General features: G+C 41.6%; 52 protein-coding genes (1 of these 52 running past the window's edge). 17 read left to right on the forward strand and 35 right to left on the reverse strand.

From position 1 onward, the window contains the following. Positions 1–121: 121 nt before the first annotated feature. Entirely contained in the window at positions 122–439 is a 318-nt protein-coding gene (locus FTT99_RS14525) for a hypothetical protein (protein ID WP_180130301.1), read from the reverse strand. Positions 440–580: 141 nt separating this feature from the next. Here FTT99_RS14525 and FTT99_RS14530 point away from each other — a divergent pair, with 141 nt between their 5' ends. Both FTT99_RS14530 and FTT99_RS14535 read left to right on the forward strand, forming a co-directional pair. Beyond that, positions 581–1,465, forward strand: coding sequence for a hypothetical protein (locus FTT99_RS14530; protein ID WP_180130299.1), 885 nt, complete (start codon positions 581–583; stop codon positions 1,463–1,465). A gap of 30 nt (positions 1,466–1,495) precedes the next feature. Then, positions 1,496–1,861: a helix-turn-helix domain-containing protein gene (locus FTT99_RS14535; RefSeq protein WP_180130297.1), complete on the forward strand. Its 366-nt coding sequence runs from the start codon at positions 1,496–1,498 to the stop codon at positions 1,859–1,861. Between the two features lie 46 nt (positions 1,862–1,907). Here FTT99_RS14535 and acnD read toward each other — a convergent pair whose 3' ends face one another. Beyond that, positions 1,908–4,523 (reverse strand): Fe/S-dependent 2-methylisocitrate dehydratase AcnD, encoded by a 2,616-nt coding sequence (gene acnD, locus FTT99_RS14540; RefSeq protein ID WP_180130294.1) that lies wholly within the window; start codon positions 4,521–4,523, stop codon positions 1,908–1,910. Between the two features lie 591 nt (positions 4,524–5,114). Between acnD and FTT99_RS14545 the strand changes: the two genes are divergently transcribed. The 3 genes from FTT99_RS14545 (at position 5,115) to FTT99_RS14555 (ending at position 8,722) form a co-directional block, all read left to right on the forward strand. Beyond that, a complete protein-coding gene (locus tag FTT99_RS14545) occupies positions 5,115–7,214 on the forward strand; it encodes a multicopper oxidase family protein (RefSeq protein ID WP_180130292.1) in 2,100 nt (699 codons plus the stop codon). A gap of 117 nt (positions 7,215–7,331) precedes the next feature. Beyond that, on the forward strand, positions 7,332–8,063 hold the full coding sequence (locus FTT99_RS14550) for a folate-binding protein YgfZ (protein ID WP_180130290.1): 732 nt from the start codon (positions 7,332–7,334) through the stop codon (positions 8,061–8,063). Positions 8,064–8,200: 137 nt separating this feature from the next. Beyond that, the gene (locus tag FTT99_RS14555; RefSeq protein WP_078191139.1) at positions 8,201–8,722 is read left to right on the forward strand and encodes a hypothetical protein; all 522 of its coding nucleotides are present in this window, start codon (positions 8,201–8,203) and stop codon (positions 8,720–8,722) included. Between the two features lie 106 nt (positions 8,723–8,828). Here FTT99_RS14555 and FTT99_RS14560 read toward each other — a convergent pair whose 3' ends face one another. Continuing rightward, a complete protein-coding gene (locus FTT99_RS14560; protein WP_180161629.1) occupies positions 8,829–10,013 on the reverse strand; it encodes a sorbosone dehydrogenase family protein in 1,185 nt (394 codons plus the stop codon). A gap of 207 nt (positions 10,014–10,220) precedes the next feature. Next, positions 10,221–10,466 (reverse strand): hypothetical protein, encoded by a 246-nt coding sequence (locus FTT99_RS14565; protein WP_078191141.1) that lies wholly within the window; start codon positions 10,464–10,466, stop codon positions 10,221–10,223. A 249-nt stretch (positions 10,467–10,715) separates the two neighbouring features. On the opposite strand from FTT99_RS14565, the gene FTT99_RS14570 reads away from it, so the two are divergent. After that, a complete protein-coding gene (locus tag FTT99_RS14570) occupies positions 10,716–11,522 on the forward strand; it encodes a tetratricopeptide repeat protein (protein ID WP_180130288.1) in 807 nt (268 codons plus the stop codon). A 71-nt stretch (positions 11,523–11,593) separates the two neighbouring features. On the opposite strand, the gene FTT99_RS14575 is transcribed toward FTT99_RS14570, so the two are convergent. The 4 genes from FTT99_RS14575 to FTT99_RS14590 all read right to left on the reverse strand — a co-directional run bounded on the left by FTT99_RS14575 (position 11,594) and on the right by FTT99_RS14590 (position 17,179). Then, positions 11,594–12,523 (reverse strand): AEC family transporter, encoded by a 930-nt coding sequence (locus FTT99_RS14575; protein ID WP_180130286.1) that lies wholly within the window; start codon positions 12,521–12,523, stop codon positions 11,594–11,596. A gap of 81 nt (positions 12,524–12,604) precedes the next feature. Beyond that, positions 12,605–13,720 (reverse strand): NADH:flavin oxidoreductase/NADH oxidase, encoded by a 1,116-nt coding sequence (locus tag FTT99_RS14580; RefSeq protein ID WP_180130284.1) that lies wholly within the window; start codon positions 13,718–13,720, stop codon positions 12,605–12,607. A 12-nt stretch (positions 13,721–13,732) separates the two neighbouring features. Then, positions 13,733–15,877, reverse strand: a complete 2,145-nt coding sequence (locus tag FTT99_RS14585; protein ID WP_180161621.1) for a TonB-dependent receptor — start codon at positions 15,875–15,877, stop codon at positions 13,733–13,735. A gap of 18 nt (positions 15,878–15,895) precedes the next feature. Beyond that, positions 15,896–17,179: a carbohydrate porin gene (locus tag FTT99_RS14590; RefSeq protein ID WP_180130280.1), complete on the reverse strand. Its 1,284-nt coding sequence runs from the start codon at positions 17,177–17,179 to the stop codon at positions 15,896–15,898. Positions 17,180–17,568: 389 nt separating this feature from the next. Here FTT99_RS14590 and mutM point away from each other — a divergent pair, with 389 nt between their 5' ends. From mutM to FTT99_RS14605, 3 genes are all read left to right on the forward strand, one after another. After that, positions 17,569–18,423: a bifunctional DNA-formamidopyrimidine glycosylase/DNA-(apurinic or apyrimidinic site) lyase gene (gene mutM, locus FTT99_RS14595; RefSeq protein ID WP_180130278.1), complete on the forward strand. Its 855-nt coding sequence runs from the start codon at positions 17,569–17,571 to the stop codon at positions 18,421–18,423. Beyond that, entirely contained in the window at positions 18,420–18,698 is a 279-nt protein-coding gene (locus FTT99_RS14600; protein ID WP_078192338.1) for a peptidylprolyl isomerase, read from the forward strand. Before mutM ends, FTT99_RS14600 begins: the two co-directional genes overlap by 4 nt. Before the next feature lie 197 nt (positions 18,699–18,895). Beyond that, on the forward strand, positions 18,896–19,270 hold the full coding sequence (locus FTT99_RS14605) for a hypothetical protein (RefSeq protein WP_005007840.1): 375 nt from the start codon (positions 18,896–18,898) through the stop codon (positions 19,268–19,270). A gap of 38 nt (positions 19,271–19,308) precedes the next feature. Here FTT99_RS14605 and mscL read toward each other — a convergent pair whose 3' ends face one another. Further along, positions 19,309–19,740: a large conductance mechanosensitive channel protein MscL gene (mscL, locus tag FTT99_RS14610; RefSeq protein ID WP_078192339.1), complete on the reverse strand. Its 432-nt coding sequence runs from the start codon at positions 19,738–19,740 to the stop codon at positions 19,309–19,311. A 290-nt stretch (positions 19,741–20,030) separates the two neighbouring features. Then, positions 20,031–21,866, reverse strand: a complete 1,836-nt coding sequence (gene typA, locus FTT99_RS14615) for a translational GTPase TypA (RefSeq protein ID WP_078192340.1) — start codon at positions 21,864–21,866, stop codon at positions 20,031–20,033. A gap of 173 nt (positions 21,867–22,039) precedes the next feature. Here typA and FTT99_RS14620 point away from each other — a divergent pair, with 173 nt between their 5' ends. The 3 genes from FTT99_RS14620 (at position 22,040) to FTT99_RS14630 (ending at position 25,974) form a co-directional block, all read left to right on the forward strand. Beyond that, complete coding sequence (locus tag FTT99_RS14620; protein ID WP_180161623.1) at positions 22,040–23,410, forward strand: uracil-xanthine permease family protein; 1,371 nt, start codon at positions 22,040–22,042, stop codon at positions 23,408–23,410. 66 nt (positions 23,411–23,476) lie between these two features. Continuing rightward, positions 23,477–24,511 carry a methyltransferase gene (locus tag FTT99_RS14625; RefSeq protein ID WP_180130276.1) on the forward strand — a complete coding sequence of 345 codons (1,035 nt, stop codon included), beginning with the start codon at positions 23,477–23,479 and terminating at the stop codon, positions 24,509–24,511. After that, positions 24,511–25,974 (forward strand): amino acid permease, encoded by a 1,464-nt coding sequence (locus FTT99_RS14630; RefSeq protein ID WP_180021403.1) that lies wholly within the window; start codon positions 24,511–24,513, stop codon positions 25,972–25,974. The genes FTT99_RS14625 and FTT99_RS14630 overlap by 1 nt, the downstream gene beginning before the upstream one ends. Positions 25,975–26,217: 243 nt before the next feature. On the opposite strand, the gene ligA is transcribed toward FTT99_RS14630, so the two are convergent. From ligA to FTT99_RS14655, 5 genes are all read right to left on the reverse strand, one after another. Then, positions 26,218–28,251, reverse strand: coding sequence for an NAD-dependent DNA ligase LigA (ligA, locus tag FTT99_RS14635; protein ID WP_180130274.1), 2,034 nt, complete (start codon positions 28,249–28,251; stop codon positions 26,218–26,220). A gap of 98 nt (positions 28,252–28,349) precedes the next feature. Further along, a complete protein-coding gene (locus tag FTT99_RS14640) occupies positions 28,350–29,393 on the reverse strand; it encodes a cell division protein ZipA C-terminal FtsZ-binding domain-containing protein (RefSeq protein ID WP_180130272.1) in 1,044 nt (347 codons plus the stop codon). 1 nt (position 29,394) lies between these two features. Beyond that, positions 29,395–32,844, reverse strand: coding sequence for a chromosome segregation protein SMC (smc, locus tag FTT99_RS14645; protein ID WP_180130270.1), 3,450 nt, complete (start codon positions 32,842–32,844; stop codon positions 29,395–29,397). A 10-nt stretch (positions 32,845–32,854) separates the two neighbouring features. Next, positions 32,855–33,550 carry a GntR family transcriptional regulator gene (locus FTT99_RS14650; RefSeq protein ID WP_180094405.1) on the reverse strand — a complete coding sequence of 232 codons (696 nt, stop codon included), beginning with the start codon at positions 33,548–33,550 and terminating at the stop codon, positions 32,855–32,857. Between the two features lie 147 nt (positions 33,551–33,697). Further along, positions 33,698–34,510 (reverse strand): sulfite exporter TauE/SafE family protein, encoded by an 813-nt coding sequence (locus tag FTT99_RS14655; protein WP_180078265.1) that lies wholly within the window; start codon positions 34,508–34,510, stop codon positions 33,698–33,700. Positions 34,511–34,539: 29 nt separating this feature from the next. On the opposite strand from FTT99_RS14655, the gene FTT99_RS14660 reads away from it, so the two are divergent. After that, positions 34,540–35,295, forward strand: a complete 756-nt coding sequence (locus tag FTT99_RS14660) for a biotin--[acetyl-CoA-carboxylase] ligase (RefSeq protein ID WP_180078267.1) — start codon at positions 34,540–34,542, stop codon at positions 35,293–35,295. Positions 35,296–35,317: 22 nt separating this feature from the next. Continuing rightward, positions 35,318–36,049: a type III pantothenate kinase gene (locus FTT99_RS14665; RefSeq protein ID WP_180078268.1), complete on the forward strand. Its 732-nt coding sequence runs from the start codon at positions 35,318–35,320 to the stop codon at positions 36,047–36,049. A 1-nt stretch (position 36,050) separates the two neighbouring features. On the opposite strand, the gene FTT99_RS14670 is transcribed toward FTT99_RS14665, so the two are convergent. Beyond that, entirely contained in the window at positions 36,051–36,617 is a 567-nt protein-coding gene (locus FTT99_RS14670) for an alpha/beta hydrolase (RefSeq protein WP_180078270.1), read from the reverse strand. Positions 36,618–37,537: 920 nt separating this feature from the next. Then, complete coding sequence (ffh, locus tag FTT99_RS14675; protein WP_078191163.1) at positions 37,538–38,941, reverse strand: signal recognition particle protein; 1,404 nt, start codon at positions 38,939–38,941, stop codon at positions 37,538–37,540. A gap of 138 nt (positions 38,942–39,079) precedes the next feature. Here ffh and FTT99_RS14680 point away from each other — a divergent pair, with 138 nt between their 5' ends. Further along, the gene (locus FTT99_RS14680) at positions 39,080–39,889 is read left to right on the forward strand and encodes an inner membrane protein YpjD (protein ID WP_078191164.1); all 810 of its coding nucleotides are present in this window, start codon (positions 39,080–39,082) and stop codon (positions 39,887–39,889) included. Positions 39,890–40,022: 133 nt separating this feature from the next. Here FTT99_RS14680 and FTT99_RS14685 read toward each other — a convergent pair whose 3' ends face one another. Then, a complete protein-coding gene (locus FTT99_RS14685) occupies positions 40,023–40,232 on the reverse strand; it encodes a cold-shock protein (RefSeq protein WP_067761877.1) in 210 nt (69 codons plus the stop codon). 449 nt (positions 40,233–40,681) lie between these two features. On the opposite strand from FTT99_RS14685, the gene FTT99_RS14690 reads away from it, so the two are divergent. After that, positions 40,682–41,614 carry a tRNA-dihydrouridine synthase gene (locus FTT99_RS14690; protein WP_180103085.1) on the forward strand — a complete coding sequence of 311 codons (933 nt, stop codon included), beginning with the start codon at positions 40,682–40,684 and terminating at the stop codon, positions 41,612–41,614. 92 nt (positions 41,615–41,706) lie between these two features. Here FTT99_RS14690 and FTT99_RS14695 read toward each other — a convergent pair whose 3' ends face one another. The 9 genes from FTT99_RS14695 to rpe all read right to left on the reverse strand — a co-directional run bounded on the left by FTT99_RS14695 (position 41,707) and on the right by rpe (position 49,129). Beyond that, positions 41,707–42,075: an SseB family protein gene (locus FTT99_RS14695; RefSeq protein ID WP_180034571.1), complete on the reverse strand. Its 369-nt coding sequence runs from the start codon at positions 42,073–42,075 to the stop codon at positions 41,707–41,709. Positions 42,076–42,137: 62 nt separating this feature from the next. Next, entirely contained in the window at positions 42,138–42,791 is a 654-nt protein-coding gene (locus tag FTT99_RS14700) for a nuclease-related domain-containing protein (RefSeq protein WP_180048993.1), read from the reverse strand. A gap of 38 nt (positions 42,792–42,829) precedes the next feature. Next, the gene (locus tag FTT99_RS14705; RefSeq protein ID WP_180130268.1) at positions 42,830–43,312 is read right to left on the reverse strand and encodes a methylated-DNA--[protein]-cysteine S-methyltransferase; all 483 of its coding nucleotides are present in this window, start codon (positions 43,310–43,312) and stop codon (positions 42,830–42,832) included. A 37-nt stretch (positions 43,313–43,349) separates the two neighbouring features. Beyond that, on the reverse strand, positions 43,350–43,667 hold the full coding sequence (sugE, locus tag FTT99_RS14710; protein WP_111884830.1) for a quaternary ammonium compound efflux SMR transporter SugE: 318 nt from the start codon (positions 43,665–43,667) through the stop codon (positions 43,350–43,352). A 55-nt stretch (positions 43,668–43,722) separates the two neighbouring features. After that, positions 43,723–44,040 carry a multidrug efflux SMR transporter gene (locus tag FTT99_RS14715; RefSeq protein ID WP_078191168.1) on the reverse strand — a complete coding sequence of 106 codons (318 nt, stop codon included), beginning with the start codon at positions 44,038–44,040 and terminating at the stop codon, positions 43,723–43,725. A gap of 300 nt (positions 44,041–44,340) precedes the next feature. Beyond that, complete coding sequence (locus FTT99_RS14720) at positions 44,341–45,324, reverse strand: copper resistance protein B (protein WP_180161625.1); 984 nt, start codon at positions 45,322–45,324, stop codon at positions 44,341–44,343. After that, a complete protein-coding gene (locus tag FTT99_RS14725; protein ID WP_180130264.1) occupies positions 45,311–47,266 on the reverse strand; it encodes a multicopper oxidase domain-containing protein in 1,956 nt (651 codons plus the stop codon). Before FTT99_RS14725 ends, FTT99_RS14720 begins: the two co-directional genes overlap by 14 nt. 46 nt (positions 47,267–47,312) lie before the next feature. Then, a complete protein-coding gene (locus tag FTT99_RS14730; RefSeq protein ID WP_180130262.1) occupies positions 47,313–47,828 on the reverse strand; it encodes a hypothetical protein in 516 nt (171 codons plus the stop codon). A gap of 614 nt (positions 47,829–48,442) precedes the next feature. Next, on the reverse strand, positions 48,443–49,129 hold the full coding sequence (rpe, locus tag FTT99_RS14735; RefSeq protein ID WP_180130260.1) for a ribulose-phosphate 3-epimerase: 687 nt from the start codon (positions 49,127–49,129) through the stop codon (positions 48,443–48,445). A 605-nt stretch (positions 49,130–49,734) separates the two neighbouring features. Here rpe and FTT99_RS14740 point away from each other — a divergent pair. After that, on the forward strand, positions 49,735–50,031 hold the full coding sequence (locus FTT99_RS14740) for a DUF2218 domain-containing protein (RefSeq protein WP_180130258.1): 297 nt from the start codon (positions 49,735–49,737) through the stop codon (positions 50,029–50,031). Between the two features lie 31 nt (positions 50,032–50,062). Here the strand turns inward: FTT99_RS14740 and FTT99_RS14745 are convergent, their stop codons facing one another. From FTT99_RS14745 to FTT99_RS14780, 8 genes are all read right to left on the reverse strand, one after another. Then, complete coding sequence (locus tag FTT99_RS14745) at positions 50,063–51,124, reverse strand: M48 family metallopeptidase (RefSeq protein ID WP_180130256.1); 1,062 nt, start codon at positions 51,122–51,124, stop codon at positions 50,063–50,065. 14 nt (positions 51,125–51,138) lie between these two features. Beyond that, the gene (locus FTT99_RS14750; RefSeq protein ID WP_180130254.1) at positions 51,139–52,245 is read right to left on the reverse strand and encodes a YjgN family protein; all 1,107 of its coding nucleotides are present in this window, start codon (positions 52,243–52,245) and stop codon (positions 51,139–51,141) included. A gap of 130 nt (positions 52,246–52,375) precedes the next feature. Further along, positions 52,376–53,221 carry an S-formylglutathione hydrolase gene (gene fghA, locus FTT99_RS14755; RefSeq protein ID WP_180130252.1) on the reverse strand — a complete coding sequence of 282 codons (846 nt, stop codon included), beginning with the start codon at positions 53,219–53,221 and terminating at the stop codon, positions 52,376–52,378. A gap of 28 nt (positions 53,222–53,249) precedes the next feature. Next, complete coding sequence (locus FTT99_RS14760) at positions 53,250–54,641, reverse strand: C13 family peptidase (RefSeq protein ID WP_168378508.1); 1,392 nt, start codon at positions 54,639–54,641, stop codon at positions 53,250–53,252. A 125-nt stretch (positions 54,642–54,766) separates the two neighbouring features. Beyond that, positions 54,767–55,585 (reverse strand): class I SAM-dependent methyltransferase, encoded by an 819-nt coding sequence (locus tag FTT99_RS14765; RefSeq protein WP_218954533.1) that lies wholly within the window; start codon positions 55,583–55,585, stop codon positions 54,767–54,769. Next, positions 55,579–56,403, reverse strand: a complete 825-nt coding sequence (locus FTT99_RS14770; RefSeq protein ID WP_180008558.1) for an undecaprenyl-diphosphate phosphatase — start codon at positions 56,401–56,403, stop codon at positions 55,579–55,581. Before FTT99_RS14770 ends, FTT99_RS14765 begins: the two co-directional genes overlap by 7 nt. A gap of 12 nt (positions 56,404–56,415) precedes the next feature. Further along, positions 56,416–57,081 (reverse strand): tRNA (adenosine(37)-N6)-threonylcarbamoyltransferase complex dimerization subunit type 1 TsaB, encoded by a 666-nt coding sequence (tsaB, locus tag FTT99_RS14775; protein WP_180023100.1) that lies wholly within the window; start codon positions 57,079–57,081, stop codon positions 56,416–56,418. Between the two features lie 163 nt (positions 57,082–57,244). After that, on the reverse strand, positions 57,245–57,671 hold the 3' portion of the coding sequence (locus FTT99_RS14780; RefSeq protein WP_180130250.1) for a gamma carbonic anhydrase family protein. 104 nt of this gene lie beyond the right edge of the window; the window shows 427 of its 531 coding nt (coding positions 105–531); the start codon falls outside the window, past its right edge — the gene reads right to left on this strand; its stop codon occupies positions 57,245–57,247.

Here is a 57,671-nt window from a genome sequence, read left to right on the forward strand (position 1 = left end):
CGCAAGAGATGCGATGGATGTCTGATGATTTGTAGTCATAAATTTAAGTCCCCACTTGTTTCTAAGTGGGGACTAAATTAAGGCTTATAGGATGAATTCAGAAGGTGTGTTCAGCGGACGCTTACGAAACTTTCACGACTTCAAAGTGATAAACATCCAACTTTCTAAATTCTAAAACATCACCATCTTTCACATCCAAATCTGCTAATAACATTCCTGTTCCTGATTGCTTTCCACGCTTGCGTAGAATGTTTTTATCCCCAGCAATATCACTCATAAATGACTTAGTTCCACTACCACATTTATAGCTAATTTTTAATTCTGTTCCCTTATTTTTGGAATTAGCTCCTCCGATACAATCTGTTGGAAACACTGAAATCATCGAATTTAAATAAATATGATCATTCTTTAGATTTGCTTTGTTAATAACCGCTTTCATTAAAAACACCTTAAAATGATTTTTTCAATGAAATAATCATAATCAAAAAGGCTTTCATTTGCAAGGAATTTGTGTGTTTTTCTTTGAAAAACACACAAACATGATAGACTGTCCTTAAATCTTCAACTGATTAAGCAGAAAATGGCTAAAGAAAAAGTTATTTCAAAAGAGGAATTTTTCCAAAATATTTATACATGTGCACTCGGTAACTTTTCAACAATGGAAGGGCATATGGGCATTCATGGCATCATGGGACAGGTCTTTGGAGTTAACAATATAGAAAATTTAGGTACCGCCTATGATCTACCAACCTTTTCAACAGAAATTGAAGACAAATTAGCAAAAAATCATTTTATGAATGGGTTAATTTGGAGTCCTTTTGAATGTATCTATGAATATGCGGTCAATGGTGATGCAAGTAGATGCAGTATGGATGAAATAACTGATTGTGTTGATTTTATTCATATTTTGCATTCTGATCACTTTCATGTATCTAATGGTTCAAATGACATTATTACAATGGCTTTAGCTCGACATGCTCTTGAACATGATAGTGAAGTAATGTTCTACAATATAAAAACGTGCAACTACCCCTTAGCCATTGCACATCTAGCAGATATTGATCTTCGCACTTTAAAAAATGCTATCAGTGCAGGAGAAATAGAAGCTTTTTCAAAACATGAACTTTCCTCTGCCTCACTCAAGCATTGGCTATCTAAAAGAAAAGGATTTAAACCAACTTTCTATGTAAAACAAACGCAAAATTTTTCTTTCAACTCCCCTACATCTTTTGCAACCATGCTTAAAGAGGCTAGATTACATCTCGAAGAAAATTTTAATCCCGAGGAATTATTAAATGCTTGTAGCTGTTCTAATGTTATTGAACAATTAGAGTTAGGAATTTTTGAATTACCTTTAAATTTTCTACCTCTAATAGCTAAAACTTATGAAATTCCATATCCAATTTTGTTTAAACAAGTTATGCAAACCTTTTATCCTAATGAATATGCTCTTTTAACAAATTAAGTGAGTATAAATATTTTTAAGGAAAACACGATGAATCTCTTTTTTGATGAACGCGAAGTAGCAAAAATTTTAGCTGATGCAATTAATTTAAATCAAAGTCTGACACAAAAAGATTTAGCAGAATATGCTGGCTTTTCTACACCTAATGTTATCTCAATGCTAAAACAGGGGAAAACTAAAATCCCTTTGGATAAAGCAGGTTTAATTGCTGAAAAACTAGGCTTAGACAAACAGGACTTTTGGTTCAAGTGTTTAAAAGAATATCAGCCAAATGTTTTTGCTGAATATGAGCGTATATCTTTACAACCCACGCTTGGTAAAGATGAAATTACTTTAATTAAATATCTACGTGAGAAAAATATAGATATTCAAAATGTAATCTCCTCTTTAGACTAATAAAAAAAGCCTCCTATTCAGGAGGCTTTTTTTATTAAAGACTTAATTACACATTCCCTTCTAAAAAGTCCTGTGCAAAGCGTTGTAACACACCACCCGCTTCATACACATGCACTTCTTCTTCAGTGTCTAAACGACAAGTCACAGGCACTTTAATGATTTCATTTTTTCCGTCTGCAGTTGAACGCTCAACCACCAAAGTCAGGTCAGAACGAGGCGCAATATTGCCAATCACGCTATACAGCTCAGTACCATCCAGCTTCAAAGTTTTACGGTCAGTCCCTGCTTTAAACTCAAGCGGTAACACGCCCATACCTACAAGGTTTGTACGGTGAATACGCTCAAAACCTTCCGCCACAATCACTTCTACACCTGCAAGGCGCACACCTTTAGCTGCCCAGTCACGGCTTGAACCTTGACCATAGTCTTTACCTGCAATGATGATGAGCGGCTGCTTACGGTTCATGTAAGTTTCAATCGCTTCCCACATACGCATCACTTCGCCTTCAGGCTCTACACGCGCTTTTGAACCTTGCTTGATCGTACCGTCAGAACGAACCACCATTTCATTGAACAATTTCGGGTTAGCAAATGTCGCACGCTGTGCAGTCAAATGGTCACCACGGTGGGTTGCGTATGAGTTGAAGTCTTCCTCAGGCACGCCCATTTTATGCAGATACTCACCTGCAGCCGAATCCATCATGATCGCATTCGATGGCGATAAATGGTCTGTGGTGATGTTGTCAGGCAAGATCGCAAGCGGACGCATATTTGCAAGTGTACGTGGTGCAGCCAAAGCCCCTTCCCAATACGGCGGACGGCGAATATAAGTACTTTGCGGACGCCAGTCGTATAGTGGGCTTGCCGCTTTTTCACGCTCACCCAAATCAAACATTGGGATATACACTTTCTTAAACTGTTCAGGCTTCACCGCTTTTTTCACCAATGCATCAATTTCAGCATCAGACGGCCAAATGTCTTTTAAGTAAATTGGATTACCGTCTTTGTCATTACCCAGTGAATCGGTTTCGATATCAAAACGAATCGTCCCTGCAATGGCATACGCCACAACGAGTGGAGGCGAAGCCAAGAACGCTTGTTTTGCATAAGGATGGATACGACCATCGAAGTTACGGTTACCTGAAAGTACCGCAGTTGCGTACAAATCACGATCAATAATTTCTTGCTGAATCACTGGATCGAGCGCACCTGACATACCATTACACGTGGTACATGCATATGCCACGATACCAAAGCCCAGTTTTTCTAAATCACCGAGTACACCTGCTTCTTCTAGGTATAAAGCGGCTGCTTTAGAACCCGGTGCAAATGATGATTTCACCCAAGGTTTACGCACTAAACCTAATTCATTTGCTTTACGTGCAAGTAAGCCTGCTGCCACGGTATTACGTGGGTTAGAAGTGTTTGTACATGAGGTGATTGCTGCAATGATGATTGCGCCATCAGGCATTAAACCTTCAGCTTCCTGAGCTTTAACCGCTTCTAAGTTACCTGCAATGCCTTTCGCTTTTAAATCAGCGGTTGATACACGTGCATGTGGATTCGATGGACCTGCAATATTACGAGTGACTTGTGATAAATCAAAACGTAGTACACGCGGGTATTCTGCCGCTGTCATATCCGACGCCCAAAGACCAATTTCTTTGGCATAGGTTTCAACCAATTTCACTTGATCCGCTTCACGGCCTGTCAATGTCAGGTAATCAATGGTGTTTTGGTCAATGTAGAACATCGCAGCCGTTGCACCATATTCAGGGGTCATGTTTGAGATCGTCGCACGGTCACCCACTGACATGCTGTCAGCACCTTCACCAAAGAATTCTAAATACGCACCAACTACACGTTCTTTACGCAAGAATTCTGTAAGCGCTAACACGATATCAGTTGCGGTAATGCCTGCTTGACGCTGACCGACAAGCTCTACACCAATGATGTCTGGCAGACGCATCCAAGACGCACGTCCCAGCATCACGTTTTCAGCTTCTAGACCGCCGACACCAACAGAAATTACGCCCAATGCATCAGTATGCGGCGTATGTGAGTCTGTACCCACGCAGGTATCAGGGAATGCGACACCATCACGGTTTTGAATCACTGGAGACATTTTCTCCAAGTTAATTTGATGCATGATACCGTTGCCCGCAGGGATCACATCGACATTTTCAAAGGCTGTTTTAGTCCATTCAATGAAATGGAAGCGGTCTTCGTTACGGCGGTCTTCAATCGCACGGTTTTTCTCAAAAGCGTCTGGGTCAAAACCGCCAAACTCTACAGCTAGAGAATGGTCAACAATCAACTGTGTTGGAACAACAGGATTAACTTTTGACGGGTCGCCACCTTGATCTGCAATCGCATCACGCAAGCCTGCAAGGTCAACCAATGCGGTTTGACCGAGGATGTCATGGCACACCACACGTGCAGGGTACCAAGGGAAATCGTGGTCTTGTTTGCGGTTAATCAGCTCTTTTAAAGATTGTTCTAAGATTGCAGGGTCGCATTTACGAACCAACTGCTCTGCAAGGACTTTAGATGTATATGGGAGTTTTGCGTATGCGCCTGGCTGAATATCTTCTACGGCTTGGCGTACATCGAAGTATTCTAGCTGGGTGCCTTGCAGCGGTTTACGGTAGTTGTTGTTCATAGCGTTCCTGCCCTCGGTCTTTCATTTTTTTGCGTTGTCTTTTTCATAGACAATTCATCTTTGTTCGATAGGCATACTACACTGCCGAAAACCCATTTCCCAAATCTCATATATTTCATAGGGTTAAATATAAAAACAGGGGTTTTTGAAATATTTAGTTACACTAACTTTGGAATATTGGCTCTAAATATGAATTTTTTTGAAAAATAGCTGCAAATCCGCCTCATTCTTTAGTCTAAGGTAAATTGCACTGCATAATATTTAATCTAAATATCAACCAAATTGATTAAAAATCAGTCTTATCAATTTTAGTATTTAATAATCAAGGCATTAAATTACTTCATTAGCTCATTGCGCCTTAAAGCCATAATGTGAATCAAAACACAGTTTTATTATTTATTTTATCTTAATTCTCAATTTATCCCTATTTGCAGGGATAGCGTCGAATCACCCCACTCTCAGATAATAAAAGCACGACATACAAGCACAGTAATTCACTGTATTCGCCAAAATAATCACAATATTTACAAAACCTTAGCTAAATAAATCTGCGATTACTGTTCTACCGTCATTATGCTTTGGGGAAAGATCATGACAAAATTTAAAACTATCATTGGGGCTGGCTGCCTCTTAAGCTGTCTCAGCTTCATTGCCTGTGGCGACAACGACCAATCGACAACAGATTCGACGACTCAAGAAGAGGAAGTAGACTCACCGACTGTCATCTCGAATCCACCACGTTTGAAAGCCAATGCACAAGGTGAGCATGAACTGCTGATTGCCTATAAACACCAAGCCTTATACGACCCTGAAACGGGTGAAAATGACCTATTACAGGTCAGAGGCTATCTGACTAAACCTGAACTCTGGAACTCGAAAAATAGCGATGGCAGTGTTTCGGATGTGTTGGTTGGCCCACAAATTCGTGCGAAACAAGGTGACAATTTAAAAATTCATCTGGTCAATCACCTCCCTGTTGAATCGACGGAGACCTGTCCAAGTCCAGTGACCAATATTAACCAAGGGAACTGTTTTAACACCACAAATTTACATACACATGGTCTTTGGGTTAGCCCGCAAGGAAATAGTGACAACGTATTTTTGAGCTTAAAACCTCAGCAAGATTTTCATTACGAATTTAAGATCGAACCGAATCATCCTGCGGGAACATTTTGGTATCACTCACATGTGCATGGTTCAACCGCGATTCAGGTCTCAAGTGGCATGGCTGGCCCTTTGATTATTGAGGGCGAGCGGAAACCTGTCATTCGTCAGGGGCAAATTCAACAGACTGGTGATTTGGACATCTTATGGAAAAATCAAAAAACCCAGCAGTATGACCATGAAAAAATCATGCTATTCCAGCAAATTCAATACAACGAAGATTGCGACAGCACGTTGAGCCAAGTAAATGGCACACCCTGCATCTATAGCTTAGAAGATTATTCAAAACTGGATATACCGACCTCTTGGGCGGATGAAAATCGTTTTACCAGTATCAATGGCAAAATGTTTGGTGAAATTAAGGTGGATCAGAACCAATACCACCGCTGGCGCATGATTCACGGCGGTATCCGTGACACCATTGGTTTGACCATCAAAGAACTGCCTGATTCTGCGCTCTTTACCGCAGAGCAAACCCTGAGCGAATGTCAAAAGTATCAAAGCAAGTCGATGTCTTCACAGTTTAAAACGCTGAAAACATTACCGTTATATACCCTTGCACAAGACGGCTTGACCATGAGGAAAATCCAAAAGCACGGGATTGAAATTTTTCAGCCGGGTTATCGCTTTGATGCCATGCTCTCCTTCCCGACCACCAATAAATACTGTGTATACGATGCCAAGCTGAATCTGGAAGATGAAATTAATGCGCCTGAATCAAGTCCGTTACTTCGTCGCGCACCAGAAGAAAAACTCAATACACAGCTCCTCGGTTGGGTCAATGTGCAAGCAACTCAACTACCGCAGCAAACGCCGTTTAACTTCTTAAAAAGTCAGGCCACCCAACTAAAACTGGCACCAGAAGTGATTGCACAGCTCGAACAGGGTGATTTATCAGCCTTTATCTCTCATGCGAGTTTAATGACTGCTGAAGTCGATAAAATGCTCAAAACGATGGCGAAGCAAATCACCAACTTTGACATTCTGTTCAATACAGATGGCAGATTTAAATTTGGTATTCGTCATGCCGAAGAAGGTACCTTGATCAGCTTTGGCGATGCCTACCACGATGAAGACCATACCCACCATAGCTATGTCCGCAAGCTTCCAATCGGGCAAACCCAAGAGTGGGAGTTGAGCAGTAATGTTGCAAGTCATCCCTTCCATATTCATGTCAATCCATTCCAAGTCGTGAAAATATTGAATGAAAATGGTGTCGATGTCAGTGCGATCGGCAGCTCAGATAAAGATGGTGCAGGAAATATTGACTCGCAATATCATGGAATGAAAGGCGTTTGGAAAGATACGCTCTTCGTCAAACAGGGCTATAAAATCTTTGTACGCAGTAAGTACGAAAAATTTGAAGGCGACTTCGTTCTGCACTGCCATATTTTAGACCATGAAGATCAAGGCATGATGGAAACCGTGCGTATTTGTGGCGATCAATATGATTGTAATAGTGAACCGCCTTCGCATCATTCCACTATGGATATGACTGCAAGCGATATGCCTACACACAATCACTAAGACCGATCTCTGCTGTACAAAAGCCCATATCAATATGGGCTTTTTGTTTGCCTAACACTGCGGCTTGCTGCAAAATAACATGATTAATGATATCTAAAATTTATACTGAGGCTGGTCATGACAACGTCTATGGCATTCACATCTTTTTCTCTCAACGGTGTCGATGCACAAAAATTTCTACAAGGGCAAGTGACTTTGCATGTTGAACGCCTTGAAAAAAATGCAACACGTTATACCGCAATCTGCGACCTCAAAGGCCGTATTCATTTTGGTTTATGGCTCACCAAACACAGTGCTGAAAGTTTTTCTATTGTCACTACAGCAGATCAAGCCGAAGAATTTGCCAAACATATTAAAAAATATGGTGCATTTTCTAAGATGAAACTTGAAGAAACTGGTGCAGTTTTTCCTAGTTTAGTCGGTGATGAAACGACATTTGCTTCGGAACCGACGGATGTTGCAGCATGGGAAGTTCAAGCGATTCAAGCGGGTCAGGCCTATATTGACCAAGCCATTGAACATGTGTTCCAACCGCAAGAGTTACGTCTACATCAGCGTGAAGGCGTCCACTATGACAAAGGTTGTTATTTGGGTCAGGAAGTGATTGCACGTTTATGGTTTAAAGCCAAACCAAAAGCTTGGTTGCATGCAATTCAAGGCACAGGAACTGCGCCTGCACAAGGCGAACAGCTGAATAAAGGCGTACAAGTGGTCAATAGTGCGGCTGTAGAAAATGGTTATGTAGCTTTAGTTGTGGCACGCCCAGAAGCTTTAGAAGAGTTAGATGTGACAGTTTTAGCCTTGCCTGATGCATTGAATGGTGATGTGGCACGTCCGCAGTCAGCTTAAATAAATTCAGAAGATAGCTACATTTAGCTATCTTCTTTTATAACAAATCTAAGTTTTAAATTTTAAAATTCATCATGTTAATTTGACTATTTTTAAACTAAAATGCACTCCGAATTTTAACAATAAACTATATAACGATGCATCAGACACAATTTCAAGACCCAAAGCACAAGATCATTGCCCTTTATTACGGAATTTTTGCCCTTCTAGGCATGGTCATACTCGGCAATCAATTGCTTTCAATTCAGCTATCTCTACTTGTTTTGATTATTATTCTTGTACTGTATGCCCAACTCTTTTTCATGCTAATGGGCGCTATCAAATATTGGAAAAGAGATGTTCTAGGCTTGAAAATACTGTTTTGGATCAGCTTAAGCCTTGTCCCGATTATTATCACACCCTTAGTCATTTACTATCCAAAAGTAACAACTGGCTTTTTTCTCTTTATGCAAAGCTCATTTGGCTTCAGTAGCACAGGCTTCGAGTTTCATGTTGCCTACGACACCCAACTCACCCTCTTAAATACATCTTTTTGGGGAATTGGAATCAATCTTATTGAATTTTTTCTATGGTTACGCTTTAAGAATATTGCAGCAAATAATCATATTTCGATTGCCCATTTCAAGAATGAAGACTTAGAACTGAAACGCTATGATTAGCCATTTTTGACCGTATATAAACTAGAATTCTGACATCAGGTGTGACCATCTAAATCTTCTGACCATCCCTAAGCACTCAAAGCCAAAGCCTAAAAACTTTGGCTTTTTAATCACTCATTTTTTCCCTCACATAATAAATCACCCCTGCCCGATCATCTGAAAAATAAAAAGATTTTTCATCGACCTTATAAATATCAGCAGGTCGCCCATGCACCGTTTTACCGACTAAAAAGCCATCCATAAAGGTTTCAAGTTTTTGTCCTTTACGCATCATTGCAATTTGATAGCCATGGCCAATCGCCTCGTCGGTAGAGCCATGCAAAGCCACTAAAAAAGCATTTTTAATGGTGGAATCGGTATGAGGGTTATCAAAATAATCAAAACCCAATGCAGAGGAATGTGAAGGGAAATAAGTATAGGGCGATGGAACATTTTTACAGCCAGATGCACGTTTAAATTTAGTATCCGCTAATACTTTGCCCTGCCATGAATAACATGCGGGCCAGCCATAATCGACATCCCGTTTTAACGCATAAAAAGTTTCATCTGGCTTTTTACTTCCCAAATGATCAGAACCTTGATTAGTTGCAAATAGAAATCTGCCGATCCATTTTAGCCCAACAGCATTACGCAAACCTGTCGCATAAATCCGTTGCTCTGAACCATCAGGATTCATCTCGATGACGGATGCTCGCACTTTTCCTTTTTCTACACAGGCGTTACAACTCGAACCAACCGACACATAAACTTTTTCATTCCCACCAATAGCAATCGTCCGCGTCAGAAGCCAACCGCCGTATTTATAACTCAAACCATAATCGGGAAATGTCGCTAAAACTTCAGCCTTACTCGAAGGCTGAGTTTCTCCTCTACTAAATTTTTGCCGTGTCAGTTGGTGCGTTTCCGCCAAATAGAGCCAATCCTGTCCTTGAGCATCAGTATAAAACTGAACTGAATTTGGATTTCTCAAACCGGTCAGATAAGGAATGATTTTGCCAAATTTACCGGTATCAGCATTCCAATCATCCAATATATACACAGTACCTTTTTTATTATCTGTTAGATCATACATATCCGTGACAAACATTCTGCGATCAGGCGCTTGCGCAAAAAAGCGTACCCGTTTGAGACCTTCAGCAGCAGGAATGATCTCGAAATTTGCAGGCAAATTTAAAGAAAACTGCTTGCCATTTTTTAAATGGATTGGATGCGGAACAAGCTTGGGTTGTTGAGCCCAACTGGTTATTGAACAGACGAAACTAAGGATCAAGATGGCACTTATTTTTATCATATTTAAATACATCTCAATGAATCATGTATATCTGTATTCATCATAGATGCCTTGTATCTATTTTATTCAATTTATATTTTTAGAAAATATTATACTTTTGAAAATTAAGGTTTTTTAAATCATATACGCTGGTGCAGTACACAACAAACAAAAATAAGGAGGAACTTTATTCCCCCTCACTTCTTCGTTTTTAAATCATGATTTTAATCAAAATCCATGAAACAGCTTATTCATGTCTTTGCATACATATTCTTTAAAATGATAGGCGCGCGCATGTTTGGCATCAAATTTAGCTTCCAAATCGCCTTTTTTGAAAATATAAACCCGATCCTCTTTACTGACTAAAAACTCTGCGCCCAGTTTCATCAAAAGCGCATCAATTTTATCTTCATCTGCAATCGATTCATCTGCATTAATTTTATCGTAATTGCGTTTAATGCCTTTAATAAACATCGCGCTGCCTCTGAGAAAATAACAATGCGCGATTAAATCAGAGTCCTGCTTTTTTGCAAAGGCTTTTAATGCAATTAAGTCATGGCATTTAACGCGCTAACGGCAATCAACTTTATTTTATAAAAACGCTTTAAATCACAATTCCTCACTTTACATTTACGTAAATCTACCTATGATGTAAAAACCGACAAAAATAACCACCAAAACACATAAATGGAATTATGTGTATGATTTACAAAAGGTTTCAAGATGAAAAAAATCCTACTTGCAAGCATTTTGGCAATGAGCACTCAATTCGCTTTTGCTGAAACTAAAACAGATGCCGTCGATCCTGAATTTGCTAAAGTGGAAGCTATGGTCAAGGCCAAAGATATGAATGGCGCCTACCAAACACTGAGCAAGCTTGCAGCAAAAGGTAATGCTCAGGCCATTTATAATTTGGGCTATCTTACTCAAACAGGTCAAGGCGTAGCGAAGGATGAGAAAAAAGCCATCCAACTCTATGAACAGGCTGCAGCCAAAGGCTACCCAGTTGCTAACTATGTTTTAGGTAAAAATTATGCAACGGGCACACTGGGCTTAAAACAAGACACCAACAAGGCCAAACAATATTTAGAACGCGCATCTTCGGCAGGGTTTGACGATGCCTCCATCGACTATGCCATTTTACTTTTTGCAGAAAATAAACCTGAGTCAGATAAATTGGCACTCAGCAAACTTGATCCACTGATTAAAAAAGGCAACTACCCTGCGATTCATGCCAAAGCACTTTATGACATCAGTGCAGGCTTTAAAGCTAAAAATGAAAAGCCTATTCAGCAAGGTCTGAATAGCATTCAAGAGTTAGCGAAAAAAGGCTATGTCCCTGCATTGATGGCAGTGGGCAATATGTTTGTAAATGGCAATATCATCCCGCAAAATTTGCCTGAAGCTAAAAAAATATTTAGTGCATTAGCCAACGAAAATATTCCGCAAGCGAAAGAATCTTTGGCAACCGTGGATAAAATGATTGCTGAACAAGCCAAAGCACCTAAAGCCAATGCGAAAAAGAGTTAATTGAGCATTAAAAAAAGCCCTGCACATGCAGGGCTTTTTCATGGGTTTAGCAAATCTTGAGCTGATCAAAATCACGCCCACCACAAACTGATTAATATGCCTGTTACGACAAAGCCCAAGATGGTACTCATCAATAAAGGCGTTAAGGTCTTTTCATTTAAGCCATAAACTTGTCCAAGCATGGCAAAAATCGTCGGCATCGGTAATGCGGCAATAATCGTCCCTGCATATAACATCTCTTGGCTGACATCGGTCAAATAGCGTAAGCCTAAATAAGTCAGTAAAGGCATCACCAAGTTGCTTGAAATCACCAAATAGAAGCTCTGAGCATTCACATACTTTAAGCTCATACCGACAATCCCACCACCAATTGCAAACAGCGCCAGTGGTGAAGCCGTTTGACCTAACATCGCCAGTACATCATTGATTTGATGAGGCAAACGGATTTGGAAAATTGCAAACCCAATCCCTAGCATTACCCCTGCAAAGAGTGGATTTTTTAACAGGGTCAATAAGGTATTCTTGATGATGTCGCCAATATTGGCTTTTTGCTGTGAACTTCCTAATTGTGCAAGGACCAGAACCGTTGGAATCAGTAGCACACTTTCAATAATGACGATTAGTGAGGTATAGGTCATCGCATTTTGACCGACCAATAAGCTTAGCACTGCAGTGCCAATTAAGCCTGTATTTGACATGCCAGCGCCTAGTGACAGTACCGCTGTTTGCGACATATTATTTTTAAAATGTGTCGACAATAGCCAATAGGCCATGCCATACAGTAAAAACGTGACTCCGGTATAAACAAAGAAATAGCCGGGATACCAAATTTGATGCAAATCTTTAGAAGCTAATGACTGAAAAAACAAAGCCGGCAGTGCAATTTTAATCACAAATGCACCAATGGTTCCGACCTGTTCTTTACTCAATAAACTGCATTTTACAGACAGATATCCCAAGGCCAAAAGAAAAAAGATTGGACCAATCACCTCAAAGACCATACGAAATATCCTGTGTAATAGACTCTTCCATCCACACCCTCAACCTGAGAGTGTAGATCGGCCCGTTATAAATTTTGATAATTAGAAAGCCGTAAATTGACTTCTTTGTGCATGCGGCTGACAGCGTAAGTACTGCGGAGAAATTTTTAGGTTTTCACCGAGTTCAGCAGCGGCATGCCATGGCCAACGCGGGTCATATTGAATTGCACGAGCAAGACCAATCGCATCTGCCATGCCATATTGTAAGATGCCTTCGGCTTGCATTGCTTCGGTAATTAAACCCACAGCAATTACGGGAACCTGAACGGCTTGCTTAATGGCTTCAGCAAAAGGCACTTGATAACTGGCTTGTAATTGAATTTTTTGCGCAACATCTAAGCCGCCACTAGAAACATGAATATAGGCTGTGCCTAGTTGTGCAAGCGCTTTTGACAAACCAACAGCCGAGTCTAGATCCCAACTCGGTGCTTCAGTATATTCCATCCAATCAGTTGCGGAAATACGTACCCCTATTGGATAATCTTCAGGCACGGCATTTTTCATGGCTTGGAACACTTCAAGGGTTAGACGAATGCGATTTTCCAAACTGCCACCATATTCATCGCTACGCCGATTCGACAATGGTGACATAAATTGATGCAGTAAATAACCATGTGCAGCATGTAGCTCAATTAAGTCAAAGCCTGCATCTACCGCGCGTTTTGCTGAATCGGCAAAGTCTTGAATGATCTGCTGGATTTCATCTCGACTTAAAGCATGGGGTGCATGATCTGTGACATTAAAGGGCAACTCACTGGCTGACACAGTTTGCCATCCTTGAGGATGATCTGGGGGTAATTGTCCACGTCCTGCCCACGGTTTATCTGTCGATGCCTTACGACCCGCATGTGCCAGTTGGATAGCAAATGGCATAGGGGAAAGTGATTTCACCTTGGCCAATAGTGCCTTCATCTGCGCGCGTTGCATATCATTCCAAAGGCCGAGGTCTGCATAGCTAATGCGCCCCTCTGCCTGTACAGCGGTTGCCTCGACGATACAAAGTCCGGCACCTGACAATGCATAATTCGCCCATTGTTGTTCATGCCAATAGCTTAACTCCCCTTGCTCATTGGCAGAATATTGACACATGGGTGCAATCACGATTCGATTACTCAGCCCTAATGTTCCAAACTGAATTGGTTGAAATAACAACGCCACATCACTCTCCTTTTAGAAGGCTTTGGTCACACTCAATCCTGCACTCCAATTCACCCCATCCGCGGGTTCAAAGAAGCGTCTGTTTCCATCATTGACGATCACTGAACCGACATAGTTCTCATCAAACAAATTATCTGCACGTACATAGGTTTTGACTTTCCAATCTGCTTGTTTCCACACATAACCTGCGTTGGCAGAAACCACGGTATAGCTCGACGCGGCATCACTGTTGGCATCATCGACATAGACTTTATCCATATAGCGAACATCTAGGCCGGCATTAAAGCCAATATCTGGCTGCCAATTCAGTGCGGCAAACGCTTGGTTTTTAGCAATACCCGGTATATAAGTGCCTTTGACGACATCACTGTCAGGAATTGCAGCATCAAATGTGGCATCGATATAACTGTAGCTTGCTTGCGCGCTTAAATCTCGCCATAGCTGTTTATTCCATGAAAGCTCAACACCTTCACGTAAAGTTTTATCGGCATTTTTATAGGTTGCACGACCATTGATACTTCCTGCAGAGACGATGTCATCTTGAGTTTTGCTTTGGAATACCGCTGCAGTGAAATTCCCCCATGCATTTTGTGATTTAAGCCCAAGCTCGTAGTTATCGCTACTGGCTGGTTTTAAATCAAAATTCATGCCGTCATCTTTGGAATAGGCCATTTCTGTAAAGGTCGGTGTTTCAAAACCTTTTGCATAACTGGCATAGGCATTCAGTTGAGGCGCAATATTCCAGCTTACTGCTGCTGAAGGTAAAACTTTGTCATAATCTGTTTTACCGCTGTCATCCTTATTTAAACCCACGACATATTTATCGTCAGATTCATAATGAACATTGCTATATCGTAGCCCTGTATCTAAAGTCCAATTGGGTAAAAAATTCCACGAAGCTTGGACATAGGGATCTAAATTCCACAAGGTGTTGTTTTCATTTCGACGAATATTGCCTTTCTTGCCAAAATTTCCATTGGCATCAAAATTTTCATAGCCCTTACGGTCTTCATCCATATAATCAAAGGCAAGGCCTGCAGTAAAACGCGTATTCGGCAAGAGGTCTTTGCCTGTCCAGCGAATATCTGTTCCATAATAATCACGGCTAAAATCAATCACACCACCTGCATGTCTTTGATTTAATTGAATGGTATTCGGGATACAATCTTTTGTACCTATTTTTAAAGCACATTTTGGAATTGATTGATATTGGGTGACATCACGTTGCCCCATATACACCATTGCATTGAGTTCATGCTGCTCATTCAATGGTTTTTTCCACGTCAACCCAGTTTGAGTTTGGCTAATTTCCTTACGTACATCATAGGTATTATTGGCATCATTAACTTGTTTCGGATTTTGACGCAATTGCTCCCGATTCAGACCTTGTGGGTCATCGGCATTGATATCCACATGATTCACAATCCAATTGACCTTGGAACCATCATCCAGATCCCAAGTCAATTTTGCATTGCTAAGCACCTTATTTGCAGCACTATGATCACGGTAGCCATCGGTTTTAAAATAAGAAGAACTCACGACATAGCTAGGCTCATTGGCCTGTTCTGAGCCACCTTGCAGCACAATATCAGCACGACTTTTATGATGACTGCCGCCCGAATAGCCGAGTTCGATAGAGTCTTTTCCAGTACCTTGCTTGGTTGTTGTTAAGATCGCCCCACCCGAAGAGTTACCGTATAAAGAGGAAAATGGCCCGCCCAATACCTCGATATGATTTAAGCTACTCATATCGATGTTTGACGTCTGTCCCTGACCATCCGGCATGGTCGCAGGGATTCCATCAACATATAAACGGATACCACGCACACCAAATGTTGAACGAGCGCCAAAGCCTCGCATAGACAGTTGCAAGTCTTGTGCATAGTTTTCACGGTTATTCAGTTGTAGTCCGGGCACACCTTTTAAGGTTTCAGACAGATTCACACCCGTATTGTTATTATTTTCAGCTTGCTTTACACGGTATACCGATGCAGGTGTTTTTAACCACGTGGTATTGGTTCGTGGTGCTTCAATGGTAATCTCAGGAAGTAAAACAGGTTCCGTAGAACCTGTTTCTGCATACAACTGTTGGCTAATACATGCCGTCAGGCAAAGTAAATGTGTCTTAAATGATGTGACGTTAAATTTACTTTGCATAGAGCACCTATTTTAACATTAGAAGATTACCTTAGAGCTTAAACCAATTAGGAAAGCATCATCAACCCGATTTGTTGAGCCTGGGTTAATCACATATTGTAAACTTGGACGAATCATCAACCATTTCGTAGGGTTATGGCTATAGTTCAACTCGACATTATATTCTGCACTTGCATCAAATTTCTCAGCAGAAAGTCGATCATTGACATGCACACGGTTCACGCCCAAGCCAACCATATCGTTTGGTAAACGATCGGCCAATCCAATGTATTTCAAACCCAGCTGCTGTGAGTTATCAACTTTTGTGGTGACACGATCATGCCAAGTAAAATTGGCAAAGCTATGCAAACCACGTTTGCCTTCACCTGTAGACGTTAACTGTTGCTCAATCGCAATCCAACCACCAAAGGTACGATCTTCAGGGCTTACCCCTTTTCCATCGACCTTTCCTTTAGCAATATCAAATTGGTTTTCAGCATTATCTGCCGTGTTATACATACCACCGATACGGTAGCTACCAGGCAAACCATTTACAGCTTGTTTAGGTGTCCAAATCAATTCGACAGGAATACTTACACCATCAGCATTGTCGGTGTCCAAACTCCAACCTTGTCCTTCAGCTTTACCATTACCATTATCAGGATTGAATTCGTATACACCGACTTGTGCAGCAAGTTCTGGCGTTGCTTGATATTTAACACGACCACCCCATTGTGCTACAGGTGTGTTCATCCAAATTGTGCCTTGCCATTTACCCATTTGCGCTGCACAAAATGCGGTGCTGGCAAAGTCACATGCCATCACGTTAAAGTCCATACCTAGACCTAAACGACCTGCTTTTACACTAATGCCTTGTTCTTTGAAATTCTTTTCAATCGAAAGCTCGGTTAAGCGGCTGTCTTGGTTACCACGGCCAAAATTGGCTTGTGCATTTGCCAATTGAGGAACATTCCCTTGCAAATCACGAACTGAGGTACTTTGACCTTGACGAGCAGTCATTACAGCACGCACAGTCACGCCATCCCAACCTGCAAGTTTTTCCATATCAAGCTGTGTACCTAACCACAATTGGCTGGCTACCGTTGCTGAATGTCCCGGATTACGACCGCCATCGGCAAGATAGGCAGCATCAGCAGCAATATTGGCCTCAAACTTCACACCTTGTTGTGCAAGTTCGGTACGTTTACCATCCCAATCCCCGAGCATGTACTGACCTTTAGTGTCGAATGCTTCTGCGGCGTGAACATGTGTCATGGCTGCTGCAACAAATGCAGGTAGAAGAGCTAGACTGTATTTTTTCATGGTAAAACCTAAATCTGGAGAGAGTCTCTAGACAAGCCACAAGGCTTGAAATCTAATGTCACAAAAATTACATAATTTTTCACGTTCTATCTCAGCATTATTTTTATCATTCACAAAACTTTAATTTATCAATAAGTGATTTTAAATAAATCTATTGTTATACAATATTTTTAGTGATTATTTTTCAATATCTTATATATCTATTAATTCAATTGTTTAACTTCTGATCGCTTATTCAAACTCATTATTGTGACTTGTTGGTTTATTATTCTCACAATTAATAATCAATAACCTATTCATACACTCCCTTAGGCCGCGATGAAACTTGCATTCTGTAGGGCTAGACCCAATAGTATGCATAACTTGAATGATCCATTGCTTCGACCTTTATGCCTGAATTACCAGAAGTAGAAACCACTAAAACCAGTTTATTGCCATTATTGAATGAAAAGGTTCTCAAAGTTGAGGTTTTTCAGTCGAGCCTGCGTTGGCCTATTCCTGACGACATTCAAAAACTCGTCGGTCAAAAGCTGCTTCAACTCAGCCGTCGATCAAAATATATTTTGGCTGAATTTGAACAGGACAGCATGTTGTGGCATTTGGGCATGTCTGGCAGTTTTCGGATTTGTGAAGGTGATGAAGCATTACGAAAGCATGATCATCTGGTGATTCATTTTGAAGATATGCAATTGCGCTATCACGATCCACGCCGTTTTGGCTGTATTTTATGGTTAGATGTATCGTCTCAAAGCAAACTGATTGACACGCTTGGCCCTGAACCGCTGAGTGATGACTTTAATGCTGAATACTTATTCCAAAAATTTAAAAATAAGCAGACCAGTATCAAAGTATCGATCATGGACAATCATATTGTGGTTGGTGTCGGCAATATCTATGCAACGGAAAGCTTATTTAACTTAGGCATACATCCTGCGCAGCCTGCATCAAGTTTGAGTTTTGAACAAGTTGAAAAAATGGTCATCGAAATCAAACGTATTTTAAAACAGGCAATTGATTTAGGCGGTTCGACGTTACGTGATTACACCAATGCGATGGGCGAAAATGGTTATTTCCAACAAACTCTGCTCGCCTACGGACGTGCCGGTGAAATGTGCATCAACTGTGAAACCATCTTGCAAAATATCAAACTAGGGCAACGTGCATCGGTGTTTTGCCCAGAGTGTCAGCCTTTAAAAAAGGTTAAAATGCTGACTAAGAAAACCGTGAAAGGAAATAAAGCATGAAGTCTGCGATTGTTCGCCACATATTAGTCAAAGATAAAGAACTATGTGAGCAACTGAAAAAGAAAATCAAAGGCGGTGCGGACTTTGCCAAAATTGCAAAGCAGCATTCGACATGCCCTTCGGGTAAAAAAGGCGGTGAGCTTGGCGACATTAAAAAAGGCCAACTGGTTGGTCCAATTGATAAGGCGGTATTTACCCTACCCGAACGTGAACTGCATGGTCCGATCAAAAGCCAATTTGGCTGGCATTTATTAGAAATTAAGTTTCGGATGTAACATAGCACCCACATTGAACATGCTATAACGAGTATATCGCGAATATGTGCTTTTCATCTTAAAGCACATAATCCCAGTATTTTTTTCAATCGTTCAGAACATTGGCTGGCGGTTTTCAATCATATAATATAAATCATAGCAACCAGATAACATTGCACTAAATCAATTCTACTTAATAATAAATAAAGGACATTCCATTGGGCTATTACAACTATTTTCGTCTTGGCACTGTCGATACAACAGATTTTACAATCATTCGAGGTGAACGAAAGCATGCACTTATCCAAGCATTATATGATGATCAAGATATGAACCCTCATGGTGAAGTCCAGTTGGCACTAGATTTAGATGGGAATCGTAACGATGAATCAAAATGGTATGATGCGATACAGCAAATTAGCAAATTATCCAAAAATCACCCTTTAGTCTTATTTATATTAGGTCAACAAGCCTGCGCACCCGAATCACCTGAAGAAGCAAATGAAGTATTTACAGGCATTCGAAATGGCATTGTTTTTTCGACATCAGAACCTAAGTTTATGAAAATGACGCCTCAACAAAATTCACAATAAAAAACGGCGCTTTAAGCGCCGTTTTCACTGCTAAAGGATTAACCTTTACGTTTTAATTCATCACGAATTTCACGAAGTAATTCGATATCTTCTGGAGTCGCCTCTGGAGCTGGCTCTTCAACTTTTTGACGGCGCAATTTGTTCATCAATTTCACTAACCAGAATACGACCCATGCCAAAAGCAAGAAGTTGATTAAGATGGTTAGGAAGTTACCGTAAGCCAAAACATTAAGGCCTGCATCCTGTGCTGCTTTTAGCGTGGTTAAATTGTTTGGGTTATCGCCCAATACTAAGAACCAATTTGAATAATCAACGTCACCACCAAGGATCCAAGAAATAAAAGGCATGATAATGTCTTTTACCATTGAATCGATGATTTTACCGAAAGCACCACCAATGATGACACCTACAGCCAAGTCCATCACGTTGCCTTTTACGGCAAATTCTCTAAATTCTTGAATAATACTCATGTGATCTCCAGAAATTTTTTCAGCTTTAATTTTGTGACGAAGTATACATTATATCTGTATAACTATTTCCACCTAATTTACTTGGTTTATATTAGATTCTAAATACCATGTATAAAAATTCACACAAAACATTTTTGATTTTGGTAATACATTCTATTAAAAAGGATTTATCAAAATTATGCATGTCGAATTAAATGAATAAAGTCATTCAATTTTTGCATTTTTATTCAAAACACCCATGCATAAAAAAACCGCTAACCTAAGTCAGCGGTTTTTTTGAAACTGTAAAATTAAACGTTACGGTTACGTTTACGTTCGTTTTCAGTCAACCAGCGTTTACGGATACGGATTGACTTAGGCGTTACTTCAACTAATTCGTCGTCTTCAATAAATTCAAGCGCTTGTTCAAGCGTAAATTCAATGTGCGGAACGAGAGTCAACGCATCATCAGTACCAGAAGCACGTACGTTAGTTAGCTGTTTCGCTTTAGTTGGGTTAACAGTCATGTCGTCTGAACGCGAGTTAATACCAACGATCATACCTTCATAAACTTCTAACTGAGGTTTAGCGAATAGACGGCCACGGTCTTGTAAGCTGAATAGTGCATAGCCCAAGCAAGTACCTTGAACCATAGAAATCAACACACCGTTTTGACGTTTCGCAACAGTACCTTGTTTCATTGGACCGTAGTGCGAGAAGCTTGAAGTCATAATACCTGTACCTGAAGTCATAGTTAAGAATTCAGAACGGAAACCAATCAAACCACGTGAAGGAACTGTTGCTTCAATACGGATACGGCCTTTACCGTCAACTTCCATATTGGTCATTTCACCTTTACGGTGACCCATTTGTTCCATTACAGCGCCTTGGTGCTGCTCTTCAACGTCAAACGTTACGTTTTCGTATGGCTCTTGTTTTTCACCATCAATTTCTTTGATGATTACTTGTGGACGTGATACGCCCATTTCGAAGCCTTCACGACGCATGTTTTCAATAAGAACTGAAAGGTGAAGCTCACCACGACCAGATACTTTGAAACGGTCAGGACTGTCAGTATCTTCAACACGTAATGCTACGTTGTGAATCAATTCGCGATCTAGACGTTCACGGATATTACGTGAAGTTACGAATTTACCTTCTTTACCAGCAAACGGTGAGTTGTTTACTTGGAAAGTCATCGATACTGTAGGTTCGTCTACAGAAAGTGCAGGTAAAGCTTCAACTGCTTTTGGATCACAGATTGTGTCAGAGATATGAAGTTCATCAATACCCGTTACACAAACAATGTCACCAGCAGAAGCTGATTCAACATCGATACGCTCTAAACCATGGTAACCCATGATTTTTAAGATACGACCGTTACGTGTTTTACCGTCTTTGTCGATTACAGTTACAGGAGTGTTTAATTTCACTGAACCACGTTGAATACGACCAACACCGATAACACCTACGAAGCTGTTATAGTCAAGTGAAGACACTTGCATTTGGAATGGACCGTCAACGTCAACCGCTGGTGGTTCAACGATGTCTACAATTGTTTCGAACAATGGAGTCATGTCTTCTGCAAGTTCTTCTGGAGATGGACCAGCCACACCACGAAGACCTGAAGCATATACAACTGGGAAGTCTAACTGTTCGTCAGAACCACCAAGGTTGTCGAACAAATCGAATACTTGGTCAATTACCCAGTCTGGACGAGCGTTTGGCTTGTCGACTTTGTTAATAATTACGATTGGTTTCAAACCACGTGCGAACGCTTTTTGCGTTACAAAACGAGTTTGTGGCATTGGGCCTTCTTGAGAGTCAACAAGAAGAAGTACGCAGTCAACCATTGACATTACACGTTCTACTTCACCACCGAAGTCGGCGTGTCCCGGGGTATCCACGATATTGATACGGTATTCAGTGTTAGTACGCTTGTCTAACCATTTGATTGCAGTGTTTTTTGCAAGAATGGTAATACCACGTTCACTTTCAATAGCGCCAGAATCCATTACACGTTCGATCTCGCCTGCGCGATCGCCAAGAGCACCTGATTGCTGTAAAAGTTTGTCTACAAGAGTAGTTTTACCATGGTCGACGTGCGCGATGATGGCAATGTTACGGAGAGTTTTAATATCTGACATGTGAATTCGATACGCCTAAAGTTTGAGGGCAAATTATACAGAAAAAATATAGATTTTAGTAGTGACAGTTTATTGACAATCGCATTTTTTTTGACGACTGGTACGCTTTTGGTTTTGTAAAGCTGTGTAAACAGATTAGAATAGCGCCACCTAGCCTTAATTTTCAGTGCCGCATGTCTGATTTAAACCAATCTCCCGAAGCAAAAGATCAACTCGATTTAGTCTATGGATTGAATGATCGACCAAAACCTTTTATTGCTTTTCTCGCTGCGTTCCAACATTTATTGGCCATTATTGTCCCAATTGTGACGCCGGGTCTGCTGATCTGTTTGGCACTTGGTGTGTCAAAAGAAGACACCAATATGATTCTGTCGATGTCATTGGTGATCTCTGGTATCGCAACCTTTTTACAATGTAAAAAAGTCGGTCCATTTGGTGCAGGTCTCCTGATTGTACAAGGAACCAGCTTTAACTTTATTGGTCCTATTATCGGTATTGGTTCTGCAATGGTTGCGGCAGGTACACCAGTAGAAGCAGTGATGGCATCTATCTTTGGTGTGGTGATCGCAGGTTCATTCATTGAAATGGGTGTGTCACGGATCTTACCTTGGGTGAAAAAACTGATTACCCCATTGGTAACAGGTATTGTGGTGCTATTGATTGGTCTGACTTTAATTAAAGAAGGCCTGATCAGTATGGGTGGTGGTTATCAAGCCATGGGCGATAAAACATTTGCCAATGCAGACAACCTCATCATGTCATGTACCGTTTTGGTACTGATCATTTTATTGAACCGTGTGCGTATTACATGGGTAAAAAGTTCTGCCATCCTAATTGCCTTAGTCGTGGGTTACATCCTTGCAGGCTTTATGGGTCATTTAAACTTTGATGGTTTAAAAGATGCGCCACTGGTTCAAATTCCAACACCGATGCACTTTGGCTTAAGCTTCTCGTGGAGCTTGTTTATTCCAATGGCATTTATCTACCTTGTGACATCTTTAGAAGCGATTGGCGATATTACCGCGACTTCTAAGCTTTCAAATCAAGCTGTAGATGGCCCTGAATGGATGAAGCGTATTAAAGGTGGTGTATTGGTGAATGGTGCAAACTCATTCCTTGCCGGTATCTTTAATACGTTCCCAAGTTCTGTATTTGCGCAAAACAACGGTGTTATTCAGTTAACAGGTGTTGCAAGCCGCTATGTAGGCATTTGGATTGCTGCCCTATTGGTTATTTTAGGCCTACTTCCTGCTGTAGCAGGTGTCATTCAGGCAGTTCCACAAGCCGTGCTTGGTGGTGCTGTGATGGTGATGTTCGGTGCTGTGGCTGCCTCTGGTATTAATATTTTGTCAGGCATTCATTTAGACCGCCGCGCACTATTAATCATTGCGATTTCATTGGCATTGGGTCTAGGTGTTGCACAAGTACCACAAATCCTTGAACATCTTCCTGAATTGTTCCGTAATATCTTCAGTTCAGGCGTTGCCACTGGTGGTATCGCTGCCCTTATTTTGAATATTGTTCTTCCTGAAGTGAAGAAGTAAGTTCATTTGTCAAAGAACACTGCCTAGGTTCCGCCCTAGGCAGTGTTTTTTATGATGGAGAAATCTATGGATCTCACAAGTGAAGTCGTTATACGACAGATCGATTTATTACAAGATCGCGTGCTTTTCGTAAATGCACCGACAGATGACTTACTCAGTCAATTGAATGACAATATTAAGCCATCGATTTGGTGCTGGAATTTTAATGATTTTCAGTACTTTCAAAATCAACAGTCAAACGTCCATTTTGGTGTCGATTTTCCTGAAGGTCAGTTTGATCAAGCGGTTATTTTTGTTCCAAAATCAAAAGAACTGCTAAATTATTTATTACACAATGTCGCAAGTCATCTTGCTCAAGGTGCGTCTATTTTCCTCGTGGGTGAGAAAAAAGGCGGTGTTGAACGTGCTGCAAAACAATTACAGCCCTTTGGTAAAACCCTAAAAATTGATAGTGCGCGTCACTGTCAAATGTGGCAAACCCTATTGGAAAAAACTGTCGCACTGAAGCCATTGCAAGATTGGGTGCAAAAATATCCAGTTGAAACCCCAAATGGTGAGCTTACGATTTGCGCACTGCCAGGTGTATTTAGCCAGAACCGTTTAGATGTGGGTACGGCTACATTATTGCCTTATTTATCACAGGTGACTTCTGGCAAAATTGCAGATTTTGGCTGTGGTGCGGGTGTTATCAGTGCTTATTTAGCCAAACTGAATCCTAAAAATCGTATCTTTGCCATGGATGTAGATGCCTTTGCACTAGCGTCTACACAAATGACATTTGAACAAAATTTGCTTGAACCTGAACAACTTGAGATTAAAGCGGTCACAGGAATCGAGGATGCTCCATTATTTTTACATGCCATAGTCAGCAATCCACCCTTCCATCAAGGGATTCAAACCGACTACAATGCCAGTGAAAATCTATGCAAAACTTCGCGCAGACATTTGAAGTCTGGGGGCGAACTTTGGATTGTAGCCAACCGATTCCTCAATTATCCGACTTTAATTGAGCAGCATTATGGTCAATGTACAATCAAAGCCGACCAACAAGGATTTAAAGTCTTGTTTGCGAGCACGCAAAAAAATCTTAAGGAACAATGATGAGCGAAACTCAAAAACCAGCTCAGCTTCAACGTAAGTTGGGTGCTCGCCATCTCAACATGATTGCAATTGGTGGTTCAATTGGTACAGGTTTATTTCTTGCCTCTGGAGCAACCATTGCCAATGCAGGCCCGGGTGGCGCCCTGCTTGCATACTGCTTAATTGGTATCATGATTTACTTCTTGATGACCAGTCTAGGTGAGCTTGCAACACATAACCCAACTTCGGGTGCATTCTTTACCTACGGCACAAAGTATGTCGAGGGTGGTTTCGGCTTCGCTTTGGGTTGGAACTATTGGTATAACTGGGCAATTACCGTTGCATTTGAATTGGTTGCTGTCCAATTCATTATGAAATTCTGGTTTCCAGATATTCCGGGCTTCTACTGGAGTGCGATTTTCCTCGCAATCGTCTTTGCCATTAATGCACTGACCGTAAAAGGCTTCGGTGAATCCGAATTCTTCTTCTCGCTTGTTAAAGTGCTCGCAATTGTTGCCTTTATCATTATCGGCCTGTTTATGATTGGCAAAATCATGCTGACACCGGGCGTAGAGACATTTGCCAACTGGACCAAGGGTGAAGCCCCATTTGTCGGCGGTTTATCTGCCTTGATAGGTGTGGCCATGATTGCCGGTTTCTCTTTCCAAGGGACTGAAATGGTTGGTGTGGCTGCAGGTGAATCGAAAGATCCTGAAAAGACCATTCCTATTGCTATCAAGCAAATTTTCTGGCGTATCTTGTTGTTTTATATTGTGTGTATTTTCATTATCGGCACTCTCATTGCCTATGATGACCCACGTTTATTACAAGCAGCATCTACTGAAAATATTGCACTATCACCATTTACCTTACTGTATGAAAAAGCAGGTTTTGCTTTTGCTGCATCGGTGATGAATGCTGTGATCTTGACTGCGATTTTATCAGCGGGTAACTCTGGTATGTACTCCTCTACTCGTATGCTGTTTGATATGGCACGTAAAGGCAGTGCGCCGAAAGTCTTTGGTCGCTTAGATGCACGTGGTGTACCGATGAATGCGCTTTATGCAACAACGGCGATTGCGGCACTGTGCTTCTTAACCACATTTATCGGTGAACAAGCGGTCTTTAATTGGTTACTGAACATGTCAGGTATGTGTGGCTTTATTGTGTGGCTCGGTATTGCAGTTTCACATTATCGCTTCCGTAAAGGCTACTTGGCTCAAGGCAATAAATTGGAAGATCTTGCTTACCGTGCAAAATTCTTCCCATTTGCACCTTGGTTTGCCTTTATTTTGTGTGCCATCGTGGTCCTTGGTCAGAACTATCAAGCCGTTTTAGATGGTGAGTGGTTAGCCGTTGTTTCTACCTATATTGGTATTTTCTTATTCCTTGCCATTTGGTTTGGTTATAAGTGGAAACACAAAACCAAGTTAGTTTCATATCAAGAAATGGATGTAAAACCGATGAAAGTTGATCAAGAATAATGTGATCACTGAATAAAAAGAGCAGCATAAGAGCTGCTTTTTTTATGGCTAAAATTGTATCTCAATACATTCACGCTTTAGCAAAATATTTCGTGAGTAATGTTGAGGAATACTGTCTGATCTATCACCAACAACTGATACGCTCACTCAATCATGTTAAGCACCGAAAATAAAAACGCCCAATGCAATGCATCAGGCGTTTGTTCAAAAGTAACTACGTTTTCAGGTTAAATTTTTCAATACTTAAGAAGCATTTTGCTGTTGTACAAAGGAAATAAACTCCTCTTCACTCATCACAGGTACACCCAACTTTTCAGCCTTTTCTAATTTAGAACCAGCCTTTTCACCTGCAACTACACATTTGGTTTTACCCGAAACACTACCACTGACACGTGCGCCTAAGGCTTGAAGGATTTGCGTCGCTTCATCACGCCCCATGGTACTCAATGTTCCAGTAATCACCCAACTCTCGCCATTCAGCGGCTGACGACTTGGTGCAACAGGTGCATCCCAATGAATCCCAGCTGCCAACAAACGATCAACCACTTCGAGGTTATGCGGCGCTTGGAAAAAGTCGACAATCCATTCAGCGGTAATATCACCAACGTCTGGCGTTTTTTTCAAGGATTCGAGATCTGCATGACGAATCGCATCAAAAGTTTGGAAGGTATTGGCGAGCATGCGTGCCGTGGTTTCACCCACGCCTCGAATGCCAAGTGCATAAATAAATGCGCCTAGTGTCGTTTTCTTACTATTTTCAATAGAATCGATGAGGTTTTGAACCGACTTCTCGCCCATTTTTTCAATAGTCAGTAATTTTTCACGATGCGCATGCAAGCTATAAATATCAGCAACATCTTTGAGCAGATCCAAATGTAAAAGTGATTCCGCCCAACGGTCGCCTAAGCCCTCAATGTCCATAGCTTTACGCGATACAAAGTGACGAATCGCCTCAATACGCTGTGCAGCACAGTACAAACCACCTGAACAACGTGCCAAGGCTTCACCTTCGGGCATCACCACTGGAGATGAGCAGACTGGGCAATATGCAGGTAACTGAACTTCTACCGTATCTACAGGACGGAATTCAGGCCATACTTTTTCCACTTTTGGAATCACATCGCCACTACGGTAGACACTGACTGTATCACCCACACGGACATCTAAACGGTGAATTTCGCCAATATTATGTAGAGTGACATTGGAAACCGTTACGCCACCGACTGCAACAGGATTTAAACGTGCGACTGGAGTTAAAGTCCCTGTACGCCCCACTTGCCAATCAATATTTTCAATCGTCGTCAGCGCTGCGACTGCAGGGAATTTATATGCCGTTGCCCAGCGTGGCTCACGGCTTAAAAAACCTAAAGTTTGCTGCTGTTTCAAACTATTCACTTTAATCACCATGCCATCAATTTCAACACTCAGGCTTGGTCGATCAATGATCATTTGCTCATACGCAGCTTGTACGTCCTGAATGCTGTCACATATAAAGTGACGTTCACCGACAGCAAAACCAAACTGTGTCAGCCATTCTAAGCTAGCAGACATGGTGGTTTGACCATGATGTGGTTCGCACTGTGCAATGCCATAGGCATAAAAAGCCAAAGGACGCGAAGCCGCAATTGCAGGGTCGAGTTGACGTAAGCTTCCTGCTGCTGCATTTCGTGGATTGGCAAAGGTTTTTTCACCTTTGGCTTCGTTTTCAGCATTAAGCTTTTCAAAGCCTGATTTTGGCATCAGAACTTCACCACGGACTTCAAGCAGACTTGGAATTTCAGTCTGTGTAGAAGTCAGTACTTTAGGTAAATTACGAATGGTTTTTACATTTTGGGTAATGTCTTCCCCAGTTTCACCATCACCCCGTGTCACACCACGGACTAAAATACCATTTTCATACCAAAGAGAAATCGCCAGTCCATCAAATTTTAATTCGACATCATATTCAATTTTTTGATTCGGCAAGCGCTCTTCCGCACGACGCGCAAAGGCAAATAAATCTTCTGCATTAAACACATTACCCAATGACAACATGGGTACTGCATGGGTTACAGATTCAAACTTAGACAAGGCCTTTCCACCCACTTTTGTAGTTGGTGTATCAGGTTGTACTAAATCAGGGTATTGCTCTTCTAAAGCTTTTAATTGGTGAAAAAGTTGATCATATTCACTGTCCTCAATTTCTGGCGTGTCCATGACATAGTAGGCATGGTTATGCTTCGCCAAGAGTTGAATCAGTTGTCGCATCTGTGCAACGACAGTGGATTGTTGTGTCATACATTCACCATAAAAAAGGGCGGTTCATGCTCCGCCCTCAAATTTCATTATCTGTTGCTATTATAGAAACCCACTCGGTGAGTTTCAATCAAAGACGCTTAGACTTCGATAGCTTGACCTTGACGATAATCAATCGCTTGATGACGCCAATGTTCACGCATCTGCGGTGTAAATTCTTGGTTATTTTGATCATACACAGTACCGTCAATTTCACGGGCAATTAGACGTGAAATGCTATCCATGGTATCAAAGGCATTTTGTACATCGCTGTGTGGCAGCGCTAAGAAGAAAGCCAAACCTTTTACTTCTTCAGTCGATAAAGTTTCAAGATCAAAACCTTGCGCAGCGCCATCATTATTCATTTGCAATACAGAGAATAATAACTTTGTACCTTCTTCATCATAGCGATGGAAACAGGCCATTTCGCCAAAACGCAGGCCGTATTTGAGTAACACTTTTAATGCTTTTTCCCCCGACAAGGCACGGCTATCCGGGAACACATTTAAGGCGATATAAGTTTCCGCAGTCGCTAAAGCACTTTCTTCATCAACAATTTTTTGTTCATGTAAATGCGCATCCAAAATACTGCTTTCTTCATCAAAATCGCTAATTTCAGCTTTTTCAATTGCGCTATTTACACTAAATTCTGGCGCTTTTTCTGCAGGGACAACTTCAGCCTGAACATCCGTCGCGGGAGTCGTTGTTTCATTGGCTAAATCTGCTACAGATTTATCTGTCGTAGATTCAGTGGCTTCTGTAGACAAGGTACTGTCTTCTGTCGCAGTTTGAGCGTTTTCAACTGAAATAGGATCCGTCGTAGTCGTCTCAGTCTTTGCCGTCGTCTCAGCGCTCTGCTCAGCTGCCGTTGCTTCTTGCGTTACATTCGCTTGAACAGTTTCAGTCACTTCAACCGCTGTGACTTTTTCCTCAGCCAAAGTCGGCTCAACACGTTGCGTGGTTTCAGATGTATTTAACTGATTTCGTACATGGCGCGGAATAACAGGTTGCTGACTATCAGGATCAATATGTAATTCGGTGTCAAGTGATGGCGCTGCATCTGCAGGTTTACGAAACATCATTCGAATACCCACAACCATGATAATTACAGCGATTACAATCCCAGCTATAGTGGTGATTTCCATGTTATGCCTCCGCAGCTAAACCGTATTCTTTGGCTTGCTCTATATTCACAGTCACTAATTTTGAAGTTCCTGGTTCTGGCATGGTCACACCAAGTAAGTCAGTTGCCATTGTCATAGCCAGTTTATTGTGTGTAATGTAGATAAATTGCACTTGTTCTGAAAGCTCTTTTACAAGATTACAAAATCTTCCTACATTTGCATCGTCTAAAGGTGCATCGACTTCGTCTAAAACGCAAAATGGTGCAGGATTTAGGCGGAAAATCGCAAAAACCAAAGCCAATGCGGTCAGTGCCTTTTCACCACCTGACAATAATGCCAAAGAGCTGTTTCGTTTACCCGGTGGTCGTGCCATCAGTTTTACACCCGATTGCCAACCATCTTCAAGGCTTAAGCTTGCTTCACCACCATTAAATACTTTCGGAAATAACGCTTGAAGTTCTGTATTGACCTTATCAAAAGTGGTCATAAACAGCTTCCGCGTTTCCTGATCAATGCTTTTCATCGCAGCTTGCAGTTGTTCAACGGTCTTTTGCAAGTCATCAATTTGGTGGCTTAAATCATCAAAGCGTTTAGAAACTTCAATATATTCTTCTGCCGCAGCCAAGTTGACTGCACCCAATTTATCAAACTGCTGCTGTGCTTTTTCTAGTTTTTGCTGATGGGATACCACATCAATGCTTAAGCCCGTCAGCATTTCGCTGTTCATTTCTTTCAGCTGTTCAGAATAATGCTGTAAATCAGACTGCGCGGATTGCCAAGCCAGACGCTTTTCTTCCAATTGCGTACGCAATTTTTCATCTTGCTGTTGATGTGAATGGCGTTGTTCGGTCAATGTCTGTTGTTTGCTCTGAACATTATTGAGTTCAAGCTGCCAGCCATTCCAGGTTTTTTGTAAACGTTCAGTGACTTGAGCCTGTTCAGAATACTGTGACTCAAGCGCAGGCAATTCTAACTGTACCGGATCGACAAATTTCTTTGCCTGCTCCATCTGTCCAAGAATTTGCTGAGTTTGCGCTTTTAAAAAGACCGTGTCTTTTTCTAATAATTCAATCTGTTGTTTCGTCTGTACAGACTGACGACGCACGATTTCCAATTCTTGCTGACTGTGTAATGCCACTTGCTGAGCACTTTCCAGCGCTAGACTCAATTCCTCAACTTGGAATTGCAAGGTCTTATAATTGGGCAAAGCTTGCTCAAGCTTCATCGTCAGCGCATGCAGATCTATTTCTAAATCGTCTTTTTGCATGGCATCTTCTTCAAGCTGTGCTTCAAGTTGCTGTAATTGATCTTCTAACTGCTGCTTTTGTAATGCAAAAGCCTGATTGGAACTTTGTACCTTCGCAATGGCAACATCAGCATTTTGAATGTCTTTTTGCCAATTTTTTAATTGGCTATGTTGCTGTTGCAGATTTTGCTGTAAAGCTTGTACGGCATTTTGCAACTCAGGCAATTGGCCTTCTAGTTGCGTTAGCTTTGGCTGCTGCTCTGCAAGTAATTCAGTCAATTCACCTAAACGAATACGGTGGCTCAATGCACCTTGCCCTGCTTGGCTGTCCTCATCATAATCTAGACCAATCACCCAATCTGCACCGACATGATAACCATCGAGCGTGAGTATCGACTGACCAGCAGCCAGTTTAGCCTGATGACTCAATGCCATCGGCAATGTTTCGGCAATTGCGACTTGCTGCCAGATTGAAAGCTGTGGTGCTTCAATCCACGTCGCCAAAGCATCTAATCCAACGATTTGTGCTGCGGTGTGGTGACTGCCTTTGACCTGACGTGCAACACTGTCTTGAAAATTATCACTGTGTCCCAAGACTTGGGCACTCAGCCATTTAGACAAAAATTTCTCGACCAGTTGTGCATGCTGTTTACCTTGTGTGCTCAACTGCAACTGCTGCATTAAATGTTGACGCTGGCTTTGCTGCTTTGGACTAGCTTTAATCATTAATTGATTTAGGTTTTTCTGCTCTGACAACAGCACCTGTATTTCTGACTTTAGCTGCAGCACCATATTTTTATGCTGTGCCTGCTGTTCTTGTGCAGCTGCAAGCAGTGTTTGCGTTTCGGCAATCACCTGCTCTTGTTGCGTAATTTGTTGTTCGAGCTGTTGCTTATCTTGCTGATACTGCTCCAACTCATCTTGCTGCGCCTGATGCTGAATTTGACCTCTTTGCTGTTGCAGGATCTCACGTTGTTGCTCAATTCGACCAATATTTTTGGTCAATTGTTCACTCTGCGCCAACATCTGTAGCTTTTGCTGTTGCTGCTTTTCGACTTGCCCACGGCATTGTTCAAATTGTTGAACCGCTTGTTGATGCTGAGCTTTCAAATCAGCTAATTGTTGAGTCTGATCTTGACTACTGCTTTCTTGGCGCTGTAATTGCTCAACAAATCCATCTTGCTGTTCTTGCAGCGTTTCCAGTTGTAACTCTAATAGCTGTAAACGTTCTTTGGTTTGAGCTTTTTGCTTTTCAAGCTCCACCAAACTTGCCGAATTTTGTGCAAATAAACCCTGCTTTTGCTCCAGCGTCATTTTCAACTCAGACAGTTTCTTTTCCGCCTGTTGCCATTCACTTTGTAATGGCGTGGACTGCTGAATAAGCCGTTGAAATAAAGCATTAGTGGAAGATAAGTCATGCTCTAGAGTATTTAGCTCAGAACGCACCAGTTTGAAGGTTTCCCCGAGCTCATTCATCTGAAGCGTGTATTCTTGCTGTAAACGCGTACTTTGCTCACATTGGAAAGACAACACTTCGATCTTAAAAGTACGAATTTGGGTTTCTAATTCTTTGTATTGCACCGCCGTTTCAGACTGACGTTTTAAGGTTTTCAGCTGAGACTTCAGTTCTGATGCAATGTCTTCGAGACGTTCTAAATTTTGAGTGGTGTGTTCTAGATGCTGTAAAGTTTCACGACGACGAGCTTGATAGCGAGAAACCCCTGCGGCTTCTTCAATATACACACGCATTTCTTCAGGTTTGGCATCGACCAAACGGTTGATCATGCCCTGTTCAATAATCGCATACGAACGTGGACCTAAACCGGTGCCTAAGAAAATATCGGTAATATCACGACGGCGGCATTTAGTGCCATTGAGGAAATATTCGGATTTACCATCACGATTGACCTGACGACGAACTGCAAGCTCAGTATAGGCATTATAAGCGCCACCTAGCTTGCCATAGGTATTATCAAAACGCAGTTCAACACTCGCCATCCCGACTGGTTTACGCTTTGCCGTTCCGGTAAAAATAACATCTTGCATGGTGCCACCACGCAATTGACGGGCACTGGACTCCCCCATAACCCAGCGAATGGCATCAATCACATTGGATTTACCACAGCCGTTCGGTCCAACAACCGCACTACGGTTGCCTTCAAATTTTAGAGTTGTGCTATCGGCAAAAGATTTGAAGCCGGAAAGTTTTAAACTGCTTAAACGCATAATGTCCTGATCAGCGGCGTGAACGTCTCGCCCACGCTAATTCGATTTGTTTCATCCGTGTTAGTGATTCCAACACAAGGTTGCGTAAGTGTCGACAAAAATCTTCCATAAATAAAGTGGCTTGATGTGATTTTCTGATTAAAACTGCATCAGTCACCAATTTAAACAAATCAAAAGATTCTTGGAGTTCACGTCGTGAAATATTCAGTGTCAGAAAATAACTGCGTCTGAGTGATGGCAACAATTCTTGGTAATAACGCATCAGGTAGGTATTTCCCACCATTTCATGCTGACGAGCCATGCCCTGAAAAATCAGATCATAAAACTTTTCGGTATTGCCTTGGCGAGTTTCTACATCTAATTGTTCAAGTAATAACTGAATACGCTCAGCTTCATGGCTGCGCCACGTTTCCGCCATACGATGCACAATTTGGCCCAACAATAATGCTGCAATATCAAATAATGAGCGCACTTGTAAAGCCGACATTTCAGAGACTAAGGCGCCACGTCGCGGGTAGATTTCAATGAGTTGGGTCCGTTCTAAAATCAATAAAGCTTCACGAACAGAGCCACGACTCACATCCAATTCGGCCGCAACTCTAAGTTCCTGAATACGCTCGCCTTCGACCAACTCACCGCGAATAATTTGTTCACCGATGTGTTTGGCAATTTGTTCTGACAAACTGTCCGCTTCTTGTTGTTGCATACTGTTCCTATCTTTTTTTTATAAGATGCAATGTTCAGATTTACACTCAATCTATTTGCATTAGAAACGATAAGCAACCTAATTGAACATGACATTGTCTGACAATCTTGTGTCAATAAAGCCAATTTTGTCAGTCAAAACGGACAATCAAGCGCCAAAGGCTTGCACACCTTGGTAAATAAAATAGCAGCCGACTGTTGTTAATAAACATGCAAAACAACGCTTTAGCATAAATGGCGACAACATATGAGCCACTTTCGCACCCAATTTCGCAGTGATGAAGCTCATTACACTAATCCCGATAAATGCATAAATATGGATATAACCAATGGTATTGGGAACCTCGATATCGGCATGATGACCAAACCACATAAAGCCAAGGGCCCCTGCAATCGCAATCGGTAAACCACATGCAGCAGATGTCGCGACCGCTTTTTGCATAATGACGCCGTTTTTATTCAAATACGGGACGGTTAAGCTACCTCCACCAATACCGAAGATCGCAGAAGCAATCCCAATACCACCGCCTGCTGCCATTTGCATGGCTTGTGAGGGTAAATGTTTATTCGGATCGACTGGTGTCGCTGCACCGCGAAACATTTTAAAGGCCACCCAGACCGCAAAAAAGCCAATTAACAGTTGCAAACCCTGCCCTGATAAATAATCTGCAATGCCTGCACCGAGAAATGAACCAATCACCAAACCCGGTGCCAAATTCCGAAAGACATTCCACAGTACTGCACCTTTTTTATGATGAGCCGAAACCGAACTGAGTGAGGTCACAATAATCGTGGCCAAAGAGGTGCCCACCGCCATGTGCATAATCACACTGGGGTCATACTGAAGTTGGGTAAAGACGATGAATAAAATCGGCACAATAATCAGGCCACCGCCAACACCAAATAGCCCCGCAGCAAAACCAGCGATTGCACCAATCAGTAAATATATGATTAACTCCATCAATATTATTCCACAACTCTCAGATTCAAATGGATTTAGAGACCAGACACTTACAGCAATTGCTGAGCACAGTACCTCAACCGCCTGAAGTTTTATTACTGAAGCCCATTACTACATCGACCAATGACGATGTCCATGAGATTGCCAAAAAAGGCATCCAACATGTATTGGTATGCAGTGAACAACAGACTCAAGGCCGTGGGCAACGCGATCATCAATGGGTCTCACCCGTTGGTAATATCTATTTAAGCACATTGCTGAATTTACAGACAGCGATAGATGGACGGCTTGCACTCGAAATTGCCTTAAATATCTTGCAAATGCCAAGTTTGCAAAATCTCGCATTACAAGTGAAATGGCCCAATGACCTATATAGCCCACAAGGCAAATGGGGCGGGATTTTGATTGAACCAATTTCGCCACATCAAGCGATTGTCGGCGTGGGCATGAACTTATTTCCGATTCCATCCACAGGAATTGAGCAACGCGCAACGTCGTTATATGAACTCGGACTTCACTCGCCAAACCGTTTACAGTTAATCGCTGAACTCTATGCAGCGATTCAACTTGCAGGTGAATGGTTCGATCATAACTGCTATAACCTCGCTGCAAGATTCAACCATTATGCTGCATTTATGCAACAGCCTGTTGAGCTTGAACACCTACAAGGCAAAAGCCAAGGTCTCTTTCTCGGTATTGAAAATGATGGTTCGATCAACATCCAAACTTCGCAGCGCTTAGAAAATCATTTCCAAGGTCGCTTACGTTTAGCAGATCAATCATAAACAGGATTGCAAAGGCCTACTGATGAAAAAATTATGGCTCGATGTCGGTAATACTCGGCTGAAATACTGGATTACTGAACACGATCAAATCATAGAACATGCTGCGGAACTGCATTTACAGTCGCCTGCCGAACTCCTACTCGGTTTAATCCAGCACTTTAAAAGTTTGAACTTAGATCAGGTGGGTATATCTTCGGTACTCGACAAGAAAAATAATGATCGGATTCAAAAAATTCTTAAATTTTTAGCTGTTCCTGTCACCATTGCGAAAGTTCATGCCGAATATGCGGGCTTGCGCTGTGCCTATGAAGATACCAGTAAATTCGGGATCGACCGTTGGCTGCAAATGCTCGCAGTGGTCAAAGACCCTACTCAAAAATATTGTGTCATTAGCTGTGGAACAGCACTCACCATTGACTTAACGGATGGATTACAACATTTAGGTGGCTATATTTTGCCAAATTTATATTTACAACGTGATTCGCTCATCCAAAACACCAAAGGCATTAAAATTCCAGATGCCATCTTTGACGAGTTGTCTCCTGGTAAAAATACCATCGACGCTGTTCATCATGGCATATTGCTCAGTTTGGTCAGCACCATTGAAAAGGTGCTTGAGAAATATCCCAGTCGCTTAATTTTAACTGGGGGCGATGCTGCGCTATTTGCCAAATACCTGCAGCGCTTTACGCCTGAAGTCCATAATGATCTGCTTTTAAAAGGCCTGCAAAGCTATATTGGCCAACAACCGTAGATTAAGCCCGGATCAAATACGGCTCCACAGCATCCCAGACTTCGGGCAATTCGGTACAGCCTTCAGAGTCAATAAAATGCCCCTGATGACGCGCTTCAATCACCTGTGCATCTAGGCTTTTTGCCTGAGCCAAGCTGAATTCGGGTTGCACTCGCTCATCGCCTTTTGAATAGATCACTACCCGATGCTCAACCTGCTGTTTTAGCAAGTCAAAATCTATTTTAGCTGCATCAATAAAAGGATTCACCTGCTCTAGACGTCCCAAGCGGCCATTAAAACCGGCCGCAAGCACAAGAGCTTTTATGTTCTGATGCTGCAGTTTTTGCGACAGATAATGCAGTGCAGCGATACATCCCAAACTATGGGCAATTAATATAGAGTTTTCATTTAATGCGTCAATCTGTGCATCCATTTGCTTCATCCACACATTTAAGACGGGTGTTTTGGATGGATCAAGCCGAAGCACCTTGAGGCTGACGCCCGCTTTTTTTGCCTTTTGCGCGATCCACGGAAACCAATTCTCTTCAGGGCTCGCGGTATAGCCATGCACCACAATTACTTGCGCCATTTCATGCTCCATTCCTCTTTTTGAATTCAGTCTGAAATAAAAATTAGAGATTGAGGGTAAACAATTGTGAATTTTTGCAAAACTTGACTATTTGCTAGAACACTTTCATGAGCTGATTCAAAATATCCAGCAATTCTGGAAACATTATGAAGCCGTAAAAGTCCTGTATTTTCCCTTCAGTGTTCTACCTTTGGATCACTATTGATAACTTCAGCGTGAACGGCGGCGGAACAAAAGGATCATCACTGGACAGCATGCGCACGGCCAATGGCAAATGCTGATGCAGCATATGACGGTTCAATTTGCATTTTAAAATAAAGCTGCCTAATTCAGAAAAAAATTAAAGGAATACACAAATCCAGAAATAAAAATGCCCGCTTAAATCTTGCCTTACCGCTGGCTGAAATGCGCTGTCAGACAACCCAAACTGTGCGCAATAACAATTTTATTTCATCGAGCTTAGACATTTGCAGGGAAATAAACTTCTAACAATGGTCAAAATCTGGTTGTACTGCATTTGCCATATTAATGCGCCAAGAATAATGTCCTACCCCTTGCTGCTTTTGTCTCAATAAGGAAACTAATACTCATTAGGGGAAGCCTGATGAGCATGAATCAGATAGATGTTTTGGCTCTCTGGCGTATGAGGTGTATTCATTATTTGATGCTTATTTTGGGTAAAGCTTTCAATTTGCAGTTAGGCAAACTTTCACCTCTGTTTTAGACCTGTCATCTACACGGTCTCAATGTCAATTTCGCATGTTTTTGTAATGATTTAGCTCAATTGGTATTTATCAGTTCATATACAAATTCCTTCATCCAGTGCTTACTTATAATTCTCGTAGCAATTTTTTGAATGCGGTCTTATCAAATTTTAGCCATAAAAAAAGGCGCTGAATGCGCCTTTTTTTATGTCCAAATTACTTCGGATCTTTGCTGCCGAACAATGGTCCCATGCCACCGCCACCAAATTGCTTTTGCATGTTACCTAATGATTTCATCATTTTTGCCATACCTGTTGGGTTGGCAAATTTCTTCATCATTTTCGCCATTTGCGCATGTTGCTTGATGAGTTTATTCACTTCTGCAACATCCATACCACAGCCTGCTGCAATACGTTTTTTACGGCTTGGATTCATCAAGTCTGGGTTACGACGTTCTTTAATGGTCATCGATTGAATAATCGCTTCCATTTTTTTCACTTGCTTTTCAGGATTTGCTTGTGCAATTGCATCTTGAATCCCTGAGTTGCTCATGCCTGGAAGTTTATCCAGGAAGCCCATCATGCCGCCCATTTTGTTCATTTGTTCAAACTGCATCAGCATATCTTCAAAGTTGAAGCTACCGCCTTTTTGCAGTTTTTTCGCCATTTTTTCGGCTTTTTCTTTGTCGATTTTACGTTCAACTTCTTCGACCAAAGAAAGTACGTCACCCATACCCAAAATACGCTGTGCGATACGTTCAGGATGGAATGGCTCTAGGGCATCGAGTTTTTCACCCATACCCAAGAATTTAATCGGCTTGCCAGTAATAGCACGAACAGAAAGTGCCGCACCACCACGTGCATCACCATCCGTTTTTGTCAGGATCACACCCGTCAACGGCAAGGCATCATTAAAGGCTTTTGCAGTATTCGCCGCATCCTGACCAGTCATGGCATCAACCACGAACAATGTTTCAGTTGGCTTAATTGCTGCATGTAGCTCTTTAATTTCATCCATCATTTCGTCGTCTACATGTAAACGACCTGCTGTATCGACAATCAAGACATCAGCAAATTGAATTTTTGCTTGCTCAATCGCACGATTTGCGATGGTAATCGGTTTTTCGTCCGCGCTTGATTCAAAGAAAATAGCGCCAACTTCACCTGCAACTGTTTGTAGCTGTTTAATCGCTGCTGGACGATAAACGTCGGCAGACACCATTGCTACTTTTTTCTTTTGACGTTCTTGTAAGAAACGTGCAAGTTTTGCCGCAGTAGTAGTTTTACCCGCACCTTGCAAACCTGCAAGAAGCACAACAACTGGTGGTTTTGCCGCTAGGTCTAGGCTTTCATTCGCCTCACCCATCATTTTGGTCAATTCGTCATGAACGATTTTGACGAAAGCCTGCCCCGGTGATAACTGAGTCATCACTTCTTGGCCCAATGCTTCTTCCTTAACTTTCGCGATGAATTCACGAGTTACAGGTAACGCAACATCGGCTTCAAGAAGTGCCATACGTACTTCGCGTAACGTATCTTTAATATTGTCTTCGGTTAGCTGCCCTGAGCCAGTAACATTTCTTAAACTCTGCGTGAGTCGTTCTGTTAAGGTATCAAACATTGCAAAATCCGCTTAAAATAGCCATGAGCAAAAAATTGTTTCTTAAAATAGAAAATTTATGCATAGAATGCTATAGGATACTTTAGTTCTTGCAGAATTTATATAAATGAATATTCAACATCCTGAAAAAGGTTTGACATGATCAGTCTCCCCTTGGTTTACACGATCCTAGCATTAATCGCTTATACCACGTCTTTTTGGTATTTATTCAGCCATTTAATGTCTAAACGTGCGCCGAACCATTGGTTTATTGGTGTTGTACTTGGTTTAGGCATGTTATTGCATGCAGGTGTTTTATATAACGACATGTTGACACCTATGGGTGTCAACTATGACGTGTTCAACCTGATGTCTTTTACTTCAGGTCTCATGCTATTACTCAGTGTATTATTTAGTACCTATCGGCCTGTGCTTGCGATGAACCTGTTGGGCATTCCTGTGGCAGCGACGGGATTGATTTTGGGCTTTGCATTTAGTCGACAAAATCAATTTATAGAACAACATTCACTGGGTTTAGACATCCATATTATTTTGTCACTTTCCGCATATGCCGTCCTGCTGATGGCAACAATTCAAGCGGTTATTTTGCGTTTACAAGACCGTGAACTAAAAAACAAGCAGAAAAAACGTGTATGGGTGAGCCTGCTTCCATCCTTCCAAGCCATGGAATCTTTGCTATTTGATTTATTGATTGCTGGATTTGCACTACTGACCGTGGCGCTTGGGTTTGGTTTCTTCACCATCGATAACTTCTTTGCACAGCATTTGGCGCATAAAACTGCCTTTAGCATCATTTCATGGTTCGTCTATGGTGCTTTGCTCATTGGACACTATCGATTTGGCTGGCGTGGTCAAAAAGCTATTCGCTTTACCATTATTGGTTTTTGTCTCTTGGCAGTCGGCTTTATTGGATCTAAGTTTATTTTAGAAATGGTTTTGGGCCGCTAAGTCGACGATGAAACGATTTTAAGTTTTATTAAGAAGGGAGCTACGGCTCTCTTTTTTATATCTTGATTATTCACATAAAAACAACAGGCATAAAAAAAGCGCTATACAGCGCTTTTTTTTCATTACGTCTAAATTATAGAGCAACGATGTTTACAGCATTCGGGCCTTTTTGACCTTGAGCGATGCTGAAAGAAACCTTTTGGCCTTCTTGCAAAGTTTTGAAGCCAGAACCAGTGATTTCGCTGAAGTGAGCAAAAACGTCAGGACCGTTGTCTTGTGCAATAAAACCGAAACCTTTAGTTTCGTTGAACCATTTAACTGTACCAGTAACTGTATTAGACATAATAATACCTATTAATTTGTTGATTTAGCCATTGGATGATGACTGACTATAACTTGGAAAATAATAAAGAATTGAACTTCATTTCTGTAAAAAACGAAGGATTATGACTAACACTGCGATACTTAAAGAAAATTTACGAAACAATACTTTTTTTCTAGTTGCAGCCATCATACATGAAATCTTAAAAGATTCAAGCACAGTATATGTTGTTGATTCCATTAAAAAACAACAGTACAAGCCATCTTCTTATTATTACTATCCATATGTATTTACTCATTTTATTGTTAAAGTTTTATGTCAGTCAATACTTTACGACTTTGGTCCTAATTTCACCAAATAGTTACATAAAATCTTGTCATTTCGTGTTCCGCGTCACCATAAGCACAAAACCTAGACATCCCTTTCAAAACCACGTATAACTCCGTTTTTCAATTTTTGGCTGTGTGACCGTGAAACTTGTTCTTGCGCCGATGGAAGGCTTAACCGACCCAATTATGCGAGATGTGTTGACGCATGTGGGGAGTTTTGACTGGTGTGTAACCGAGTTTATCCGTGTCACGGACTCTGTCCTGCCCGATCATATTTATCATAGCTATTGTCCTGAACTAAACAATGAAGGCAAAACTGCAGCAGGAACACCGGTTCATGTACAGTTCTTAGGTAACAATCCCATTATGCTCGCGGCAAATGCTGTACGCGCGGTAGAACTTGGTGCCCCTGCGATTGATATGAACTTTGGTTGCCCTGCAAAAACCGTCAACCGCCACCGTGGTGGTTCAGTTCTGCTAGATGAGCCTGAAGTGGTGTATGAGTTAGTCAAAGCTGTGCGTGATGCTGTTCCGAGTCATATTCCTGTATCGGCAAAAATGCGTTTGGGCTATATGGACCGTAACTTCACTATGGAAAATGCGCATGCCATCGAAGATGCCGGAGCTGCATGGGTTACAGTCCATGCGCGGACTAAAGCCGATGGTTATACCCCGCCTGCCTTTTGGGATCAGTTGCAACCCATTCGTGAAGCATTGAAAATCAATGTGATTGCCAACGGTGAAATTTGGAATAATGCCGATGCCAAACAGTGCCAACTCGAATCCGGTTGTGAAGACCTAATGATTGGTCGTGCTGCGGTGACCACTCCTGACATTACACAGTGTATCCGTCGTAATACCGATGAACCGCTGATTACATGGCATGAACTACTTGGATTACAAATTCGTTTCTTAAATGGCTCGTATAAAAAAGAAATGAATATGGTCGGTCGTTATAAACAATGGCTCGGCATGATGTCGAAGCACTATCCAGAAGCCAAACTCCTTTGGGATGAAGTAAAACGTGTCAAACCACTTGATGAAATCGTGCAAAAACTCAAAGCCGGTATGTAAGTCTTAAAGCACATCGCCCAATATGAAAATGAAAAAGTGTGAAAACACCTATCTAAGCGTAGCCGCAGAGCCTTTGATTACACCTACAGTGTTCAAAGGCTTTGTTGTTTGGCAAACTCTAAAATTGCGTCGATCTCATCTGCCAAGAACTCTTTAGGATGTTCCGAAGTCGGGTTCATCACCAAGCTTGCGCCTTTGGTAATCGCAAATAATTTTTCAGCACTGATCATGACAAACTCTGCATCTGCACCAACATCCTGTTGTAGCATCTCAAGACTCAGAAAAAATGGAATGGCTTGCTCGCCTTGCTCCGTTTCCATCAATTGAAAATGTAAATGCTGCTCAGCATCACGCTCACCCAAACAATACACTTGGCTGGATAAAAGTTGCTGATAAAAGTCTTGGTATTGCTCAGGATGATCTAAAGTCGATTCATAAAGGTGTTGAAGCGTGTCGTTCATTGTTATTGTCCGTCTATTTTTATCATTCAGATACTGTTCACAATCCACAGCATACAGGAAGTTTATGAATTATGCCGTTGATTTAAATCTTCAACGTGCTGTCGATTTGTTTTCCACGATTTTTCTAAAATTTCTTTTTCTAAACGCAACTGTATTCGTTTAAGTTTCATTTCAGAGACCACGGGTTGCTGAAAGGTTTGAACATAGTCCACCCAAGCTGTACCCCGAAAAACATTCGACGGCATCTCTGTTTTAAACACTGCTTCAGGCATAAAAACAATCACAGAATGCATATTGTCTTTATCCACAATATCGCTCAACACCTGTTCTAACACTTTCATATGTTTATAATTTTGGTGAATTGGATTTTGAAATTTAAAACTTTTTTTATAAATTTTTTGCGTCCATTGTTTTTGTCTCTCGCTCCCAAAAATCCAGCCCTTATAGTTTTTAGTTTCAATCACAAACACACCAAATGGGCTTAACAGAAGATGATCAATTTGAGTTGTAGCTCCTTCGCCATCTGGTAAGGTCAAATCATTTAACAATATATAATGGTCTTTCAAATAAAGTTTGACATGAACGGCGACAGCAAACTCCCCCATTTTCCCCTTTAAATAAGGTTTAAATGCTTTGATTGCCCCCACAATCAGTAACAATGGAATTAGCCACCACAACGTCGAAATGAAGGGTGCAAAGATTTGAGAAATATTCATTAATTTGATTCATTATTTAAATAATTATATTTTCTATTTTATTGTAATTTCTCAATTTTTAACAATATTTCTTTATTTTCTAGACCACCCGCAAAACCCACTAATTTTCCATTCGCCCCCACGACACGATGACAGGGTGCAATAATTGAAATTGGATTTTTACTATTGGCTGCACCGACAGCACGTACGGCTTTGACATTGCCGATCTGCTCTGCAATTTGTTTATAGCTGCGAGTTTCTCCAAAAGGAATCGTCAGTAGAGCTTGCCAAACTTGTTGCTGAAATGCGGTGCCTTCAAAGTCTAGCGGCAAGTCAAATTGCTGTCTTTTACCTGCAAAATATTCATTTAATTGCTGTGCGGTTTTGAGCAAAATCGGGTGTTGCAGATCTTCAACCAAAGCCGCCAATCGCACACGATTTGGATTTTCATTTTCCCAAAGAACGGCCACCAATGCGGTTTCATGTGCAACAAGTTTTAGTTGTCCAACGGGCGAATCTAAAAACTGATAAGAAAATTGCATGACATACTCCAAGCTCGAAATCGCAGCACTTCATTATTCAGGAGGACGATAATTTCATCAAGACTAGTCCTGAAATAATCAGGACCGCAGCTAGCATGCGCATGGCATTTGCAGGCTCACCCAATACAACGATGCCGAGGATAAATGAACCCACTGCACCAATGCCTGTCCACACTGTATAGGCTGTACCCAGCGGTAAGGATTTCATTGCATAAGACAATAAAGCAAAACTTGCGATCATGAAAATAATGGTCAAAATACTTGGCGTCAGTTTGCTAAAGCCTTCAGAGACTTTCATACAATAGGCCCAAACCACCTCAAGTAATCCCGCTACAATTAATAAAACCCAAGCCATATTTTTACCCATAAAAAAAACACAGGGATCAATGACCGCTGTGCTTTAGAACATATTAACTTGAAGATAATTTCATCAAGATTAGACCCGAAATGATCAGTACTGCGGCTAACATCCGCATGGCAGTTGCAGGCTCACCGAGTATAAAAATACCCACGAGGAATGAGCCAATCGCGCCGATTCCTGTCCAAATGGTATAAGCTGTTCCCAGAGGCAACGTTTTCATGGCATAGGCCAATAAACCAAAGCTCAGGATCATAAAAAATAAAGTAACTAAACTTGGGCCAAGTTTTGTAAAGCCTTCTGAGAGCTTCATCGAATAGGCCCACACGATTTCAAAAATACCAGCGAATACTAGAACAACCCAGGCCATGATGCCTTCCTCCATATTAGTAGAGTCAGGTCGTCCTGACGATTTTTCTTACTGGCTTCGAACAAAGATGTAAGGGAGGTCGTTCCTCCTAATATTGTCTCAGTATAGCAAATATGCTGAATTTTAGTGCAGTCTTTACATTTTTTGACCAAATTCAGGGCGTTATTCAGTTAAGGAAAAAACTTGTGCAGATGAATTGCGCCAAAACATGGCATATCTTTTCAAAGGACAGATTCAGAGATAAAAAAGGCACCACCAAAACCAGTTGATGATGCCCTCTTTATTTGGTCTATTTTTCTATTAGAACTTCAGACGAAGGCCTGCGCCATACCACCAGTGTTTTTCACTTCCAGTTTCAGCTTGCCATGCCGTATGCTGATTTCCTTTTTCGTAGCTGTAAGCAACATCGATAAAGGGCATCAGCTTTTTATTGATTTCATAGCGTGTTTCTAGCCCTAGCCATACAGAACTGAGTCCTGTTTTTTGTGCATAAGCAGAGTCATCACTCAGCACCACATCTAGGTTCAAATATGGTTTTAAAATCAATTTTTGGGTCAGCAGCAAATCACGTTCGGTTTCTAAAGAAAAACTGACCTGTTTATCTGCACCAAGATATAAATAAGCATCGGTTTCAAAGAAATACGGTGCCAGACCATGCAAACCCACCACAGCATCTAACTGTTCTTTGTCCGTCACTTGATGTTCATCGACCCAATAACGCGCACCAATTTGCGCATCCCAAAAGTCGGAGATCATACGGCTATACATCAATTGAGCCGCATAATCTGCATCTTGAGATTCTGCTTTATCGGTATGTAGTTTGATAAAGAGCTTATTTTTATCGGTCCCGATTCGACTCTCAATTTCGGTCTTTAAACTTCCTCGGCCATCGACATTATATAGCCATCGATTGTCTATCTCAGTCGCTTGATAAATCTGTCCACCATGTTCACGCTTATGATCAACAGGGTGCTGCGCAGAATCAGCACGTGACGCAATAGATGATGCTTTTGCATGTTCTGCATGTTCTGCATGTTCTGCATGTTCTGCATGTTCTGCATGTTCTGCATGTTCTGCATGTTCTGCATGTTCTGCAGTATGCTCCATCTTGTTCGATTCGATCCTTGTTTGCATCACTTGATGCGACGAATCATGTGAGGAATGCGACTCATGTTGAGCTAACATCGACATGCTGTGATGTGCATCTTGCGCCATGGTCATTTGAGTGACCGATGCCAAACCTAAACTCAGTACTGTATATGTGCATGATTTAATGATGCGCATGAGACACCTCCTTTTTCGGCACAGATGCTGTTTTCGTATTCTCCGCGACATTTGCGACCACAAGTTTATTCATCATCCCTGCGGACATGTGATACAGCAAGTGACAATGAATCGCCCATTCCCCTAATTCATTGGCCGTTAACAGAGCCGTCACTGTTTTCCCCGGCGGCACAATCACCGTATGTTTATTTGGCATTTCAGAAGACACTTGCCCATTTTCCAATTGCATAAACATGCCATGTAAATGCATCGGATGCGCCATCATGCTGTCATTGACAAATTTCAGTCGGATTCGCTCACCATATTTCACTTTTAGTGGTTCAGCTTCGCTAAATTTTTTGCCATTCATGGTCCACATATAGCGTTCCATCGTTCCACCCAAATGAATGACTAAATCTTGCGTCGGTTCACGTGTATCAGGCTGTGGCGTTAACGCTTTTAGATCACTATATTGCAGTGCCTTATTACCAACAGGTGTTGAAGCATTGGCCCAACCCATAACCGTTGCTGAATTTTCAACTGCCTGCTTCTCCTCTTTAGACTGTGCATGTTCCATCGCTGTATGCATATCATGTTTCATGGATGAATGATCCATCACGCTATGATCCATATTGGCATGCGCTGAATCAGACATGTTCTGTTTATGCATCTCTGGATGTTGCATAGTAGTATGTGCAGTCACTGGAGAATGCTCCATGTCATGTCCCATAGCTGCATGATCATGAACTTGTTTCGGCTGAATATTTGATGGATTGACAGTATGCGCGCTGTGCTCATGAGCATTCGCTTGTTGGCTTGCTGAAGTTTGGGTTGAACCTGTAGCCATATGTCCCATGTTGCTATGGTCCATACCCGACATTGAACCATGGCCCATATCTTCCATGGTCAGCAAAGCGCGTGGCCGAGCTTTTGGCATGTGAATGCCTGAGTGCTGAGGCTGCGTTTCATCATGTAAAGTGCCTATCGCAAATCCTGTCCGATCAATCGACTCAGCCTCTATCTGATAGTGCGCAGATTTAGGCTCTACGATCACATCATAGGTTTCCGCAGCACCAATTCGGAATTCATCGACATTGACCGGCTTGACCGCTTGGCCGTCTGCACTGACCACCGTCATTTTGAGCTGAGGAATGCGCACATCAAAAAACGACATGGCCGCAGCATTTACAAAACGAAGTCTGACTTTTTCATTGGGCTTAAACATCCCCGTCCAGTTCTGCTGTGGTGTTTTGCCATTCACTAAAAACGTATAACCCGTGACATCAGACAAATCCGTTTTCAGCATTCGCATCTGATTCCACATCGAACGATCTTGCCAAGTGTTTTTTAAACCTGTTCGTTGAATTTGCGTCCATACATCTGAAACTGTTTCACGCTGATTTTGATAGTATTCGGCAGACTTTTTCAGATTTGCCATAATCTGAGCGCTAGATGATTCATGAAAATCCGACAACATGACCACATAATCACGTTGAGTCTGTTCATGTGCGGCAAGTGCTTGTTTACCTTTCGGATAAATTACCAAAGCGCCATACAATCCGTCTTGTTCTTGGCCTTTGGAATGCGCGTGATACCAATAGGTTCCGCTTTGACGGACTTTAAATTTGTAAGTAAAGCTACCGTCGGGCTGAATTTCATTGAAACCATTAAAACCGGGTACACCATCCATTAAACCGGGCAGTAATAGACCATGCCAATGCACCGAGGTATTTTGTTTTTTGAGCTGATTATGTACATGGATGACCGCATCATCGCCTTCTTCAAACTCCAGTAAAGGCGCTGGAAACTGACCATTGACGCTGATTTTCTTGACCGCTTTACCAGTCAAATTGATGGTCTTTTCATCAATATTCAGATGATATTCTTTAATGGCTGCAAACGCCCACGTTGGAGACAGCAGACACACCCCGAGCACGAGGCATGATTTAGATAAATTAGACATGACTTAACCTTTATAAAATAACGAAAAAACGTATTTAATACTCAGGTTAAGCTTGCGGAGGTCTTAGAATTTCTTGCCAAAAGCCTTTTAAATGCTGTCCAGCAAAAATGAAACGAGGAGGTTCTGCATACTGATACACATGGAAGGTCTGCAATGCGACCAAGGCGCTATCGACATAAGAGGTACTGATTTGGCAATGTGCGAGTGTACAGTCCTGACAGTCTGTACTTTGTGTTGTTGAATGATGCACCTGACCATCTTGCAGTGCAGATGGCGAATCTAAAGATTGATGACAGTCCATCATTGAAATGACTTCAGGTGTCGTCTGCTTGCCATGATGTGCTGCATGCTCTGGAACAGCTTGCCGCTGATTTTGATGGCAATTTGCTATATTTAAATGTGAAGGATCAGTATGTGCTGCATGAACTGATGCCTGATGGGCATTCGCAGTCATCATTTGTTGATGTTGAAAATTTTGCTGTGCACTGACCACACTGCTCCACCCCATGACAAACGCCATGAGCCAAGCAAAGCCAAGATGCTTACGCAAAAAATTGAACAATTTAGTTTCCTAATTCAACCCAATGATGCACTGTGACAATATATCCCTATTAACACATCTTTAGAAACATCACGCGATCGGCTCAGCCGAAATCCACATGAAACACCATGAAGATATTATTTACGATTCAAATGCAATCACATGACATTTGTATCAACATGACATGCAGCTCGACCGATTTATCCATCATGAACGATACATTCAGAAATATCTAAAAGCACTATCTAGTGCGATCGATGATGTGTTTTGCCAGTCGCAGCTTATCTCAATTGTTGCTAACAGCATAATTAATTGTGCAGTTATTCACAACAGTTTTAAATTTATTGCGCTGTCATAAAAATCAGCGCATAACGTCCTGTTAAAACATAAAAGTTATTTTTTAAACTGATTAATTATTTACCACAGATTAATAAACATACAGCATTTCAAACACTTTACCCCATAAAAAAAGGACTCAATTGAGTCCTTTTTATACTTAATACGTCTAATTATTAAACCATTGATGCACAATCGTTTATAATTTATCCAAGTTATCCATATAGTTATCTACACAGATATCCATACGGTTATCCATATAGTTATCCACAAGCGAGGAATAACTTATACCCAAAGGCTTAAGCCTCTTGAGCATGCACTTTTGCCAACTCTGAACGCATGTCATCAATCACAGCTTTATAATCAGGCTTACCAAAAATCGCTGAACCTGCAACAAACATTTCTGCACCGGCTTCAGCAATATCACGAATATTGGCTGGAGTAACACCACCATCCACTTCTAAGCGAATATCACGACCTGAAGCATCAATAATTTTTCGTGCTTGACGCAGCTTTTCCAAGGTCATTGGAATGAACTTTTGACCACCAAAACCTGGGTTCACACTCATCAACAAGACTTGGTCAACTTTATCTAAAACGTAGTCTAAATAATGCAGAGGTGTCGCAGGGTTAAACACCAAGCCCGCTTGCGCACCGCCAGATTTGATTAACTGTAAAGAGCGGTCAATGTGGTCAGTCGCTTCTGGGTGGAAAGTGATGATATCTGCGCCAGCTTCCAAGAAATCACCAATCATACGGTCTACCGGTGAAACCATTAGATGTACATCAATTGGCGCCTTAATGCCGTATTTTTTCAATGCCTTACAAACGCCCGCACCAAAAGTTAAGTTCGGTACATAATGATTATCCATGACATCGAAATGAACAACATCTGCACCGGCTTCTAGAACGTTTTCAACTTCTTCACCTAAGCGCGCAAAGTCTGCTGACAAAATTGAAGGTGCGATTAAGAATGGCTTGGACATGAAAAACCTAGCTTTGAAAAGGGAGTGATTGACGCATTATAGCAAATTGTCCCCCTATTCGCTGCCCACGCCCTCAGTCGTTTTTTCGATACTGATGATTGATATCTCTATAACAAAAAAACCTAGGATGAACTGATGTTACGCAGTAATATCAGAAGCGAAATTTGATTCAAATAAAAAACGATACGCGGTAACGTCATCCGCAATTGTTTGAGATAGCACGACTTCTCATCAAATTTTTTTTTGCAATACTTTAAATAAATAGACGTTAGAGAGCGAGTTTTGCGGTGAGGAGCATTGCTCCGCAAGATGGTTTCCTTGCGAAGCTTCGCTTCTCATTTTGCCTAATGAGAAACATCGTTTCGTAAGAGTACCTCCAGCCGAAGGCTAATCCCTTTATTTAAGTCCTAGATGTAAGACTCCGTCGAATTGACTTAAATATCATTTTAAAAAATGCAAAATTATTTTTTGCTTACGTAACATCAGTGATTAATATGGATAAAGATCTCAGGGATAGAAACACAGCGTTGCATATTTAGACTTAACGAGCATCTATGTACTTTGCTAAGTTAAAGGACTGACGGCTTAATAATAAAATTGCATTTATGAAAAGTTCAACACAAATCACCACCGCTCAAGCAGCACGTGTTGCTAAGCGCTTAGTCAATCATTGGAAACATAAATTTGAAGTCAATGAACAGCTCATTGGAGAAAATACTGCATTCAAGATTCAACTGCCCTCTGCTGAGGTCAGTCTTTTACCACAAGTTGCATTTTTAGATGTGGTGATTTCAGCCCAAGATCCAAGTGCAAATCTAGATCAATTGGAACATGTGGTTTTAGATCATTTGATCCGCATGGGGCGAGAAGAACTCAGTGCAACATGGCAACGTGAACCGTAGTCTACGTGGCCATATTGTTAATTCCTTTCACTCAATGCTGATGTGATTGATAATTTCTGACTGCATCAATACGGGCTTTCGTGGCTGGGTGTGACTCAAAGAAATCTGTCCAAGATCTCTGATCTTTGGCAGTTCCATCCTTTGCACCTTCCTCTTTTGTTGTTTCACCATCAGCTTCATCTTCCATACGTTGTAAGAAGTTTGCAAAATGTGCCGTTGGAATTTGATGTTTTGAAAGTTGTTTTAAGGCATATAAATCTGCTTCAGATTCAAAGTCTCGTGAGTAGCTCGCACCCACCGCAGCTACCGGTAAACTGGTGAGAATATCTGAACCATCTCCTGTTATCATCAACAAAATAATACTGATGCCTAAACCTGACAAACTTTGCTGCAAACTATGGCGTTGAACTAAATGCCCCTGCTCATGTGCAAGTACACCTATGAGCTCATAATCATTTTTCGCTAATTTAACCAACTCATCTGTCACGATAATGGTGTTATTGGGTATCGCCAATGCATTTGCACCGATGCTGCCACCACCGCGGAATAACAACTTCGCAGGACGATTTTCAGCCACCAATTGTTGATATTCTTGCTTCAACTTGTCTTGACGTGCTTGTGGCAATTTTGTGGGTTCAGTCATATCGATAATATATTTTTCCGCCTGATCCCCCCAACTCTTTAACGCTGTCTCAGGCAGTTGATTGGCCACCACATGTGATGCCGCAGGAATGCCCCATTTAATCAATAGAAAAGCAAAAGCCACCACGAAAATCACACTAAAAATGATTAAGGAGGGTGAACGCTCCAACTTCCAAATCGAATGCCAACGCGACTTTACGTCGAGATTAAACCACTCTGGCAAGGGTTGATGAAACTCTAAACGAGCATCGTCCTTTAACTCGATCACTGGCTGAATATCACCTAAAGCACCGATCAGCGTCATATCTTGATAGGTGTAGTGCTGCGTTTGTTCTAGGTCTTGACCATAACGCACAATCACAGCATGTTCCCCATCTGCACTGATTTGAGCAACAAAGGGTTTTGACACTTTCCCATCATAATAGGTTGCATTCACTACTGATGTTTTCATGTAATTCACCTACGTTATAAGGAAATATCTAGGTCAAAAATATCGGATAATTCTTCAGCAATCGCATTGTGATCTTGCTGCATTTGATTGTGTAATTGGTCAGGATCATCGACCAACATTAAGTGCAAAGATTCAGTCTGATATTTATATAGTCGTACAACTGCCCATGGTGTCAGTAAACCGAGGCTAATCACTTTAGCCAACCAATTACTCAAGACAATCCATGCATAACGCCATTGATTACAGTCCGTATGAAACTGACTGCGGCTCAACGTGGTGTTATTCCAAGTGGTAATAAAAATACGTGCAGCTGTGAGTGGCCAAATAAACATATAGCCAATCAAATACATCCCAAAAATGATGAAGACATAAGATGCGTCATTTAAACCATCTGAACTACCAAACAGTATTGCAAAGATTACTGCCAGCAATGCACCAAAGCCAATAAACAGAAATAAAGGCACATACATGGCACGCATATAATCGCCCCACGTATTATTCAGATTAAATTTCAACTGACCCATATACAAATGATTCAGACATTCACGTTTATATAGCCAGACCGCAACTGGTGTAAACAAACCAAGGGTAAAGACAACCACCGCAAGACATTTGACAAAACACCAATACGCGCTTTTATTCGTCCCTGAAAAAAAGAATCGGCTATTACTAAACTTACTGTTACGGGCGCGGAAACGAATCGTAGATCGAATAAGCCAAGGAACCGCAAAGAAGATCAGGACAAAGCCCGCTAAGAAAGCTTCCCAAGAATAATTTATAGCAAAAGAGAAACCACCATAGACCACTAGCGCAATGATTCGCCCGACTAAAATTTTTGTAGGCAAACCGGTAAAGTCAAAACGACGCTGAAACACCCAAGTATTACCATAAAAATAACGTAAACGGCGGACCTTTGCCCAAGGCGCATAAAGTCCAAGCGTGACAATCGTCAGTAAGATATTCACGATCCAAATACCGAAATATTCAGACGCATTACCTTTAAACCTAAAATGATAATTTCGTCCCAAAATATCAGCCTGTTCTGTCTCACCAAATAGACTCGGTGGATTCATTACGGGCAGCTCTGGCGGAAGCGGCGTTTCAATTTGTGAATTTTGCATAAGTACCCTAAATTATTTTTTTTGGTATGTCGAATTTATTCATTTGCATGGCAATGCTCATCACCATGCTTTATTTATACGTATATCAAAGCAAGCTATGCCTCAACACTTTTAACCACTGGCTTTTAGATTAATGAACTACTGTTTGCAATTGGACAGCGTGAAATTGCAAATGATCATCCATAAAACTTTGAATAAAATAATAACCATGATCATAGCCTGCATGTTCACGCAGTTCGAGTGGCTGCCCAACTTGCTCACACGCTTGCTGAAACAACGCCGGATTTAACTGGCTATAAAATTGATCATCAATGCCTTGGTCAATCAAAATGGCTTTAAACAAAGCCCCTTTTGTTTGCACTAAAGCTGTTGCATCATGCTGAAGCCACTGCTGACGATCTGAACCTAGATATTGACTAAAGGCTTTTTCACCCCATGGACACTGACTCGGCGCACAAATCGGTGCAAAAGCAGAAACCGATTTAAACAGGTCAGGATGCTTCAACGCTAAAGTTAATGCACCATGACCGCCCATACTATGTCCGAATATGCCAATCGCACCTTTTTGTACCGGAAATTCAGCCTGTACCAGCGAATACAATTCTTCAGTAAGAAAACGTTCCATTTGATAATGCTCGGCCCAAGGTTGTTCCGTTGCATTAATATAAAAGCCTGCGCCCTGCCCAATATCCCAATGATCGCCTTGCGCTACCTGTTCCCCACGTGGAGAAGTATCAGGGCTGATTAAAATCAGGCCAAGCTGCGCAGCTAAACGCTGTGCATGCGCTTTAATAGCAAAGGTTTCTTCAGTACAGGTTAATCCCGCTAAATAAAACAATGCAGGACACGCTTGGCCTTGCAAGGCTGCTTCTGGCAGAAAAATACCAAACTTTGTTGGGGTTTTTAGACTTGAAGAATCCAATTGATAAATGCGCTGCTCACCCGCAAAACAGGTATTTCGTTGTACTAATTCCATGATCTTTATCCTAAACTTTTTTGATCTTTTAAGGCGTAACCGTCGTAGCCGGTGCAGTAGTCGTCGGCGGGAACAATCGTTGTTCTAATTGAGGCAACATTAATGCCATGTTTTTCCCCATCGACCACTGTGGTTCAGAAGGTTCGAAACCTTGCGCTGCTTCCCATTTCGCTACAGTCGCTTTGGTTTCATTAAATGCAGCTTGAATACTGGTCTGCTCACGCATCGCCTGATCAAAGAACGCACGGCCAAAATAGGTGTATTCAGCTTCATTCGAACAGCCAAAAGACTGACGATCTGCTGCCGATGCAGTAATGATTAAAGTATTATCATTTTGCAGTGCTGGAATAAAACTGCCTGAATAACATGAAGAAATGACAATCACACGCCAACGAATTCCGGATGCATCCAAGGCTTCTTTTAACCATTTAGGATCGACTTGCGCCAAATCCAAAGGTGCATTTTCCATTTCAAAGACATTCGGTAAACCGTGTGAGGTCATATATAAAAATAAGACGTCACTTTCTCGGTTCATCTGCTGACCAATACGACGCAGTGCCAACTCCATACTGGTTTTAGATGCCAGCGGAATTTCAGTGCGCGTTGCAGGGTTATTGATAAGCTCAACCGAACGCCCATAGGTGCCAAAACGTGTATCAAACTGTTCTTTAATCCGTTCAATTTCCAGTTTAAAGACATCTTGATAACTCGCACCTGCCACCCCTAAGAAGTACCAATGGGATTGGGCAAATTCACCATATTCCACTGCGTCTAAAGATTTATTGAGCAAACGGCTTTGTGCATAAAATGCATCTTCAGCAAAGCTTGGAGGAACTTCTTCAACTTTCCAAATCGGCTGATCTTTGACTGAGACTTGCCACACGACCAAAGTAAATAGCGTCGCACCCATAATCAGTGCACGCTCCCACCATGGCCATTTCAGCTCACGTGAAAACACCCAAACGACAGCCAAACTTTGCCAAACAAATAGAATAATGAATAACGTTGGAATGTAGTCATACAGAAAGTATGGGAGAAAATCGAGATCTCCCAAATATTGAATCAAACATTGAAACAACATGATGTGCGTATCAAGCACCAACCAGAGCAATGCTGGGACCAACATTAACCGTGGATTATTCACACGTTGTGACAGGAAAATCCCCACAATTAAAGCAATAAATGGCCACAATGCGTAGCTAATGAGACCTTGGGCATTAAATTCGCCAATACGCCCCGTGCTGAGCCAACTAAATAAACTGTTGGCACAACCACCTAAAATCCCCCAAAACACCAATTGTAAAATCGATGGTCGAACGATTTGTAAAGAACGACGAGACCCCAAAAATAACCACATCCCCGCAGTTTGGTTGCTTTTAAAATCATGCCAAAAATTGATGGAGGGTTTGAAATCAATCATAGAGTTCTGATGGTGGCCTTGGCTCGCTTAATTGCACAAATAATTTTATGCCTGATGTCGTTTTTAGCAATGCTATTTTTTAACTATATAACAAATCTTTGAACAATATTGAAGCAAATATCATTTTAAGGCACAAGATCATGTTGGAAATATGCATCAAAGCGACAAGCATCACCTTGCCACTGGTGTTGTGGCTCTTGATTCGCTAAAAAAACCGCCAATCGTGGACGTTTAACCACAACACGTTTAGCAATTTTTTGTGCTAAATCCAGTAAATTATCACCTAAATCCATTTCGCCATCTTCAGGTAACAGCAAATGCAATAATTGCATTTGTTTTTTGACCTGAGCTTGCTTTTTGACGGCTTGCTGGTTTTGGTCTCGCTGCGGAAACATCGGATCGAGATAAACCACATCAAAGATTTGATTGGTCGTCGATAAATTTTTCAAATAGTCTGCCGAATCTGAAAAGACCAATTCAATTCGAGCTACAACCGAACTTAAAAATGCATCTTGCTGCGCACGTTGATGTGAGTCTTCCAATAAGGTAAATAAAATTGGATGACGTTCCACAAGGGTCACATGAGCACCCAAATGTGCCATTAAGAGACTGTCGTGCCCTAACCCTGCGGTTGCATCTACAAGCTGTGGTTTTTCAGCCAAATTACACGCACGTGCAATCATCTCAGACTTTAAGGATGCTCGCTTTAAACGCCCCACTTCTGCTTTCCAATCGGGTTGCATCTTCATGCCATTGGCCGCTAACCACAAACCATCTGCATCGACACACAAACTGAGTTCAGGGTTTAAACGTAAAAAACGCGCGTTTAATTTTTCAATTAATTCAATATTTACAGATACGCCACGTGAAGAAAGCACAGCAGAATACTGCTGTGCTTTCTCATGAAACTCTTGTTCTGTGTATAAGCGGATTTCGCTTACCATAATTTCCAGCCTGTAAATGCGAACAATAAAATCAATAAACCTGAAACAATTCGATACCACGCAAAAATCATGAAATCACGTTTTGCCACATAAGCGACAAGCGCACGAATCAAAAGTAATGCCGAGACAAACGAAACAATCAAACCGACTGCAATCACAGTCCAATCTTGAGTGCCTTGAAATACATCATAGCTTTGATATAAATCCAGCAAACCTGCACCGACAATAACCGGAATACCCAAAAAGAATGAAAACTCAGTGGCTGCTTTACGAGAAACCCCTAAGAACATGGCACCAATAATAGTCGCACCTGAACGTGAAGTCCCTGGAATTAAAGACAAAACTTGAATTAAACCAATCCAAATCGCATCTTTAATGGTTAAATCTTCTACTTCTTTGGCACGCACTTGCGGTGGATTTTTTTCGATCCAAATAATGATCAAACCACCGATAATCAACCCCATAGCAATCGCAATGTTATTGAACAGCAGTTCTTTCACCGTCTGACCAAACGTCAAACCAATCAACACGATTGGAATCGAAGCGAGAATTAAGCCAAAACCTAAACGGCGACCTTTTTCTTCACCCGTCACCATACCGGTTGCTGCGCCCCACAGGCGGCCCCAGTATTCATAAATCACCGCCGCAATCGCACCCATTTGAATTGCGATCACGAAAACATCACTTTTTTCTTTGGTCCAAAAGTTCATTAATTCTGAAGCCAGAATTAAATGCCCTGTACTTGAAATCGGTAAAAATTCGGTAATACCTTCAACAATACCCATGATTGCCGCTTTGAGCAGCAGTAGAAGATCCATATATAACCCTAATTATGGCTTGCCTTGTTCTGAAATTTTCTTCCAGGCGTTATCTCGTAAATATACGGGCAATGCAAGTTCAGCACTCACCCATGCTTTTCTTTGCGCCGCTTCGCGGGCAATAGTAGCAATATCTTGTGCTGTTGCACTTAAGTCTTTGTATTGTGTTTGTTCTGATTGAATGAGCTCACTACCAGAACCCACGACAGTAAATTTGATCTGTGGTGTGGCATCTGCGTAACTTAATAGTTGTTCTTCATCTACAGCCTGCATAATGCCATTGGCATCGAGTTGATAGCTTGCGATATACACTTCTTGCATGCGAGCATCAAGGACTGCTGTTACTTCAGTCAAACCATGTAGACGATGCGCCGCTTGAGCCAAAGCTTGCAAAGTCGAGACTGGAACAACAGGTACGTCATTGGCCCATGCCAAAGCCTGTGTTACCGCTGCATTAATACGAACACCACTAAATGAGCCAGGCCCACGACTAAATGCAATTGCATTTAAATCCGCTAACTCAATAGCAGTTTGATTAAGCCCTTGCTCAATCATTGGGAGAATGGTTTGCGTCTGCGCTTTTGCCCGTAAATCGAGTTGAAAATAAAGCTCTTGAGTTTCATCTACAATCGAGACGGAACACTGCTCATTGGCAGTTTCCAATGCCAGTAATTTCATGCGCAACCTTAATTAAATTTAATCTTAAAAAACGTTGAATATGATACTCCACTCCATCGCAGTTCGCGAGATTTTCCACCTCAGACACAGCGCTTTCTGTATTTAATCTATAAAAAGAGCCTCGACAAACGTCGAGGCTCTTTTGCTTGCCATATATAGCGTTCTAAAGTTCAGCGACTTCGAGTTGAGTAAAATGTTTAAAATGAGCGGCATAGTGCATGGCACTCATTTTTAGACGTGCTTCCGCTTGTTCATCTAAAGTCTTAACAACTTTACCCGGTGACCCCATCACAACAGAATTATCCGGAATCACCTTCCCTTCTAGAATTAAAGCATTCGCACCAATGATGCAATTTTTACCAATCACAGCATGATTTAGAACCACGGCATTGATTCCAATCAGACTATTATCTCCTACGGTACATCCATGTAGCATGGCTTGATGCCCAATCGTGACATAATCGCCAATGATCATTTCAATGCCCGCATCGGTATGCAGCACCGCATTTTCTTGTACATTGGTAAAATCACCCAGTTTGATACGACTGTTGTCCCCTCGAATGACGGCTCCGAACCAGACACTCACTTCT

It is taken from the genome of Acinetobacter sp. YH12040 (assembly GCF_013420005.1).
Classification (GTDB): Bacteria; Pseudomonadota; Gammaproteobacteria; order Pseudomonadales; family Moraxellaceae; genus Acinetobacter; species Acinetobacter amyesii.

Coding starts and splice junctions, on each gene's coding strand:
- FTT99_RS14630 (WP_180021403.1), top strand. CDS start 24,511: ATGAGCGAAACTCAAAAACCAGCTCAGCTTCAACGTAAGTTGGGTGCT.
- FTT99_RS14550 (WP_180130290.1), top strand. CDS start 7,332: ATGACAACGTCTATGGCATTCACATCTTTTTCTCTCAACGGTGTCGAT.
- FTT99_RS14670 (WP_180078270.1), bottom strand. CDS start 36,617: ATGGCGCAAGTAATTGTGGTGCATGGCTATACCGCGAGCCCTGAAGAG.
- FTT99_RS14685 (WP_067761877.1), bottom strand. CDS start 40,232: ATGTCTAATACAGTTACTGGTACAGTTAAATGGTTCAACGAAACTAAA.
- mutM (WP_180130278.1), top strand. CDS start 17,569: ATGCCTGAATTACCAGAAGTAGAAACCACTAAAACCAGTTTATTGCCA.
- FTT99_RS14765 (WP_218954533.1), bottom strand. CDS start 55,585: ATGGTAAGCGAAATCCGCTTATACACAGAACAAGAGTTTCATGAGAAA.
- FTT99_RS14705 (WP_180130268.1), bottom strand. CDS start 43,312: ATGCAATTTTCTTATCAGTTTTTAGATTCGCCCGTTGGACAACTAAAA.
- FTT99_RS14770 (WP_180008558.1), bottom strand. CDS start 56,403: ATGGATCTTCTACTGCTGCTCAAAGCGGCAATCATGGGTATTGTTGAA.
- FTT99_RS14625 (WP_180130276.1), top strand. CDS start 23,477: ATGGATCTCACAAGTGAAGTCGTTATACGACAGATCGATTTATTACAA.
- ligA (WP_180130274.1), bottom strand. CDS start 28,251: ATGACACAACAATCCACTGTCGTTGCACAGATGCGACAACTGATTCAA.
- FTT99_RS14545 (WP_180130292.1), top strand. CDS start 5,115: ATGACAAAATTTAAAACTATCATTGGGGCTGGCTGCCTCTTAAGCTGT.
- FTT99_RS14600 (WP_078192338.1), top strand. CDS start 18,420: ATGAAGTCTGCGATTGTTCGCCACATATTAGTCAAAGATAAAGAACTA.
- FTT99_RS14650 (WP_180094405.1), bottom strand. CDS start 33,550: ATGCAACAACAAGAAGCGGACAGTTTGTCAGAACAAATTGCCAAACAC.
- FTT99_RS14585 (WP_180161621.1), bottom strand. CDS start 15,877: ATGCAAAGTAAATTTAACGTCACATCATTTAAGACACATTTACTTTGC.
- typA (WP_078192340.1), bottom strand. CDS start 21,866: ATGTCAGATATTAAAACTCTCCGTAACATTGCCATCATCGCGCACGTC.
- FTT99_RS14695 (WP_180034571.1), bottom strand. CDS start 42,075: ATGAACGACACGCTTCAACACCTTTATGAATCGACTTTAGATCATCCT.
- FTT99_RS14530 (WP_180130299.1), top strand. CDS start 581: ATGGCTAAAGAAAAAGTTATTTCAAAAGAGGAATTTTTCCAAAATATT.
- FTT99_RS14575 (WP_180130286.1), bottom strand. CDS start 12,523: ATGGTCTTTGAGGTGATTGGTCCAATCTTTTTTCTTTTGGCCTTGGGA.
- acnD (WP_180130294.1), bottom strand. CDS start 4,523: ATGAACAACAACTACCGTAAACCGCTGCAAGGCACCCAGCTAGAATAC.
- FTT99_RS14665 (WP_180078268.1), top strand. CDS start 35,318: ATGAAAAAATTATGGCTCGATGTCGGTAATACTCGGCTGAAATACTGG.
- fghA (WP_180130252.1), bottom strand. CDS start 53,221: ATGGAATTAGTACAACGAAATACCTGTTTTGCGGGTGAGCAGCGCATT.
- FTT99_RS14680 (WP_078191164.1), top strand. CDS start 39,080: ATGATCAGTCTCCCCTTGGTTTACACGATCCTAGCATTAATCGCTTAT.
- FTT99_RS14660 (WP_180078267.1), top strand. CDS start 34,540: ATGGATTTAGAGACCAGACACTTACAGCAATTGCTGAGCACAGTACCT.
- FTT99_RS14525 (WP_180130301.1), bottom strand. CDS start 439: ATGAAAGCGGTTATTAACAAAGCAAATCTAAAGAATGATCATATTTAT.
- FTT99_RS14725 (WP_180130264.1), bottom strand. CDS start 47,266: ATGTCTAATTTATCTAAATCATGCCTCGTGCTCGGGGTGTGTCTGCTG.
- FTT99_RS14535 (WP_180130297.1), top strand. CDS start 1,496: ATGAATCTCTTTTTTGATGAACGCGAAGTAGCAAAAATTTTAGCTGAT.
- FTT99_RS14745 (WP_180130256.1), bottom strand. CDS start 51,124: ATGAAAACATCAGTAGTGAATGCAACCTATTATGATGGGAAAGTGTCA.
- FTT99_RS14700 (WP_180048993.1), bottom strand. CDS start 42,791: ATGAATATTTCTCAAATCTTTGCACCCTTCATTTCGACGTTGTGGTGG.
- smc (WP_180130270.1), bottom strand. CDS start 32,844: ATGCGTTTAAGCAGTTTAAAACTTTCCGGCTTCAAATCTTTTGCCGAT.
- FTT99_RS14620 (WP_180161623.1), top strand. CDS start 22,040: ATGTCTGATTTAAACCAATCTCCCGAAGCAAAAGATCAACTCGATTTA.
- FTT99_RS14570 (WP_180130288.1), top strand. CDS start 10,716: ATGAAAAAAATCCTACTTGCAAGCATTTTGGCAATGAGCACTCAATTC.
- rpe (WP_180130260.1), bottom strand. CDS start 49,129: ATGTCCAAGCCATTCTTAATCGCACCTTCAATTTTGTCAGCAGACTTT.
- FTT99_RS14750 (WP_180130254.1), bottom strand. CDS start 52,245: ATGCAAAATTCACAAATTGAAACGCCGCTTCCGCCAGAGCTGCCCGTA.
- FTT99_RS14740 (WP_180130258.1), top strand. CDS start 49,735: ATGAAAAGTTCAACACAAATCACCACCGCTCAAGCAGCACGTGTTGCT.
- ffh (WP_078191163.1), bottom strand. CDS start 38,941: ATGTTTGATACCTTAACAGAACGACTCACGCAGAGTTTAAGAAATGTT.
- mscL (WP_078192339.1), bottom strand. CDS start 19,740: ATGAGTATTATTCAAGAATTTAGAGAATTTGCCGTAAAAGGCAACGTG.
- FTT99_RS14715 (WP_078191168.1), bottom strand. CDS start 44,040: ATGGCCTGGGTTGTTCTAGTATTCGCTGGTATTTTTGAAATCGTGTGG.
- FTT99_RS14565 (WP_078191141.1), bottom strand. CDS start 10,466: ATGTTTATTAAAGGCATTAAACGCAATTACGATAAAATTAATGCAGAT.
- FTT99_RS14760 (WP_168378508.1), bottom strand. CDS start 54,641: ATGATTGATTTCAAACCCTCCATCAATTTTTGGCATGATTTTAAAAGC.
- FTT99_RS14655 (WP_180078265.1), bottom strand. CDS start 34,510: ATGGAGTTAATCATATATTTACTGATTGGTGCAATCGCTGGTTTTGCT.
- FTT99_RS14560 (WP_180161629.1), bottom strand. CDS start 10,013: ATGATAAAAATAAGTGCCATCTTGATCCTTAGTTTCGTCTGTTCAATA.
- FTT99_RS14640 (WP_180130272.1), bottom strand. CDS start 29,393: ATGGAAATCACCACTATAGCTGGGATTGTAATCGCTGTAATTATCATG.
- tsaB (WP_180023100.1), bottom strand. CDS start 57,081: ATGAAATTACTGGCATTGGAAACTGCCAATGAGCAGTGTTCCGTCTCG.
- FTT99_RS14720 (WP_180161625.1), bottom strand. CDS start 45,324: ATGCGCATCATTAAATCATGCACATATACAGTACTGAGTTTAGGTTTG.
- sugE (WP_111884830.1), bottom strand. CDS start 43,667: ATGGCTTGGGTTTTATTAATTGTAGCGGGATTACTTGAGGTGGTTTGG.
- FTT99_RS14590 (WP_180130280.1), bottom strand. CDS start 17,179: ATGAAAAAATACAGTCTAGCTCTTCTACCTGCATTTGTTGCAGCAGCC.
- FTT99_RS14555 (WP_078191139.1), top strand. CDS start 8,201: ATGCATCAGACACAATTTCAAGACCCAAAGCACAAGATCATTGCCCTT.